Consider the following 55722-nt stretch of genomic DNA (forward strand, 5'->3'; position numbering starts at 1 on the left):
CGGCCTTCGCCGAGCTCGACCGCATCGTGCGCGACCTGCTCGACACCGTGATCTCCACGCGCTACTTCGCCATTGCGCTCACCGAGACGCGCAACGCCTTCTACCTGGGGCGCCTGGACTCCGGCAAGATCGACGAGAAGACCGTGTTCTACATGTCGGTCACCGCCAGCATGCCGGCCGCCGAGCTGGCCGAGGTGGTGCCGCAGCGCTTCAAGATCGGCGCGCCCGAAGACGTCGACAAGCTGGTGCTCTCGGCCATGCCGGGCGTGCGCATCGTCTACGCACCGCAGGTGCCGCCGGCCATTCCGATCCGCGCGGGCGCCTGCTACTTCTCCATCGACAGCAAGAGCCAGCTGTACGACCGCATGCTGCAGGCGCAGAGCGTCACCATCTACGCGCCGGCCGGCATCCCCGACATGCAACTCGAACTGATCGCCGTGACCGGCTGATCACCCGCCCGATCGTATGAACACCACCACCCTCAACAAGGCCCCTTCCCTGCTGGGCGCCGACGCGCCGCCGGCCTCGTTCACGCCGGCCGGCGTGGCGCCCGACGCCGACTCCAGCCTACTCGACCTGCTGTACGACGGCTTCGTGATGCTGTTCCTGCTGAAGAAGAAGCAGCAGCCGGCCACCACCGAGCAGTTCCTCACGGGCATCCGCAACTACCTGGGCGAGTTCGAGCGCAACGCGCGCAAGCTCGACGCCACGGCCGAGCAGATCCACGCGGCCAAGTACGCCTTCTGCGCCACGGTCGACGAGTTCGTGCTCTCGGCGCCCGAGTTCGCCATCCGCTCCGAATGGGAGCGCCGGCCGCTGCAGCTCACGCTGTTCGGCGACCAGCTGGCGGGCGAGAACTTCTTCAACATGCTCGAGGTCGAGCGGGCGCACGGCGCCGCGCGCATCCAGACGCTCGAGGTGTTCTACATGTGCCTGCTGCTGGGCTTCCAGGGCAAGTACGCCATCGACGGCACCGAGAAGCTGGCCTACCTCACGGCACGCGTGGGCGACGAGATCGCCAACGCGCGCGGCAAGCGCACGCCCTTCGCGCCGCACTGGCCGCTGCCCGACCTCATCTCGCACTCGCTCAAGCGCGAGGCGCCGCAGTGGGTGGTGGCCGCGCTGTTCGCGCTCATCGGGCTGCTGGGCTTCATCGGCCTGTCGGCGCACCTGGGCAGCACCACGCAGGGCGCGCTCGCGAGCTACCAGGACATCGTGAAGCTCGGCCCGCGCCAGGCCAACCTGACGATCTCGCTGCCATGACCACGGCCGCGACGAACCGCCTCGACCTCGCGGCCCTGCTGGCCCCGATCTCGGAGGCCAAGCCCTGCGGCGAGGACATGCTGTTCTCGCGCGAGTTCGACGCCATCCAGGAAGCGCGCAAGCACGACGACCCCTCGCTCGAACAGGGCGAATGGGTCATCGAGCTGAAAGAGGCCAACTGGCCCTTCGTGATTTCGGAGTGCGAGAAGCTGCTGCGCGCGTCCACCAAGGATCTGCGACTGGGCGTGTGGCTCACCGACGCGCTGGCCAGCCAGCGCGGTTTCGAGGGGCTGGCCGACGGCTACCGCCTGCTCAGCGGCCTGTGCCGCCAGTACTGGGACGAACTGCATCCGCAGCCCGAGGGCGGCGACATCGAGATGCGCATCGGCACCGTCACCTGGCTGATCTCGCGCTCGGTCGAGCTGCTGCAGCGCGCGCCCATCGTGAGCGACGGCCACACCGGCCACAGCGCGCTGGTCTGGGAAACCGCACTGGCGCTCGACCAGGCCATCCGCCGCACGCCGGCGCAGGCCGACGAGCTGCAGCGCAACAAGGTGACGCTCGAGCAGTTCGACCGCCTGCGCCGCGCCACGCCCGCGAAGTTCCTGCAGAAGACGCACCGCGACGTGCAGGCCTGCGAGCAGGCGCTGGCCGAGTTCGAGGCCGTGTTCGACGAACGCACCGCCTCCAACGGCCCGAGCTTTCGCGCCGCGAAGGACGCGGCCACGGCCATCCGCCAGGCCGTCGAGCGCTTCGCGCGCGAGGCCGGCGTGCCGATCGACAACGGCGCGGCGCCGCAAGCCACCGCCGCTGCACCGGCCGCCAGCGCACCGGCTGCCCCGACCCGCATCGAACCTGTCTTCGACGCCGCCATGCCCCATTCATCTCCCACGTATCACGCGGCGGTGCATGTGCCCGCCGCGCTGCCGCCCGGCATCCACAGCCGCGCGCAAGCCATCGCGCAGCTCAAGGAAGTGGCGGCCTATTTCGAGCAGACCGAGCCCTCGAGCCCGGCCGCCTACATGGCGAACAAGGCCGCGCGCTGGGCCGACATGCCGCTGCATGCCTGGCTGCGCAACGTGATCAAGAACGAGCAGGAGCTGGCCCAGCTGGTGGACCTGCTCGACCTGCCCAAGGGCGACGACGAGTCGCGCTGACTTTGCGCTGAAAGAAAAAGGCCCGCGTTGCGGGCCTTTTTCTTCAGCGTCCGACGCGGAACTCGATGCGCCGGTTGCGCGAACGCCCCTCGTCGGTCGCGTTGCTCGCCACCGGCTGGTCCGGGCCTACGCCCGAGGTCGTGAGCGTCATCGGATCGATGCCCTTGCCCACCAGGTAGCCCTTGACTGATTCGGCGCGCGACTGGCTCAGCGCCAGGTTCGACGTGCGGTTGCCGGCGTTGTCGGTGTGGCCCACCACCGCCACCGACTTGTTCGTGAGCTTCTGCAGGATGGGCGCCATCTCGTCGAGGATGGCGCGGCCCTTGCCCGTGAGCGTGGCGCTGCCCAGCTCGAACTCGATGGTGCGGTTGCCCAGCACCTGGTCGACCGCGATCTGCTCCGACACGGGCACGCGCAGGCTGTTCTTGATGGTGTAGGTCGGGTTGAGCGAGTTCGCCATGTCGCTCACGATCTTCTGGCGCAGCGCCTCGTTGCCGACCTCGCCGCTGAGCGCCATCTGCGTGCCCTCGATCTGGAGCTGGCCGCGGTGGATGTCCTTGAGCGAGGGCGTGATCAGCCTCTGCACGTTGGCGCTCCAGTTGGCCGGCATGCTGACGGTGTTCACCACCTCGATCTTGTCGATCACGCCGCTGGGGCCGTAGACGCGGCGCAGCGCCTCGATGACGGCGATGCGCGTGGCTTCGTCGGGCACCTGCCCGCCGGCCACGACCGGCTCGCCCTTGCCGACGGCCGCGGGCGTGGTCTCGACGCGGGCGGCCGTGGCGCCCGCCGCGGGTGATTGTTGGGGTTGCTGGGCCTGCACGGCCGGCACGAGCGCGAGCCCGCAGGCCATGGACAGCACGAGAACGCGCAAAGAACAATTCATGACCGTGTCATTCCCCGATGAAGACTTCGCGAAAGGCGGTGAGCACGATGTCCAGCGGCAGCTGCGGCTGGTCGAGGTAGCTCACCAGCTTGAACATCGCGTAGTTGCTGTGGATGGTGTCCTCGACCCACTCCGGGTTGTCGATGTCGATGTTGTGCTCGGTGTAGACCTGCGGATGCAGCACGCTCTGCAAGCTGCGCGGCGACAGGCCGTTGAAGCCGATCACCAGCCGCGAGCGGCCGTCGATCTCGGTGACCAGCAGCACCAGCTCGAAGTCGGCCTTGGCCAGGAACTGCGACACCATCTCGAGCCAGAACGTGGCGATCAGCGAGCGGTCGACCGGGTCGTGCGGCAGCGGCAGCGTGAGCCCCTTTTCCAGGTGCGACACCGCGCTGGCCATCACCGGCTGCAGCAGCAGGCCCAGCGCCAGGATGGCGCGGCGCAGCGACACCTTGTGGCCGTCGAAGTTGAGCATCTGCTCGATGCGCAGCAGGCTGGTGTCGCGCGTGAACGCCGCATAGGTGGCGCGCGAGGCCGACTTCTTGAAGCCGGTCTCGATGGCCGGGTCGATGGCCTCGAACTTCTTCAGCTCGTTGTCCAGGTCGGTGCCGGCCGCCAGCGACTGCACCTGCACCGCCATGCGGTCCCAGTAGGGGCCGATGAGCATCGGCGCGCCGCGCATGAAGTCGAGCGCCTCGTCCACGTCGACCGAGGTGGCCGCCAGGAACGGGTAGCGGCGCGACGACTCGTCGCGGCTGGGGCGCACGTGCCCCGCAATGGCCACGCGGCTGCGCGAGCCCAGGCACACGAAGTGCATCGGCGCGGCGTTGTCGTAGATCAGCTTCCAGCGCGGGTCTTCCGACAGCATCTCCATGGTCTGCGACAGCCAGTGGTCGAACACCTTGATGAGCTGCGGGTTGTACAGGCCCTTCACGAAGTCGCCGCGTCCGGGCAACTTGCCGAAGTAGCACAGCTGTTGTGGCGCGCTCATTTGCCTGCTCCCCCTGCCTGCACCGGCGCCTGGGCCGGTGCCTGAACCGCTGCGGGTGCTGCTGCGCGCGGCACGCCGATCTCCGCGACCGTCGACGGCAGCACCGTGCCGCGCAGGCCCTTGCCTTGCGGCGAATCGCCGCCCGAACCGGCCGACTGCGTGTTCTGGATCACGCGCAGCTTGACGGTCACGCTCGCGTTGTCGCGCGCCCAGGTGAGCTCGAAGCTGCCGTCGGGCAACTTGGTGCGCTGCGCCGTGCTGAGCAGGCGCTCCAGGCCGAAGTTGCCCGGCTCGTTGATCAGCTCGACCGTGCGCCCGTCGAAGGTGACGGCGGTGATCTTCGCGCCCGGCGTGCCCTGTGCGTTGGGCCAGACGAAGTTGGACCACTGCGGCGGCGTGTTGCGGTAGCGCAGCTGCTGGCCGTCGATCTCGACCATGTACTCCGTCAGGCCCGACACGGGCTGCGGCAGGATCTGGAACAGTGTCTGCGGCTGCGCGCTGCCAACCGCACCGGCCGCGGCACCGCCCGACAGCGGCGCCACCCACTGCGCGAAGCCGTTCACGAAATCGGGGCTCAGCGTGAGGCCCTGGTCGCCCCAGGCGCGCGGCGACAGCAGGTCGCCGCGGCGGATCACCAGCGAGCCCAGCGTGGTCGTCACGAACTTGCCGATGGCGCCTTCAGGCCCGAAGAACTGCGCGATTTCCGCCGGCGAGGCTTCGATCTTCGCGCTCGCCGAGAACGGGTACTTGGTGGCCAGCGACTGCTGGAAGGGCTGGTGCACCTGCGCGCTCCAGATCTTGTTGACCTCCACCGCCGTCGGCTGCACCGTCACCGCGTAGGCCTGCAGCAGCGGGCGCACCAGCAGCGGGCGCAACGCCTGGCGCTGCGCGGCGTCCATGCCGGTGAGCATCTGCTCGTCGACGTACTTGAGCGCGTCGGCCAGCTCGGAGCCGTTGCCCTCCAGCGTCTGCTGCATGAGCTGGCGCGCGCCCGGTCCGGGGTCGCCCTGGTTCTTGATCTGGTTGAAGCGACCGCGCAGCTTGGACAGCGTGCCCAGGTAGCCGCGCAGCAGCGAGGTGTTGTCGCGCTCGACCACCAGGCGCGCCACGCCCGCGAACTCGCGCCCGATCGGGCCCATCGGGATTTCCGTGGCGCCGCCGTTGAGATCGACGTTCACGTTCACGTTCACCTGCGACGGCGTGGCGCGGCTGAAGAGGCGCTTGAACCAGTTGAAGGCGCCGGTGCGCGCCTGCTGCAGGCCGGCGTTGACCAGCGAGGGGTTGTCCCACGAGGTCTGGTCGTACACGGTGTCGAAGACCTTGCGGATCGGCGAGTTCTGCGGATCGCCCAGCTGGTTCATCGCCACCACGGCCTGCTCGAAGCTGCCCATGTCCTTCACCGCGATGCCCTGCAGGAAGCGCTGCCACTCCTTGGCGTACTCCAGCTTGTACATGGTGGCCAGCGTCTTGCGGATCTGCTCCGGGCTGCCTTCGAGCGTCAGGTCGTCGTTGCCGGCGACGTTGAGCACCCAGTCCTTGCTCGAGGTTTCCTTGTTGGCGGCGTCGCGGATCGCGTCGTCCACGTACTGCTGCCAGGCCTCGCGCGTGAACGCGCCCGAGATCGCGACGCTGCCGGCAAGGGTGCCTTCGCTCTCGGCGCTGCTGGCCGTGGCCCCGAGGATGCGCGCCACGGTCATCGGCGCGAAGCGCGTGGAGGCGCGCGCCTTGATCTCGGCGTACACGCGTTCGCGCGCCGGCATGCCGCGCACCACGCGGCGCAGGTTGTCGCGCGTCTGCTCGACCAGCGCCAGGTTGGTGTCGGCCAGTGCGGGCCAGTTGTCGTCGCCCACGCGGCGCAGGTAGAAGGTGATCATGCGCTCGGCATCGCGGATGACCGCCGCGCGCGGCATGTCGCCGCGGTTGCTCTCGAGCCAGCCGCGCCAGAAGCGCGAGATCTGGTCGGTGAGGTGCGCCGTTTCCACCTGCCGCTTGTCGGACAGCATGAGGTAGGTCTTGAGCGCGTTGTAGGCGTCCTGCACATCGGCCGGCGAGGAGCCGGCATACAGGCCGCCGCCTTCCGGCGCTGCGGCAGGTGCCGTGGTGGTCGTGGCACCGGCGACCGGCAGCGGCGCGGGCGCGGCGCCACCCGTCAGCGCGGCCACGGCGTCGGCGCGCTTCAGGCGGTCGGGGTGCGCGTTGACCTCGCGCAGGAAGGCCTGCAGGTTGTCCGACACCGGCGCGAGCATGAGCTGCTTCACGCCGCCGTAGTACTCGGCCACGAGCTTGTCCTCGAGCTGGTTGCCCTGGTACAGGCCCAGCGACAGCGACAGCGGCCGGTCGTTGCGGAATTTCTCGAGCTGCTCGATGCGGTCCTGCAGGATGCCCAGCGCCTCGAAGCGCGTGCGCAGGCCGTTGTCGCTGGCCTGCAGCTTGACCACCTTGTCCAGGTCGGCCTGCACGTTCTCCACCAGCTGGCGGTTGCCGAGGTACGACCAGGTCCAGCCGCCGAGCAGCAGGCCCAGCACGGCGACGAAGGCGAAGAAGCTCACGTAGCGCACGCGCGCCTTCACGGGGCTGGAGAACTGCCGCACCGTCTTCTTGTCGGCAAAGATCACCTTGGAGAACAGGTCGCGCAGGAAGAACCCGTTCTGCGAATAGATTTCCTTCGCCTTGGTGGCCGCGTTGCTCAGCGTGAGCCCGAAGCGCTTGGCGATGCGCTCGGTCGACAGGCTGCGCATCGTGCCTTCCTGCAAGGCACTGGTGAAGTAGAAGCCGCGGAACACCGGCTTGTGCTGGAAGGGGTTGCTCTCGAACAGCGTGGCCAGGAAGGCGCGCAGCGCGGGCTTGATGGCCGCGAACTCGAGCGGAAAGATCAGCAGTTCGGGCGACGGGTCGCTGCTGCGGTGGTTCGCGAAGTGCGAAACGCTGATTTCCTTCAGGCCCATGTAGAGCTCGTCGAAGCGCTTGTCGAACAGCGCCACGGCGTCCTGCTTCTCGTCGCCGTCGTAGGGCAGCGAGGCGCCCCACACGCGATCGCGCTCCATCTTGTCGCTGTCGCCGAAAAATTCTGCAAAGCCGGTGATCAGGTCGGCCTTGGTGAACATCACGTACACCGGTGCGAACACCTCGAGCCGCTCGGTGAGTTCCTGCATGCGCTGGCGCAGGTTCTTGGCGAGCTGGATCGCGAAGTCGGGCCGGCTGCCGATCAGCTCGGGAATGCTGGCCGTGATGATGATGCCGTTGATGGGCGCCTTCGGCCGGTACTTCTTGAGCAGGTCGAGAAAGCCGAACCACTCCTTGCGGTCTTCCTGGTGAATCGAGTAACGCCCTGCCGTGTCGAGCACGATGCCTTCGGTGGTGAAGAACCAGTCGCAGTTGCGCGTGCCGCCGATGCCCTGGATCACTGCGTTGCCCTTGTCGGCGAACGGGAACTGCAGGCCCGAATTCAAAATGGCGCTGCTCTTTCCCGCCGCGGGGTTGCCGATGACCATGTACCAGGGAAGCTCGTACAGCGCCTCGCTGCCCGACATCTGCCCGATCTTCGAGGTCTTGATGGTCTTGACCGCCTCGACCATGCGCCCGCGCAGCTCGTCGATCTCGGCCTTGCGCTCGGGGTCGCTGTCGCGCACGGCCGCGTCGGCCTGGTCCTCGAGCATGTCGCCGAGCTTGCGGTTGGCCGCGCGCGTGCGCATGCGCCGCACGAACCACACCAGCAGCCACAACAGCAGCAGCACCACGAAGATGCCGACGGCCCAGATCGCGCCGACTTCGAGCGTCTGCGCCCCGAGCAGCAGGAACGCGCCGAGCGCGATGGCGCCGATCACCGACAAGGTGCGCGGATCGGCCAGGAAACTGAAGAATCGCCGCATAGAAGTTTCTGGAATCGGTCCTGTTTAAGTAGCGGGTGACGCGGGGCTCGCCGGGCCGGCCAACAAGGCCGTCCGGGCGAGCGCGTCCTGCACGGAAATGGCGAGCACGTGCCGTGCATCGCGCGCGGCCAGGTGGCACGCGAGCACGACGGCGCTCATGTCGGCCGCGGCCCCCAGGTGACCCAGGGTGGCGCAGACAGAGAGGTTGTTTTCGAAGGGCACGTGCGGCAGCCGCTCCTGCACGAGCTTGGCCACTTCGGTGACGCGGCTGGTGCGGTGGTCGGCGTCGCTCACGACCCAGTCGACCTGGGCGGTCTCGAGCGTCGAGGTGGCGAGCAGGTGCTGGGCGAAGCGATCGAGCAGGCTCGCATCGGGCGTGCGTGCGGTGTCGGCCGAAGCCTCGCGCTGGCCGCTTGCGCTGCGCGACAGCCGCACGGCCTCGGCCGGTGCCAGCAGCGCATCGCCGGCGCGCACGAGCAGCAGGCCCGCGGCGGCTTCACCGGGCACGCGGCCCTTGCGGCGCGTGGCGGTGTACAGCAGGCCGTCGGCCTCCCAGCGCGCGATGCTCGCTTCGGACACCGAGGAGTCGGCCGCCAGCGCGATCCACAGCGCGGGCCTTTGCTCGCGATGCAGCGACAGGCTGATGCGGTCGAGCAGCGCCATCGCGGACACGCCGTCTTCGCTCTTGAAGCAGTCGACGAGCCAGCGCTGCGACGCATCGCCCTCGCGCACGCGCTGCTGCACCCACTGTGTGGCGATCGCGCGTTCGCTCTCGCTCCATGCCCCCGGCAACAGCAGCGAGAGGTTCAGCTGCGGCGCCGCCGCCGGCCCCGGGATGACACCGCCACTGGACACGAAGCGCCCGGGCGCGCGCACCGCGAGCGCATCGCCCGCGTTGGCGATGGCTTCGGCCGCGGACGCCAGCAGCTCCTGCAGCACGTCGGACATCAGGTGAATGGCGCGCAGCCGGTCGTCGGGCAGCGCATCGACATCGACAGCTTCGCCAGCGGGTTGCAGGCTTTCGCGCAGGTGCTCGCGCAGCTCGTTCTCGTCGATGCCATCGACGCGTCCCGCGATGACGGGGAAGCCTTCGCCGTCACGCAGCTCCGGCACCAGCTCGGGCGCCTGCGCCTGACCGATCGCGGTGGCCACCGTATCGGCATCGCTGCCGCGCGGCGTGCGAAGGGCGAAGGCCAGCACGGCCATCTGCAGGCGCTCCTGCGAAGCCTCGGTTGCCGCGGCATTCGATGAGGCCGCGGCGCCCGCGGCCACTGTTGTCCCAGCTGCGGGCAGCGCAGCAGCGGGCGCGGCCGTGAAGATGCGGCGCAGCACCACATAGAAGAGCATCAACGCCAGCGGCAGCACGACAAGGTAGAGCACGATGTCGCTCGTGCTCGGCATGCGCGCCGTGTACTGCCAGTAGACGATCACGAGCACCCACACCGTGATGAACACGGCGCAGGCCAAAAGAACGGGCTTGATCAGTCGCGACAGCATCCGGAGTTTTCGAACGCCTGGGTCACGCGCGGACGATGGCAGCGGCCCACGCGGTCGCGTGACCGCATGCCATGCCTGCAGCCGAAGAAGGAGACACCGCCGTCATTCGGACGCGGAAGCGATCTGGCTCGACAACAGCCTGCAACCGCAGGCTGCGCGGTCGCCGTGGCGCGCCACGCGCCGGCCATCGATCGACACGCAGTCGCTGCCCGTCACGATGGGGTTGATGCCATGGCCGGGCCGTGGGCACGACACCATGTCGCCGATGCGCGCCACGCGCCGTTCATCGATGTGCGTGTTTTCGGATGCGGTGATCACGAAGCCACCGTGGTCGGTCTTGTCATGCAGAACGATCCACGGGCGGTCGTTGTCCGCCTCGGGTTGATCCTCACCCATTTGAACTCTCCCCCTTGATTGCCTCGTGGTGTGCCGGTGCGACAGATGTCGTCTCGGCATTCAGTTGCGTGACAATTTAAATCCCGGCTTGCGGTACTCCACGTGACCGTAATCCCTGAAGGACCATCGACCACCCCACACCAAGCCCACGGACTCGGCCGCTTCACCATAGAGGCGATAGCCTTCCATGGCCCATGGATCTTTTTCAGAGATCACCAGCTTGCCATTGCGATAGAACGCGTTGTCTGCCGCAAGTCCATACTGATGATAGCTTTGATTGGCCTTCGCCATGGTCACTGTATTGCCCAATGCAGCGAGTTTGGCTTGTCGTTCGGGGCTGCGATAACCCTCGAGCAATGCGAGGTCGTAGCCGTGCTTTTCTTTCATGATCTTGTAGACGAGCAGCAAACGATTACGAAAGTCCACATCGAGAACAGCCCAGTCCCGACTGCCTTCTTTCGTGAGCGGACGAATCTGCTCGACCTCTGCGGTGGCAAACACCTCGGGCGGCAACGGCTGCGGCGGCACCAGCTGCTCGCCCTTGAGCAAGGCCTCGATCTTCGGATCGCTTGTGGCGGCCCAGTCGTCGAAGAACAGAACCCGGCCACTTCCGAAAGTCACACTTAACAACACCGGCACGATAAGCAGACCCATGCCCGACAGCAGCAAGTAGCGATGTCTTACGGCAAAAGTACGCACTCCCGAGCCGCTGTCGCGCATCAACTGAAAACTTGCTTCGGACACAAAGCCGAGACGGCGTCCTATTCCAATAAAAAAGAATGCAATAGCAGTAGAAATGGAGACCGTCGCTCGCAACACACGGTCACGAAAAGAAGGGAACAAGAAGATGGCAAGTGCTGCCACCATCAAGGCAAAATAACAAAAGAGAGTGAAGAAGATCAACGGTGTTCGATGAGAGCCACTCAATTGTATGAGTCGCTTAAAAATTTGAACCCATCGCACGCAGCACCTTGTTGCATCCCAATTGCGATATCGCGTTGATCACGCCACATAAAGCCGAGGGGAGAAATCACATGCCCGCAGCCAGCCGGACCACCCATCCATGATGGGCGCGTCAGACGCCCACAAGGACCGACCGAGCCTGCTCGGTTCGAGCGCACCCACCGCAGCCACATCGACCGCCGCACCCGGAGGCGAATCCACGCGGGTGCTCGCACAGTTCGGTGGCCGCGAGAGCGGCGCGCGCTCCTTCTTCGCACGGCCCGGCGTGTGGGCTTCGCTCGCAGTGCTGCTCGGTGCGGCGGGTGCCACGACCTACCACCTGCAATCGAAGCGCGCGGATGCGGCAGCCACGACCGTGGCGGCAGCAACGCCTGCGCCGGTTGCAGCGCCTGTCGCCAAGGAACCACCGAAGCCCGAGATGCCCGTCGCCGCCGCGGCACCGGAGCCCACGCCCGCGCGCATCATCGAAGGCGACAGCACGCCGCCGCCGGGACCACAGCAACAGCAACAACAGGCCTCCACGCCGTTCGCCGCCATCGGTGCGCAGCCCATGGCCGTACCGCCGGCCGCGAAGCCTGCGCGCGTTGCGGCGGCCTCCCCCGCAAAGAAGGCAGGCGCCGACAGCAAGGCCAGCACCGTTGCTGCAAAGAAACCGGAGCGCATCGCGTCGGGCTCGAAGAAGCCCGTGCGCACGGCCGCGAACGGCAAGCCGGTCAAGACCGCCGCCAACACCAGCAAGGCAGCAAAGCCCGCCGCGCGCACCGACCTCGCGCAGACGGCGGCACGGCCGAAGGGGCCCGATCCCGACACCGACCTGCTGACCGCGCTGCTCAAGCGCAGCAAGACCTCCGACCCCGCACCGTCGGCGCAGGCCACTGCCGCAACGGCGGACTGCAAGCCGGGGGCACCTTGCAAACCTTGAGCATCCGAACCTGAGCGAATTCCCGATGCCTTCCGCTGACCGCAGCGCCCTGTGGGCCGAGCTGAGCCAGACGGCGCGGCTGTATCGCCTCGAAGCGCCGAGTGCTGCTTCATCTTCTTCGTCCGCCGCGCGCGAGAGCATCGATGCCTTGCGCGTGGAAGGCTGGGTGCAGCGCGAGGCGGTGTCGCAGCTGTTCGAGCTGCGCATCGTGTGCCTGAGCCTGCGTGCGGACCTGGCGCTGTCATCGCTGATCGACCAGCCGCTGACGCTGATCACCGTGCTGGCCGACGGTTCGCTCGCACGACGTACGGGCTTGATCCGCGCCGTCGAATCGCTGGGCGCCGACGGCGGCCTGGCCCGCTACCGCCTCACGCTCGTGCCCTGGCTCTGGCTGGCCACCCAGCAGGGGCGAAGCCAGGTCTTCCAGCAGCGCAGCGTCGCGGACATCATCGAACGCGTGCTCGCCCCGTACGCCGAAGCCGGCAGCTGGGCCTTCTCCTCCGAAGTGAACAGCTTCCTGGCCGACGCCCCCGTTCGCACCTACTGCACCCAGTACCGCGAGAGCGACTACGACTTCTTCTCACGCCTGCTGGCCGAAGAAGGCCTGGCCTGGCGCATCGAGGAAGACGCCCAGGCCCCGACCGGCCACAAGCTCGTCATCTTCTCGTCGAACGACGCCCAGCCCGCCGATGCAGGCTCGCCTGTTCGCTTTCACCGCAAGAGCTCCCAGGAATGCAGCGACGCCGTGCAGGCGCTGGTGCGCCGCATGCGCCAGTCGGTGGCCCAGGTGCACCTGAGCGCCTGGAACGTCGACGGCAAGCGCCAGCTCACAGGCAGCGCCCCGGCGCGCTTTCCCGTGGGTGGCAAGAACGCCCCACGCCTGGAGTACGACGACGTGCTGGGCGTGAACGACCGCAGCCGCGGCTGGGACACCAACCGCACCGTCGAGCGCTACGCCGCCTTGATGATGGAAGCGGCCGAATGCCGCGCCGACCTGATGCTGGGCCACAGCACCGTGCGCACCTTGCGCGCGGGCACCCGCATCGAGATCGATGACGCGCCTGCACTGGGTTTGCAGGCCAGGCCCGCACTGCTGCTGGACACCGTCGAGCATGTGGGCATCAACAACCTGCCCAAGGACACGGCCGCGTCGATTGCGGCGCAGCTGGGCGCGCTGACGGAGCACCTCGTGTTCGACCAGCCCTGCACCCCTGTGACGGCCGAGGCCGATGTGTTCGGACTGGTGTCTGCAGCCACCAGCGTAGGCAACAACGACAACACCATCTATCCGCAGCCCCAGAACCTCGCCACCGCGCAAGCCCAGGGCTACGCCAACAGCTTCTCGGGCGTGCACGCCCCGCGCCCCTGGCGCCCGGCCCTGGCCGCGGCCGATGGTGCCCGCCTGCACGCCAGGCCCACGGCCAGCGGCGTGCACAGCGCCATCGTGGTCGGGCCTTCGGGCGAGACCTCGCCCAATGGCGCCGACGAGCTGTACTGCAACGACCGCGGCGACGTGCGCGTGCGCTTCCACTGGCAGAACAACGCCAGCGACAACAGCAACGGTGACAACGCCCAGGACAACCGCAGCACCCGCTGGATCCGCGTGGCCCAGCGCCAGGCGGGCCCCGGCATGGGCTGGCAGTGGCTGCCGCGCATCGGGCAGGAAGTGCTGGTCAAGTTCGTCGACCTCGATGTGGACCAACCCGTCATCGTCGGTGCGCTGTACAACGGCCGCGGCGACGGCGGCATCGCCCCCACACCCGGCGGTGCATCGCGTACCGGTGAGAACAGCGAACAGGGCAGCAACGACAACAACGACGTCTTCGCCCAGGCGAGCAATGCCTCGCCCAGCGCCCAGGCCAACCTGGCTGCCGGCCATGCCCCGCCCTGGCACGGCGCCAGCGCCGACGACAAGGGCCACCGCAATGCCGCAGCCCTGAGCGGCTTCAAGACCAAGGAGTTCGGCGGCGAGGGCTTCAGCCAATTGGTGTTCGACGATTCGAACCAGCAGCTGCGCGTGCAGCTGCACGCCAGCACCGCCCACAGCCAGCTGAACCTGGGCCACCTCATCCACCAGGCCGACAACTTCCGCGGCAGCTTCCGAGGCCAGGGGCTGGAGCTGCGCACCGACGGCTACGCCGCCCTGCGCGGCGGCAAGGGCGTCTTGCTGAGCACCTACCACGGCGCAGGCGGCCAGAAGCTCGAGCCCGTGGGCGACTTCGCCGCCGGCATGGCGCTGCTCAAACAGGTGCAGCAGCTGGGCCAGGCCCTGAGCGATGCCGCCAGGACCCACGAGACCGTGCAGCTGGCCGGGCACATCGGGGCAGGCAAGGCCAACGAATCCCAATTGGACAAGGAGCGCTCGCCCTACGCCGCGATGGAGCGCACCGCCAGCGGCATGGTGACGGCCGATGCGCTCGACACTGCCTACGCAGATGCGGCAGACAAGGCCATCGCCACCGGCGAAGGCAAGGTGCCCCACACGAACGACGCCGTGATCGCACTGGCCGCACGCGGCGGCCTGGCGATGGTGGCGGGCCAGCAGCTGCAGGTCGTCAGCGGCGAGACCGCCACGCTGGCCAGCGGCGGCGACATCAACCTGGCGCTGGCCGACGTGCTGCGCGTGCACAGCGGCCAGGCCATCGGCGTGCTGGCCGGGGCGCAGAAGGCCGATGCAGACACGGGCCTGTCGGTCATCGCGGGCAACGACGATCTGGACTTCCAGGCGCAGCACGACGAACTGCGCGTGCAGGCCAAGGAGGCCCTGAAGATCGCCAGCACCGACCAGACGGTGGAGTTCGCGGCCAAGAAGAAGATCCGCATCGCGACGGCGCAAGGTGCGTCGATCACGCTGCAGGATGGGGACATCACCTTCGAGTGTCCGGGGAAGATCACTTATCACGCGGTGCAGCGGAAGTTGGCCGGGCCGACGAGCTCACCCTACGGCCTGCCGCTGTTCCCGCAGAGCATCTGCATCGAGTGCATGCTGAAGGCGGCACAAAGCGGAGCCCCCTTCTCCGCCTTGCAGTGAGAACGTTGCGTTGGAATTCGCGACCGATCCGATCGACCCCCTCCACCTTGCCCATGCCGTGCAAGCGATGGTCGACGCCCAACCGTCATCCGTCGGCCTCTGGTTGCTGGTCGATGCGGCCTTGCTCGACCCGGCGCGCCTCGCATCGGTGCTGTGCCGCAACGGGTGGTCGCACGTCAATGCGCTGGCCAACACACCGTTGGAGGCCTATGGCGCAAGGGGACCGCAGCTGCTGGAGCTGCCACTGGACGACGAGGTGCGCATCGAGGGCTTGCGGCGCCTCGCCACGATCGACCCGGCGGCGCCCGCATTCAGCTGGATCGCCTCCAGCCACGCCGCTGCGGATTTGCAGGCCTGCTTCGGCTACCTTGCGCAGGCGCGGCACGACGGCTTGAAGCTGCACTGCCGCATGGGCGATGTGCGCGTGCTTCCGACGCTGCTTGCCACGCTGGCCGAGCCACAGGCACGGCGCTTGGCACAAGCCATTGCGCAATGGCAGTGGTTCGATCGCAGCGGTGCCATGGTCGGCAACTGGCTTGCTGCTGATGGGAAGGACGGTGTGGCCGATGCCCGCGACCATCTCGAACTCGATGCATCGCAATTCGCGACGCTCCTGGATGCCTCGGAAGCCGACGGCATCTTTGCGCAGTTGCTCGAGACGGTGTCGCAGCTGGTCCCGCAGACCGGCCGGGCAGCGTTTCATCAGCGGCTCCAGCGCGCCCTCGCGGTTGCCACGCGTCTGCACGTGGCAGGCAACCCCGACCGGCTGCAGTTCGTGGTGCTCTCGCTGACCTGCGGCGATGACTTTTATCAGCATCCCGATCTGTCGGACACATGGAAGGCCGTCGCACAAGGCACCAGCCTGTCGGGCCTGATGAAGGGCTGGAGCGACGAACTGTGGAAGGCGTTGGAGGGCAAGGCTTCATGAAGCGCCTTGCTCTCCTGGTTCTTTGCGCGGTGGCGCTGGTGGCTTGCAGCAGCAAGAGGCCTGCGGCTGAAAGCTACAGCGCCAGTATCAGCCCGTACAACCATACGGCGGACCATATCGAGCCGTATGTCGACGGGATGTTTGGCGGCCATTCGAGCGCGTATGGCGGTGGCGGCAGCTTCGTGTGCTGCATCTCCTATCCCGCCGTATGGCGCCCTGGCTTGAGCGCCAAGGTGCGCTGGGCCACCTCCAGCGGCATTCCAGGCGATAGGCGCCCGGAAGCGTATGTCCAGCATTGGCACGAGAAGGTCGTGCCAATCGAGGAATACACCGTGCCGGGCGGCATGCTCAACATCCACTTTCTTCCCGAAGGCGAAGTTCGGTTGATCATTTCCAGCAAAGGGGCGGGTGCCAAGAACTACCCTGGCCCAGCCTATCCGGTGAAGCCGCCGGATTGGAAATGGTGAGCCCGAGGCGAACAAGAGATTCGACAAGAGTCCGGGAGGAACAACCTATGAACGTATGGAAAGGCCACACGCCATGAAACGCACCACAACCTTGACGCTTTGCGCACTGGCGCTCCTGACGCTGCCACTGGTGGCTTGCAGCAGCAAGAAGCCGGCGGCCGAAAGCTACAGCGCCAACATCAGCGCCTACAACCACACGCAGGACTACATCCACGAGTTCTATGTGGACGGGGCCGGCGGCGGCAACTCATACCCGTACGGCGGCGGCGGCAGCTTTGTGTGCTGCATCTCCTTTCCCGCCAAGTGGCGCGCCGGCCTCAATGCAACAGTGAAGTGGACGACCTCCAGCGGAATTCCGGGCGACAAACGACCGGATGCAATCAAGCCCCGGTGGCATGAAAAAGTCGTTCCCATCGAAAAATATGACGAGCCCGGTGGGCTCCTGAACGTGCATTTCCTGCCGAACAACGAGGTCCGGCTGATCATCTCCAACAAGAGGGCCGGTGCCAAGGACTATCCCGGTCCGGCCTCTCCCGTGAAGCCTGCGGACTGGAAATGGTGAGCCAAGACGAACCAGAGATGTCTTGAGAAATCCGGGAGCAACACATGGAAAAATTTGAAGAAGGCTGGTACGAAATCAGCTTCGACGCCAACACCCGTGAGAAGCGCTATCTCTACTTCAAGACCGCCAAGCTTTGCACGGCCGAGTGCATCGTCAAGGAAACGGGGCTGCAGATACTGGTGTGGTCGGACGACGCAGGCAGGGCCATCGAGTGTTTGCCCAGCTACAAGTGGACGGCCAATGCGCCCAAAGGCGACTGGTGGGACAACGACCCGGGTGGCAAGAACTACCAGCCCGCACTGCCTGGCGACCACTCGCGCGCCGACCGGACCCTGACCGCACGCGAACTGTGCCAACGCGCCGCTAGCGCCGACCCGAGCAAGGCCAATTCCCTGAGTTGCGCCAAAGAGATTCACGTGGGCCTGTTTTTTGACGGCACCAACAACAACCTGATTCGCGACTCACGCGACCAGAGTCACACGAATGTGGTCAGCCTCTTCAACGCGCACAAGGACGACGAGGTCGAGAATTTTCGCTTCTACATCCCTGGCGTCGGCACACATTTCCCCGAGATCGGAGAGATCAAGGAACTGGACAACGGCAAGCGCTTCGGCACCGGGGGTGAAGCGCGCATCCATTGGGCGTTGATACAGATCTACAACGCCCTGCACATGGCCTATCACGGTGTTCTGTTGATCCAGCCTGAAGAGGCGAAGACACTTTGTGTCGATGAGCTGAAGACTTGGTGGCGCCTGGGCGATGCCAAGATGATCAGCATCTTCGGGGGCATTCAAAAGCGCCTGCTGAAAGCCATCAAGGACCAACGGCCGCGGGTGACCAAGATGCATCTGTCGGTCTTCGGATTTTCGCGTGGTGCGGCCGAAGCGCGCGCCTTTTGCCAGTGGATCCAGCTGGTCGCCGAGAACATGACGATCGGCGAAGCAACACTGGAGCTTCATTTCCTGGGTATCTTCGACACCGTGGCGTCTGTCGGCCTGGCCGATTCGTCGCCCGTCGGCGAAGGCTTTCAGGACTGGGCCGACGGCACCATGGACATCCACGGCGTCAACCAGACCGTTCACTACGTGGCGGCACACGAAATACGTCAGTCGTTTCCGCTGTCTACGGCACGCATCAGAGCCACGAACTACCCGCCGAACACCAAGGAGTTCGTCTATCCGGGGGCTCACTCTGACCTGGGCGGAGGCTATCCGTCGAAGTCCCAAGGCAAGGGTGTCGAGGGGCGAACCGCATTGCTCTCGCAGATTCCCCTGATGGACATGTATTTCGAGGCACTGACTGCAGGCGTTCGCTTGCGCAGCAAGACTGAAATGCCCGGCCAGGTCAGTGGTGATTTCGAGGTCAACCCAGCACTCGACAAAGCCTTCAGCGATTACGCAGCCTGGACCGCGACAGAGGAAAAGCAGAACGTCGCCAATGGCGGCGAGCCCGTGCAGAACCGCATGCGCTATCACATGGAGTTGTATTGGCGCTGGCGTGCGTCCAAGAGCGACGAAGCCACCTTCAAGGCCATGGCGAGTTACGAAGCCTCCAACAAGCAGGACCGACAGGATCTCTGGGAGTCAGAACTCGACTGGCGTGAAGACGTCAAGGCCGCTCAGGCGGCCAACCAGCCCCGACGGGTGTTCGTTCCCAGAGCGGGCGTCTACGTTGACCAGCCGCCCCGCGCCAACGAGGTGGAAAAGCGCCTCCTGCGCGCCGTCGCTGCCGCCAAGGATGTTCCGCAAACCGCCAACGACTTCTTCGACAAGTATGTCCACGACTCGCACGGTGGGTTCTGGATGCTTGGCCCCATCACGAAGGAGAACCGCGAGGACTTCGTGGCCGCCATCAAGCAAAAGAAGGCCACGCACGATCGGTTGCTGAAGGCGGCAGACGAAGAGTCGCTGCCTTCCGCCGCGGCGAACCTGCGTAACTACGCCCGCGGTTATGAACTCAACAATTTCGAACGCCGCGTGATCGCACAGGATACAAAAGAGCCGGGAACACTGCCTCTGATGACGGATGCAGATGTCAAGGATCTGCAAGACAACGCAGGCTTTCTCGCGACAGCCGCATTGAAGATCCTGCGCACGGGCACCCGCCGCGAGCCGCGCGGCCACGGCCGCTACCGGCGCGTGTTCGACAAGAGCTGAAGAAGCCCGCAGCAGGTTCCGTCATCACCTCGCGAACCTGCAGCATCCAGCTGCCAGACCATCGCCGCCCGGTGACGCCAGCTCCAGATGAATCCGATCGCCCTCATCCTGATCCTCGGCACCCTGCCGTCGGTGGTCTGCACGCTCTTCCTGATCGGCCATCGCGCACGCCCCCATCCGTCTTGGGCTCCTCGCTTGAAGAAGGCCTGGCTGTTCGTGCTCGTTCTGGCTGGCACCGCGTTGCTCTACCTCGGTGCGCGCTACGTACTTGTCGACGCACGCGATGCAGGCGCGCGTCTCGAGACCTACATGGCCGCCCTGACGTTCGCACCCTGCATCGTTTCAGGACTCGTCGCCCTGTTCCTCAAGCCTTGACGGCCGCCCTCATTCACCCGATGCGCGCAATCGCCGTCCCAGCCGCCACATAGCCCCCCGCCGCCGCCGCGAACACGATGCGCCCCGCGCGGTGCGCCACGACCTGCATCTCCATCTTCATCGCCTCCATCACCGCGATCACCGCACCTTCGGCGACCTCGTCGCCATCCGCGACTTTCCAGCCTTGCAGCGTGCCCGACACCGGCGCAGCCACAGCAGCGGCATCGGCCGCTGGTGCGTTCGCAACGCCAGGCGCAGCAGCAGCGCCCGCACCACCCGCCGACGCCAACCCACGCAGCAACTCCGCCGGCAGCCCCAGCGACATGCGCCGCCCGTCGATCTCGATCGCCGTGCGGTGCAGCGACGCATCCGGCAGCGGATCGGGCCGCATGCCTGCCGCTTCGTCGTTCGCAAAGTCGGTTTCGATCCAGCGCGTGTGGACCTTGAAGGCATCTTCCGACACGAAGTCGGGGTGCGCCATCACCGCGCGATGGAACGGCAGCACGGTCGCCAGGCCTTCGATGCGGAACTCCTTGAGGGCACGGCGTGCGCGTGCGATGGCCTGGGCGCGCGTGGCGCCGGTGACGATGAGCTTGGCCATCAGCGAGTCGAAGGTGCCGGGCACCTGCGAGCCGGCGTCGACGCCGGTGTCGACGCGCACGCCCGGGCCCGAGGGGGCGTCGAACACGTGGACGGGACCGGGTGTCGGCAGGAAGCCGCGGCCCACGTCTTCGGCGTTGATGCGGAATTCGAAGGAGTGACCGCGCGGTGCGGGCGTCTCTTTGATTGACAGCGGCAGGCCTTCGGCGATGCGCAGCTGCTCGATGACGAGGTCGATGCCGGTGGTTTCCTCGGTCACGGGGTGCTCGACCTGCAGGCGCGTGTTGACCTCGAGGAAGGAGATGGCGCCGCTCGCGCTCAGCATGAACTCGACGGTGCCGGCGCCGGTGTAGCCGGCGGCCGCGCAAATGTCGCGCGCCGACTGGTGGATGCGCTCGCGCTGTGCGTCGCTCAGGAAGGGCGCGGGCGCTTCCTCCACCAGCTTCTGGTTGCGCCGCTGCAGCGAGCAGTCGCGCGTGCCGAGCACGACGACGTTGCCGTGCGTGTCGGCGAGCACCTGGGCCTCGACGTGGCGCGGGCGGTCGAGGAACTGCTCGACGTAGCACTCGCCGCGGCCGAAGGCGGTGATGGCTTCGCGCACGGCCGATTCGTAGAGGCCTTCGACTTCGTCGAGCCGCCACGCGACCTTGATGCCGCGCCCGCCGCCGCCGAAGGCCGCCTTGATGGCGATCGGCAGGCCGTGCTGTTCGGCAAAGGCGAGCACCTCGCCCGCGTTGCTGACCGGGTCGGCCGTGCCCGCGACGAGCGGTGCGCCGACCTTCAGGGCGAGCTTGCGGGCCTGCACCTTGTCGCCCAGCGTGGCGATGGCCGAAGGCGAGGGGCCGATCCACGTGAGGCCGGCGTCGATCACCGCCTGCGCGAAGGCTGCGCTCTCCGAAAGGAAGCCGTAGCCGGGGTGCACGGCGTCAGCGCCGCTGCGCTTGGCGATGGCCAGCAGCTTGGGAATGTTGAGGTAGGTGTCGGCCGGGCGGTGGCCGTCCAGGCCGTAGGCCTCGTCGGCGCGGCGCACGTGCAACGCATTGAGGTCGGGATCGGCGTAGACGGCGACCGACTGCACGCCGTGGTCGGCGCAGGCGCGCGCGATGCGCACGGCGATTTCGCCGCGGTTGGCGATCAGGACTTTTTTCATCGCGGGACTCTCGATCTCAAATCAAAGTTCGATGGCGCCGTGGCCGGCCATCGGTTGGAAGCGGACGCGGGCGTTCACGGGGATCTGCCCCGCACGGTCCAGGTGGTGGGTGGCGACCGACGCGATCACGGGGTAGCCGCCGGTGAGCGGGTGGTCGGCCAGGAACAGCACGGGCTGGCCGCTGGGCGGCACCTGGATCGAACCGCGCGCCGTGCCCTCGCTGGGCAACTCCGCGGTGTTCGCACGCACGAGCGGCTCTTCGCCGTTCAGGCGGATGCCGACGCGGTTCGATTGCGGCGTCACCACCCACGGCTGGCTGCACAGGCGCTCGACGGCGTCGGTGGTGAACCAGTCGGTGCGCGGGCCGAGCACGATGTCGAGAACGACCTCTTCCTGCACGGTGGGCAGGTCGATGGGCGGCACTTCGGTGGCGCCGACGACGGCGCCGATGGCAACGCTGCGCACTGGCAGCATGTCGCCCACGGCCACGGCGGGCGGGCCGATGCGGGCCAGCGTGTCGGTCGCGCAGCTGCCGAGCACGGGCGCCACGGCAAAGCCGCCGCGCACGGCCAGGTAGCTGCGGATGCCGGCGACGGGCTCGCCGATGGTGACGGTGTCGCCGTCGGCCAGCGCGACGGGCTGGTAGCGCGGCAACGGCCATTGCGCGCCGTCGGCACGGGTCAGCGTGAGCGGGCCGTCGGCGCCAGTGACAGCGATCACTGCGTTGCCGCGGCAGACGAACTGGAAGCCGCCGTAGGCGAGTTCGAGGCAGGCCACGTCCGACGCATTGCCGACCAATCGATTGGCCGCCTGCAGCGAGCGCTGGTCCATCGCACCGGAGGCGGACACGCCCTGCCGCGCCTGGCCATGGCGACCGCCGTCCTGCCACAGCGCTTGCAGGCCGGCGGTGCGGACCTCGAAGGCACTGCCGCCTTCAACGGTTGCAGGGGCGGGCGCCGCGACAGCTTGCGCGACCACCGGCAACGCCACCTTCAACGACGAGGCATCGACAAAGCGCACCGCATCGCCGGGCTGCAGCAGCGCCGGCGTTTCGCGCGACAGGTCCCACATGGGTGTGTCGGTCACGCCGATGATCTGCCAGCCGCCGGGGCTGGCCTGCGGGTACACGCCGCTGAAGCTGCCCGCGAGGCCGACCGCGCCGGCCGGGATGCGGGTGCGCGGCACCGCGCGACGCGGCACGTTCAGGCTCGGATGGCCGCCGCTCAGGTAGGCGAAGCCGGGCGCGAAGCCGGTGAAGGCGACGGTGTAGTCGCTGCCGGTGTGGCGGCGCACCAGCTCGTCGGGCGTGATGCCGAGCAGGCCGGCCACTTCGGCGATGTCTTCGCCGTCGTAGCGCACGGGAATCTCGATGCGCTTGTCGATGCGCGTCTCGCGGGCGTCGAGCGTTCGCTGGCGCACGGCGTGTGCCAGTGCGGCGGCCGACAGCACGGCGGGGCGGAAGGTGATGAGGATGGTGCGCGCGGCGGGCACCAGCTCGTCGATGCCGACAACAGGCTCGGCGCGCAGCGAAGCCAGCAGAGCGAGCGTCTGCGCCAGGTCGTCGAGCTCGACCAGCACGGCATTCAGGTTGACGCGAAGAAAGCGCATCGATGTCGTCATGCGGTGGTGGCCTCGGCAAAGGGGCGGATCGTCGCGCCGGCCTGCACGAGCCGTTCGCGCACGCGGCGCGCCATCTCGACCGCGCCGGGGCTGTCGCCGTGCACGCAGATCGAATCGGCGCGGATGCGCACCACGCTGCCGTCGATGGCGGTGACGGTGCCTTCGTTGGCCAGGCGCAGCATGCGCTCGGCCACGTCGTGGGCGTCGTGCAGCACGGCGCCGGGTTCGCGGCGCGACACCAGCGTGCCTTGCGGCGTGTAGGCGCGGTCGGCGAAGGCCTCGGCCACCACGCGCAGGCCCTGGGCTTCGGCCCAGCCCACGAGCGGCGAGCCGGCGAGCGCGACGAGCACGAGGCTGACGTCGATCTCGCGCAGGGCGGCGATCACGTCGCGCGCCTGGCGCTCGTCGTGCGCGATGGTGTTGTACAGCGCGCCGTGCGGCTTCACGTAGCGCACGGCGGTGCCGGCCGCAGCGGCCAGGCCCTTCAGGGCGCCGATCTGGTAGATCACGTCGGCGCGCAGGTCGGCGCTGTCCACGTCCATGTTGCGGCGGCCGAAGCCGACGAGGTCGCGGTAGGCCACGTGGGCGCCCACGGCCACGCCGCGTTCCTTCGCCTGGCGCAGCGTGCGCAGGATGCCCGCGGGGTCGCCGGCATGGAAGCCGCAGGCCACGTTGGCGCTGCTGACGATGTCGAGCATGGCGGCGTCGTCGCCCATGCGCCAGACGCCGAGGCTTTCGCCGAGGTCACTGTTCAAGTCGATGTTCATCGGGGATCTCCGGCGTGCACGGCACGCCTCAGGAATCAATGCAGCCGGCCGGCGGTTTCGCGCACGTCGTGGCGCACGGTGAGCGCGGTGCGGATCGCCACGCGGAAGGCCTCCACCTGCGCGTCCAGCGCCATGCTCGCCACGCCGGGCTTCGAGGCGGCCTGCTCGGGCAGGTAGGGCACGTGGACGAAGCCGCCGCGCGTGTGCGCCAGCGCCGGGCGCGTCGCGAGCCGGTGCATGAGCGCGTAGAAGATGTGGTTGCACACGAAGGTGCCGGCGCTGTTCGACACGGCCGCGGGCAGGCCCGCCGCGCGCATGTCGCGCACCATGGCCTTGATCGGCAGCGTCGAGAAGTAGGCCGCCGGGCCGTCCTTGACCACGGGCAGGTCGATGGGCTGCTGGCCGGCGTTGTCGGGAATGCGCGCGTCGTCGATGTTCAGCGCGGCGCGCTCCATCGAGATTTCGGTGCGCCCGCCCGCCGCGCCGATGCACAGCACCAGCTGCAGTGGCGGGCCGATCAATGCAGCGTCGAGCGTGTCGATGGCGCGGCCGAACACGCAGGGCAGCTGCACCGCCTGCACCACGGCGCCTTCGCAGGTCCAGCCGTCGAGCGCGCGGGCGATCTCCCACGCGGGGTTGACCGGGTCGTTCTCGAAGGGCTCGAAGCCCGCGAGCAGCACGCGGCGTGCCTTGGCATCGGTGGCGATCGTCATGCGCGGTGCCTCAGCGGAACATCAGGAAGTACAGCAGGAAGATGTTGACCACCAGCAGCGCGGCCGCGGTCGGTATCTGCACCTTGATCACCGCGTTCTTGTCGGGCAGCTCCAGCAGCGCCGCGGGCACGATGTTGAAGTTGGCCGCCATCGGCGTCATGAGCGTGCCGCAGTAGCCCGAGAACATGCCGATGGCCGCCATCACGGCCGGGTCGCCGTGGTACACGCCCACCAGCACCGGCACGCCGACGCCGCCCGTCATCACCGGGAAGGCCGCGAAGCCGTTGCCCATGATGATGGTGAACAGCGCCATGCCCAGCACGTACACCGCCACGGCGACGAAGCGGATGTCCATGTTGATGTAGCTGGTGGTGATGTGCGCCACCGCCTTGCCCACGCCGGCGTCGGAGAACACCAGGCCCAGCATGCCGAGCATCTGCGGCAGCACCACGGCCCAGCCGAGCGCGTCGGTCAGGCGGCGCGACTCGCGCATGCCCTGCACGGGCGTCTCGCGCGTCAGCCAGCAGGCCAGCGCCAGCGCCACCACGCAGCCGATGCCCAGGCTCACCAGCGTGGTGTTCTTGGGGTCGAGCAGCAGCGTGCCGCCGAGCTTGATGTGGCTCATGCCCACGGTGCCGATCACGGTGACCAGCGGAATCGCCAGTGCCGGAATGAACAGCTTGTTGCCCAGGCGCGTGGCGCTGGCCTGGTACTGCTCGGGCGTGGGTTCGCGGTGCTTGCCCGCGCCGACGCCGCGCAGCCCGGCAATGACGGCCATGCCGATCGCGCCGGCGCCCACGAGCGCGGGCGGCAGCTTGTCGCCGACCAGGAAGACCAGCGCATAGATGCCCCAGAAGAGCGCGCTGGTGTAGCGCTTGGGATGCTGGCGGTCGGCCAGCGTCATCACGGCCGTGACGGCGAGGATGAAGCCGACCAGGAGGTACAGGTGCTGGATCGAGAGAATCATGATGCTCAGCGTCCTTCCTTGGCGGGCACGGCGGTGGCGGGCACGTCGGCTTCTGCAGCGCCGCCCAGCTCACGGGCCAGCGCCTGGTCGAGCCGGCGCAGGCGCCAGGCGTGGATGATGAAAGCGGCAATGGCCGTCGGAATGCCCCACATCGCGATGTGCAGCGGCTCCACGTCGATGCCCGCTTCGTGCAGGAAGGTGGTCATGAGCACGATGGCGCCGAAGGCCACGAAGATGTCTTCGCCGAAGAACAGGCCCACGTTGTCGGTGGCCGCGGCATAGGCGCGCAGCTTGTGGCGGATGCGGTCGGGCAGCTTGCCGTAGCGCGTCTCGGTGGCGCCTTCGGCCATCGGCGCGAGCAGCGGACGCACCATCTGCGGATGGCCGCCCAGGCTGGTCAGGCCCATGGCCGCCGTGAGTTCACGCGCCGCGAGGTAGACGATCAGCAGGCGGCCGGCGGTGGCCGACTTGATGCGGCTGATCCAGTTCTGCGCGTGCTGGCGCAAGCCGTGGCGCTCCAGCAGGCCGATCACCGCCAGCGGCAGAAGAATGATCAGCGGCAGGTTGCGCGTCTTGATGAAGCCGGTGCCGATGGCCGTGAGGATCGCCATCGGGCCGAAGCCGGCGGCGAACGCCGTCACGATGGCCGTGACGATCACGACCAGCATCGGATTGAAGCGCAGGATGAACCCCGCAATGATCACGGCCACGCCGATCAGCGGCCACAGGGGGACTTCAGGTGTCATGGTTGGTCTTTCGTTGCAATGCAAAACACCGGCGCAGGGGCACCGGTGCGGTCGATTGATGCAAACCTCATGCCAATGAATGAGCAATTCATTTCTTATGAATCACTCATTTCAAACAAGTTGTTGAACAATTTCATGTAGTGTGCCCAACAACAGTGCCTGAATACCCCCATGAAAACCCTGAAACGGGCGCGTTTCGGTGCATCGGCGCGGCATGGCACGGGAGCCGTCTGTTACAACGCAGGCTCGCTGCGCCCCTCTCTTTTCCCCTCCGACCGACCGGCATGACCCGACTGGATTCCCCCACTTCCCCTGCCTCGCCGACCGCCGGCGCGCTCACGCTCAACGACCGCGTGGCCGAGCTGATCCGCCAGAAGATCGTGAAGGGCGAGTTCTCGCCGGGGCAGCGGCTGTCGGAGGCCGCGCTGGCCGACAGCCTGGAGATTTCGCGCAACACCCTGCGCGAGGTGTTCCGCACGCTGACCAAGGAAGGCCTGCTCAAGCACGCGCCCAACCGCGGCGTGTTCGTGGCGGTGCCGAGCATCGCGTCGATCATCGACATCTACCGCGTGCGCCGGCTCATCGAATGCCAGGCGCTGGCGCAGGCCTACCCGCGCCACCCCGCCAAGAAGCACATGCGCGAGGCGGTCGAGATGGCGCTGAAGTGCCGCGACGCCGGCGACTGGCTGGGCGTGGGCACGGCCAACATGGAGTTCCACAAGGGCATCGTCGAGCTGGCCGACAGCGAGCGGCTGAACGTGCTGTTCGCCCACATCCTGGTCGAGCTGCGGCTGGCCTTCGGCCTGCTGAAAGACCCGGAGTTCCTGCACGCGCCCTACGTGGACATGAACACAAAGCTCCTCGAGCTCATCGAGGCCGGCAAGTTCGCCGAGGGCTCGGCGGCGCTGAACGACTACCTCATCCACTCCGAGCGCATCGTGCTGGCTGTCTATGCGCGGCAGATGACGGACGTGGAATAGGCCGCCTCCGGGCTTCGCATCGGCGCACCTGCGCGGGCGAGGTGCTGAAATAATGACCACCCCGCCACCCCCACCGCCGGATGCGCCATGACCCTGTCCGCCTACCTGCTGTTCCTGCCCGCCTGCTTCGCCATCAACATGGCGTTCGGCCCCAACAACCTGCTGTCGGTCACCAACGGCGCCAAGCACGGCGTGTCGCCGGCGGTGATCGCGGCGAGCGGCCGGCTCGTGGCCTTCGCGGTCATGATCGCCATCGCGGGCCTGGGCATGGGCGCGGTGCTGGTGGCGTCGGAGCTGGCCTTCGATGTCATCAAGTACATCGGCGCCGCGTACCTCGTGTGGATCGGCGTCCGGCTGCTGCGCGCGCCGGCACCGACCGCGCAAGTGCAGGCGCACGAGGCCGCACCGCCGTCGATGCGCGCGCTGGTGCGCCAGGAGTTCACGGTGGCGGCCGGCAACCCGAAGGCGATCCTGGTGTTCGAGCTGGTCGCGATCGCGCTGTATGCGCTGCTCGGTGCGCGCATGCGCCGCCTGGCCAATGGCAGCCGCGCGATGCGCTGGTTCAACCGCGTGAGCGGCAGCATGATGGTCGGCTTCGGGCTGGTCCTCGCGTTCACGCGCCGGCCTGCTTGAGTGGTCGGCCGCGCGGCGGTCAGCACTCGACGATGTTCACGGCGAGGCCGCCGCGCGAGGTTTCCTTGTACTTGGTCTTCATGTCCGCGCCGGTCTGCATCATGGTCTGGATGACCTTGTCCAGCGACACGAAGTGCGAGCCGTCGCCGCGCAGGGCCATGCGCGCCGCGTTGATGGCCTTCACCGCGCCCATCGCGTTGCGCTCGATGCACGGGATCTGAACCAGCCCGCTGACCGGGTCGCAGGTCATGCCCAGGTTGTGTTCCATGCCGATCTCGGCGGCGTTCTCGACCTGGCCCGGCGTGCCACCCATCACCGCGGCGAGCGCGCCCGCCGCCATCGAGCAGGCGACACCGACCTCGCCCTGGCAACCGACCTCGGCGCCCGAGAGCGAGCCGTTCTTCTTGTAGAGGATGCCGATGGCGGCGGCGGTGAGCAAAAACTCGACCACCGCCTCGTCGCCCGCGCCGGGAAAGAAGCGCTGGTGGTAATGCAGCACCGCCGGGATCACGCCCGCCGCGCCGTTGGTGGGCGCGGTGACCACGCGCCCGCCGGCCGCGTTCTCTTCGTTGACGGCCATGGCGTACAGGTTGACCCAGTCCATCGCCGCGAGCGGGTCGAGCGCGGCCTGCGCGGTGCCGCTGCCCTGCAGCTGCCCGAACAGGTCGGCCGCTCGCCGCCGCACCTGCATGCGCCCGGGCAAGGTGCCGGTGCTCGCGCAGCCGCGCCGCACGGCGCCGGCCATCGCGTCCCACACCTGCAGCAATTCCGATCGCACCTCGGCCTGTGGCCGCCACTGCGTTTCGTTGGCCATCATCAGCGCGGCGACCGACAGGCCCTGCGCGCGGCATTGCGCCAGCAGCTCCGCGCCGGTGTCGAAGGCAAAGGGCAGCGCGGCCGGAGCCGGGCGCTGCACGCCGGCTTCGTTGCGCACGCCCTCGCCCTGTGCATCGACGACGAAGCCGCCGCCGACCGAGAAGTAGTCCGCCTCAGCCAAGGTCTGGCCCTGCGCGTCGAGCGCGATGAAGCGCAGGCCGTTCGGGTGCCGGGGCAGGCTCTTGCGCAGGAAGAGCAGGTGCTCTTTCTCGTCGAACGCCACGGCGTGCGTGCCGAGCAGGTGCAGCCGCCGCTCGCGCCGGATGGCCGCGATGGCGGGCTCGATGGTGTCGGGGTCGATCCGGTCCGGCCGGTGGCCTGCGAGCCCGAGCAGCACGGCGCGGTCGGTGCCGTGGCCGCGCCCGGTGGCGCTCAGCGAGCCATACAGCTGCGTCACCAGCGCGGCCACCTGCGGCAGCAGGCCCCGCGATTGCAGCAGGCAGGCGAACTGCCGCGCCGCGATCATCGGCCCGACCGTGTGCGAGCTCGAGGGGCCGATGCCGATCTTGAACAGATCGAAGGCGCTGACCGGCGTCGAAGGCGCCTTCGCCGTGCTCGTCACCGCGCCTTCACCGCCAGGTTCCACAGCGCCACGAGCTGCTCGTACTCCGCCGAGGCCGCTTCCTGGTCGAGCGGGAAGACCTTGATGGCGCTCAGGTCGGGCAGCGAGGTGAGCTTGGACACCGCGATGTCGCTGCGCACCGGACGGCGGAAGTTCTTCACCAGCAGCTCCTGCTGCGTCTCCTTGCTCAGCAGGCCGTTGTAGAGCGCGACGGCGGCGTCCATGTTCTTCGCGCCCTTCACGATGAACATGCCTTCGGGCGCCAGGTAGCTGCCCTCGGTGGGATAGACCAGCTTGATCTCCTTCTGGCCGCCCGCCACGTACTCCTGCGCCGCGTACTCGATGGTCAGGCCCACCGGGTACTCGCCGGCGGCCACGCCCTTGTAGGTGCTGCCCGACGAGGCGGTGACGACCGCGTTGGCCGCCAGCTTGCCCAGGCCGTCGCGGCCGAACTGCTTGAGCAGGCCATACACCAGCATGTAGGCCGTGGCGCTCTTGCTCGGGTCGGTGATGGCGAACTTGCCCTTCCACTCGGGGCGCATCAGGTCCGACCAGGTCTTGGGCGCGGGCATGCCCTTGAGCTGGCGCTCGTTGACCATCATCACCATGACGTGCACGTTGGTGCCGACCCACAGGTCGTTCGGGCCGCGGAAGGCCGCGGGCACGGCCGCGAGGTCGGGCGACTTGTAGGGCGCCATCTGGTCCTTGTAGGCGCCCAGCGTGCCGAAGCCGCCGCTCCACAGCACGTCGCCGCGCGGGTTCTTCGCCTCGGCCTGGATGCGCTTCATCAGCGTGCCGGTGCCGCCCGTGACCTGCTGCACCGTGAGCCCGGGCGTCTTCTTCTTGACCACGGCCAGCGCGGTCTCGACGGTTTCGGTGTTGTTGGACGAATAGAGCACCACCGTCTGCGCACCCGCCACACCCGCCGTGAGGGCCAGGGTCGCGAACGCGCATTTCGCCAGGGACTTGAAGGACATGAAAACCTCGCAGGTTGAAGTGAATGGGTGGGTCATTTGCTGGAGAAGAGGTTGATGCGGAACACCTTGATCGCCACCACGATGGGCAGCAGGATCACGCTGACCAGCGCCGCGCCGTAGGCCGAGGCCAGGCCCAGGCGGCCGCCGTCGACCTGGCGGAAGATGGCGATGGGCATGGTCTCCAGGCCGCCCGTGTAGACCACGATGGAGGCCGAAAGCTCCGAGATCGTGGTCACCCACATCAGGATGGCGGCCGAGATGATCGAGGCCTTCATGGCCGGCAGCAGCACCTTGAAGAAGGTCTTCAGCGGCGACACGCCCAGGCTGATCGAGGCCTCCTCGATGGAGTCCGAGATGTTGAACAGCGTCGACGACGCATTGCGCACCGCGAAGGGCAGGCGGCGCACCGTGTAGCACAGCACCATGATCCCCGAGGTGCCCGCCAGCACCAGCCAGCCGGTGTTGAAGGTCTGCACCAGCGCAATGCCCAGCACCGTGCCCGAGATGGTCAGCGGCAGCACCACGATGTAGTCCAGCAGCTGCGTGAAGGGGTTGCGCTTCTTGATCGTCAGGTAGCTCACGAGCACCGCGAAGGCCACGCCCACCACCGTCGCCATCGAGGCGAACTTCAGCGAGTTGATGATCGGCTCGGGCGCACCGCGCAGCGCGCGTTCCAGGCTGGACAGCGACCACTGGCCCCAGCGCATCACGGGCCCGCTGGTCTCGGTGAACGCACCCACGAAGACGATGAGCAGCGGCAGCATCGACAGCACGATGATCACGCCCACGCTGAGCGTGTAGAACACCGCCGCGCCCGAGCGCACGCGCACCACGGCGGGCGCGCGGCCCTGCGTCATCGTGTAGATCTTGCGTTCGACCACGCGCTTCTGGAAGAACAGCACGATGGCCACGATGCCGATGGACACCACCGACATCGCGCTTTGCAGCGTGGGGCTGCCGCCCATCTCGCCGACGAAGGCGTTGTACGTCATGACCGACAGCAGCGGCACGCTGCTGCCCAGCACCACCGACAGCGCGAAGTTGCCCACCACCAGCGTGAACACCACCAGCGCATTGACCAGCACCGCCGGCAGGATCACCGGCACCAGCACGCGCAGCTTGGTCACCAGCGGCGAGGTGCCCAGGCTCAGGCCGGCCTCTTCGAGCTGGCCGTCGAAGCCGCGCAGCGCGGCCAGCACGCCCAGGTAGATGTAGGTGTAGTAGACCAAGGTCATGGAGAACACCATGCCGGTCCAGCCGTAGAAGGTCGGCAGCGTGATGCCCGCGCCCGCGAGCAGGTTGGTCACCAGCCCGTTGTTGCCCAGCAGCAGCAGCCACGACTGGCCGACGATGATCTCGGGGATCACGATGGTCATGATCGGCAGCACCGCCACCAGGTTCTTCAGCGGGAAGTCGTAGCGCGCCACCATGTAGGCGAAGGGCACGCCCACGGCCACGGTGCAGGCCGTGACCGACACGCCGAGCACCAGCGTGTTGCGGAACGCAAGCAGGTATTCGCTGTCCTGCAGCAAGGTGATGAAGCCGGACAGCGAGAACACGCCCGACTCGTCGCGCACGCTGTTCACGAACAGCGTGCCCAGCGGGTAGAACACGAAGAACAGCAGCAGCACGAGGCTGAGCAGGGTCAGGAAACCCCAGGGCCACCAGTTGATTTTCATGGCGTGCGTGTCCGTTCAGGCGGCGACGACGCGGCTGTCGGCCGGCACCAGCACCTGCACCGCATCGCCGGCCTGGAAGTCGGCCACCATGTTGCCGGCGTGCAGCTCGACGCGGATCTCCGACTGGTCGTGCAGCCGGATGCGGTAGGCGGTCTTGAAGCCCAGGTACTGGCGGCGCAGCACCTCGCCCGCGATGGCGTTGGGCACGTGGGGCGCGGGCGCCATCAGCGACAGCGCCTCGGGGCGCGCGATGAGGATGCCCTGCGCGCCCAGCGCGGCGCCGCCCTGCTTACCGTCGAGCTGCTGGCCGCACAGCTGGTAGCGCACGTGCGACGCGGCCCCGCCGGCGGACTCGGCCGGCACCGGGATCACGTTGGCCGAGCCGATGAAGTCCGCCACGTAGGCGTTCACCGGCGTGCCGTACAGCTCCTCGGGCGTGCCCAGCTGCGCGATGCTGCCGCGGTCCATGATGGCGATGCGGTCGGACATGGCCAGCGCCTCTTCCTGGTCGTGCGTGACGAACACGGTGGTGATGCCGGCTTCGCGCACGAGGTCCAGGATCACGTCGCGCATCTGCAGGCGCATCTTGGCGTCGAGGTTGGACAGCGGCTCGTCCATCAGCAGCACGCGCGGGCGGATCACCAGCGCACGCGCCAGCGCCACGCGCTGGCGCTGGCCGCCGCTCATCTGCGCCGGGTAGCGGTCGGCCAGTGCCAGCAGGCTCACCTTGTCCAGCGCCTCGTTGACGCGCCGGGCGATCTCGGCCTTGGGCACCTTGCGCGCGCGCAGGCCGTAGGCCACGTTGTCGAAGGCCGTCTTGTCGGGGAACAGCGCGTAGTCCTGGAACACCATGCCGATGTCGCGGTGGTGGGTGGACACGCGCGTCACGTCGTCCTTGTCGAAAAGAATGCGTCCGCCGTCGGGCTCGTTGAAGCCCGCGATGCAGCGCAGCAGGGTCGTCTTGCCGCAGCCGCTGGGGCCCAGCAGGGTGTAGAAGGCGCCATCGGGCACATGCAGCGACAGGTTCTGCAGCACCGTCTGGTTGGCGAACTGCTTCACGACGTTGTCGATGGTGATGGAAGCCATGTCTCTTGTTCAGGGTGGAAGGAAGCGCGATGCTAGGTGCGCCCCCTGCGTGCCACCAGCCGTATTTTTTAAGGCGGCCGGTTAGTTTTTCTGCAGGCTTCCCGGTCTACGATGCGCGCCGGCCTCCGACCCCGGGCGGCACGCAACCGAACACGAAAAGAACATGAGGAAGACAAGCCCGCTCGCCAAGGTACGCATGTGGTGACCCGACGCCTCCCCCCTTTGAAGGCGCTGCGCGCCTTCGAAGCGGCGGCGCGCCATGCCAACTTCACCGCGGCCGCCGACGAACTCAGCATCACGCACAGCGCCGTCAGCCAGCAGATCCGCCTGCTGGAGGACTACCTGGGCCAGCCGCTGTTCGCGCGCGAGGCCCGCGGCGCGACGCTGCTGCCGCATGCGCGCGACTACTTCGCCGAGGTGCAGGCCAGCCTGGACCGCATCGCCAGCGCCACGGCCGCGCTGAAGTCGCCCCACCAGCGCGCCAGCCTGCGCGTGTGCACCACGCCCTCGCTGGCGATGAAGTGGCTCATTCCGCGGCTGGCCGGCTTCCAGGCCCTGGCGCCGCAGACCGACGTGCAGCTGTCGACCCTGGGCCGGCAGTTCTTCGACCAGGCCGAGGCCGGCAGCGACGTGCTGATCCGCCGCATTCCCATGCAGCGCCCCGACCACACCTGCGTGCGCTGCCTGGACGACCACCTCGTGGCCGTGGCGTCGCCGCGCTTCATCGAGCGGCACCGCATCGCCAGCATGGCCGACTGCCTGGGCCACCCGCTGCTGCAGGCCGCCGGCGAAGTGGAGAACTGGCCGCGCTGGTTCGAGCTGGCCGGCGTGCGCGTGCCGCCCCAGCTGCCGGGCCCCGTGTTCGACCACCAGTTCCTGTGCATGCAGGCCGCCATGAACGACCTGGGGCTCGCGCTGGCGCCCTGGTGCCTGCTCGAGGAAGACATCCGCGCCGACCGGCTGCGCCTGGTGTTTCCCGAACCGCGCCTGCCCGCCTCGGGCGTCTACGCGCTGTACCGCACCGAAGGGCCGGTGGCCGCGCTGGCACGGCAGTTTGTCGACTGGCTCGGCACGCAGCACTGGAACGCCGCACACCCCACGCCATGAACCAGACCTCTTCTTCCCCCACCCTGCGGTTGTCGGACTTCAAGCTGATCGCCTTCGACATGGACTCGACGCTGATCGACATCGAGACCGTCGACGAGATCGCCGACATCGCGGGCTGCGGCCCCGAGGTCGCTGCCATCACCGAGGCCACGATGCGCGGCGAGATCACCGACTACAAGGACAGCCTGCGCCGGCGCGTGGCCCTGCTGCGCGGCGTGCCGCTGTCGGCGCTGCAGGCCGTGTACGACCAGCGCCTGCACCTGAACCCCGGCGCCGAGACGCTGATCGCCGCGTGCAAGCAGGCCGGCCTGCGCGTCGTGCTGCTGAGCGGCGGCTTCACCTTCTTCACCGACCGCCTGCGCGAGCGGCTGCAGCTGGACGACACGCGCTCCAACGTGCTGGAGATCGAAGACGGCCGGCTCACCGGGCGCATGCTGCCCCAGCCCTGGGGCGACATCTGCGACGGCGAGGCCAAGAAGGACAAGCTGCTCGAGTGCTGCCGCGCGATGGGCATATCGCCGGCCCGGGCCATCGCCGTGGGCGACGGCGCGAACGACCTGCCGATGATGCGCGTGGCCGGGCTGTCGGTGGCCTACCACGCCAAGCCCCTGGTGCGCGAGGCCGCCATGCTGGCGATCGACGAAGGCGGGCTCGACCGGCTGCTGGGTTTTCTCAAGCCTTGAGGTACTCGGCCTTCGTGCCGAGCCAGCGGTCGATGTGGCGCTGCGCCAGCTCGGGGTGCTTCTGCAGCATCACCGGCGCGAGCTCGCGCGCCCAATCGAGCAGCAGCGTGTCGGTCGCGAGGTCGGCAAAGCGCAGCAGCGGCGCGCCCGACTGACGCGCGCCCAAAAATTCGCCGGGCCCGCGGATCTCGAGGTCGCGCCGCGCGATCTCGAAACCGTCGCCGGTTTCCGCCATGGCCTTGAGCCGCGCGCGTGCCGCCTCGCCCACGCGACCGCTGTCGCCCGGCGCATAGAGCAGCACGCAGGCCGAGGCCGCCGCGCCGCGCCCCACACGCCCGCGCAGCTGGTGCAGCTGCGAGAGGCCGAAGCGCTCGGCATGCTCGATCACCATCAGCGAGGCGTTGGGCACGTCCACGCCCACTTCGATCACCGTGGTGCTCACCAGCACCTGGATCTCGTTGGCGGTGAAGGCGGCCATCACCGCCTGCTTCTCGGCCGTGGGCATGCGCGAATGCAGCAGGCCGACCTGGATGTGTTCGCCCAGCGTGCCCGCGAGTTCGTCGCGCGTCTCGGTGGCGTTGCGCAGGTCGACCGCCTCGCTCTCCTCGATCAGCGGGCAGACCCAGTAGACCTGCCGGCCTTGTGAAATCTGCGCCTGGATGCGGTCGATGACCTCGTCGCGCCGGTGGTCGGCCACCAGCTTGGTGACGATGGGCGTGCGGCCGGGCGGCAGCTCGTCGAGCGTGGAGACGTCGAGGTCGGCGTAGTAGCTCATCGCGAGCGTGCGGGGAATCGGCGTGGCGCTCATCATCAGCAGATGCGGTTCGAGGTCGCCGCCGGCCTTGCCGCGCAAGGCAAGACGCTGCGCGACGCCGAAGCGATGTTGCTCGTCGATGATGGCCAGCGCCAGGCTCTTGAAGCGCACCTTCTCCGAGATGACCGCATGCGTGCCGATGACCAACGCGGCCTCGCCGCTCTCGACGGCGGCCGACATCTCGTCGCGTTCCTTCTTCTTCTGGCTGCCCGTGAGCCAGGCCACGCGCAGGCCGCGCTCGGCCAGCAGCGGATCGAGCCAGCCGACCAGCTTGCCGAAGTGCTGGGCCGCGAGGATTTCGGTCGGCGCCATCAGCGCGCACTGGAAGCCCGCGTCGATGCAGCGCGCCGCGGCCAGCGCCGCGACCACGGTCTTGCCCGAGCCCACGTCGCCCTGCAGCAGGCGGTGCATCGGGATCTGGCGGTGCAGGTCGGCCGTGATCTCCTCGCCCACGCGCTGCTGCGCGCCGGTGAGGCCGAAGGGCAGCACGGCGAGCAACTGCGCATGCAGCGAACTCGCCGCCGCGTCGGTGGACGCAGGCAGCACCGGCGCACGCTGCGCCGCGCGCTCCAGCCGCGCCTGCAGCTGCGAGAGCTGCTGCGCCAGCAGCTCCTCGGCCTTGATGCGCTGCCACGCCGGGTGGCTGTGGTCTTCGAGCGCGGCGATCGACACATCGGGCGTCGGGTAGTGCAGGAAGCTCAGCGCGCTGCGCAGGTCCCACGCGCCGCGCAGGCCGATCTGCACCGGAATCGTCTCGTCGAGCAGCGCGCGCGCCAGGCCCGAGCGCACCTCGCGCCGCAGCACCGGCTGCGCGAGCCCGGCCACGGTCGAGTACACGGGCGTGAGCGCATTGGGCAGCGCCGTGCCGGCCGCCTTGACGGTCGGGTGCATGATCTGCCGCCCCACGAAACCGCCGCGCATCTCGCCGCGCACGCGCACCTTGGCGCCCACCGCCAACTGCTTTTGCTGCGAGGGATAGAAGTTGAAGAAGCGCAGCTGGCACGTGTCGCTGCCGTCGTCGATGGTGGCGATGAGCTGGCGGCGCGGGCGGTACACCACCTCGCACTCGGTGACCACGCCCTCGACCTGCGCCATGTCGCCGTCGCGCGTGTCAGCCAGGCGCACGATGCGCGTCTCGTCCTCGTAGCGCATCGGCAGGTAGAGCGCGAAGTCGATGTCGCGCACGAGGCCGAGCTTGCGCAGCGCGCGCTGCACGAGGCTCAGGCCGGTGCCGGGCGGCGACGCCGGCGCGGCAGGGGGAGTCGGTTCTTTCTTGGCGGGCACGGACAAGGCTTCTAGCGTGGACGGCAAAGGTCCGTCAAGGCGCTGCGGGCATCGGGAAACATGAACTGGAAGCCGCTGCGCAGCAGCTGCGCCGGCACCACGCGCTGGCCTTCGAGCAACAGATCGGCCTGCTCGCCGAGCAGCAGCTTCACGGGCGCGGCGGGCGTGGGCATCCAGCAGGGGCGGTGCAACACGCCGGCGGCGACGCGGGTGAAGGCCTCCTGGCTGACTGCACCCGGCGCGGCGACGTTGAAGGCCTGCGCGGTGGCCGGGCCGGTGGCAGGCTCGGTCACGGTCCACACATGCGCGATGGCGCGGATGAGGTCATGCACATGCACCCACGACAGCCACTGCTGCCCGCTGCCCAGACGACCGCCCATGCCCAGCTGCACCGGCATCAGCAGCTGCGGCAGCGAGCCCTGGTGGCCCAGCACGAAGCCGAAGCGCAGGCAGGCCACGCGAACGCCGTGCGCCACGGCCGCGTGCGCGGCCTGCTCCCAGCGCTGGCACAGCGTCGACATGAAGATGTCCTGCGGCGGCGCGTCTTCGGCGAGCTCGGTGGCGTCGCCCTGCGGCTGCACGCCGTAGTAGCCGATGGCCGAGCCCGAGAGCAGCAGCCACGGCTTGCGCGGGCGCATGGCGATCCAGGCGACGAGCTGCTGCGTCAGGCCTTCGCGGCTTTGCAGCAGCTGCCGCTGGCGCCGCGCGCTCCAGCGCTGTCCGAGGATGCGCGCGCCTGCGAGGTTGACGACCACGTCGATGGCGTCCGCGGCGGGAATCTGGTCGAGCGACTGCACACAGCGCACCGCGCCACCGAAGCCCCAGGCGGCGGCGCGCGCGTCGCGCGTCCACACCGTCACCGCATGGCCGTCGGCCAGCAGGTGGCGCACGAGGATCTGGCCGATGAAGCCGGTGCCACCCGTCACCAGCACCTGCTGCGGCTTCGTGCCGAAGCGCACCGGGGCCTCGATGGCGCGCACCTGCGCCTGCTTCTGCTGCTTGAACAAGGCGCGCGCCGCGAAACCGTCGCGCAGCCCCGAGATACCGACGCCCACGCCGCACAACGCCAGGAAGGCGCTGAGCCAGCCGTGTGGCTGCCACACCATCGCCGTCGGTTGCGCTGCCCAGCCGACCGCGCTCATCGCCAGCAGCGCGATGAACGCGCCGGCGTTGATGGCCAGCACCGTGTGCGTCACACGCTCGGTGGGCGGCAGCAGGCGGCTGCCGTCTTCGACCACGAAGTCCCACAGCGTGAGCACGATCTCGACGCCGAACACCGCGAGCAGCACCCACGCCCAGGCGCCGTGCCAGGCCCACGCCGACAGGCCGAGGAACAGCGCGCAATAAATCGACGAGCGCGTGGCATGGATCGCCAGCTCGCGCCCCGCCGTGCCGCGGCGCGGCAGCGCCTCGGTGCCTTCGTGGTGGTAGAGCGTGTCGAAGGCGCCCAGCGCGCCTTGCGCCGCCATGAGCTGCAGGGCCAGCAGGTGCGTGTCGATCATGCGGACACCGCCTGCGGCTCCGGCACTTCCTCGAACACGCCGACCTGCGTGAAGGTGGTGCCCATGAGGCAGTGACGGATCTCGATACGGATGTTGAAACGCTCGGGCGTCTCGTTGTGGTGCCAGAGAAAAGTCTTGCCCGGCGTGAACAGGCCCGGCAGCGGAATGCGCCAACCGAACACCTCCCAGAAATAGCCGTCGCTCTGGAAATGCAGGCTGCCGTTGGGCTCCACGCTCAGCACCAGCTTCATGCCCAGCCCCATGCCGACGTACTCCAGCACCTCGCCGCGCTCGCTCTCGCGCATGAAGCTGGTGAACTGGATGGGCTTGCGGTCGTGCAGGCGGTAGATGCGCTGCTTGTAGATGGCCGGGTCCTCGGGCCGGGCGTAGACCTGGATCTCGACCGGGAAGTGGCTGTCGCTGTAGGGGATCAGCGCGCCCTGGATCATCGGCTGCGTGAGGTGCCCCAGCAGCTTGCCGAAGCGCGAGCAGCGCAGCTCGCTGAGCGCGCCCAGGTAGTGCAGCGCCTTGCCCGGGAGGGGGTTCTTGTCGAAGCGCCGGCGGATGTCGGGGTGCAGCCCCATCCAGGCGCCGCCCAGGATCTTCTTGAAGAGCTCGCCTTCGGAAGGAGGGGCGGGGGACGGCGTGACACGCGCGACGGAAGAATCGACCATGCGTCGATTCTGCCTCGGCAACCCCGAGCCAACCCCAGGTGACGCCCGTGATTCCGGGCCATGGGACAATCGCCGCTCTCCGCCTTTTTCTCTTTCCCATGCCTCCTTGGCACGGGCCCGTCCGGCCCTCAAGCACCATGCGCGCCTTCACGCTTTCCGATTTCGATTTCCATCTGCCGCCCGAGCTGGTGGCACAACACCCGGCCACCGAACGCACTGCCTCCCGTCTGCTCGATGGCACAGGCCCCGCCCCGGCCGACCGCATCTTCAAGGAACTGCCCTCGCTGCTGCGCGCGGGCGACCTGCTGGTCTTCAACGACACACGCGTGGTCAAGGCGCGCCTGTTCGGCGAGAAGCCGACCGGCGGGAAGCTCGAGCTGCTGGTCGAGCGCGTGCTGCAGGGCCACGAGGTGGTCGCGCACATGAAGGTCAGCAAGAAGCCGCCCGTGGGCACCACGCTCGAGATGGTGGGCGGCTTTCGCGCCACGCTGCTGGGCCGCTGGCCCGAGGAAGACGGCGCGCTGTTCCGCTTCGGCTTCGAGAGCGACGCGGGCGAAGACCCGTACGCGCTGATGCAGCGCTGCGGCCATGTGCCGCTGCCGCCCTACATCACGCACACCGATTCGGCCGACGACGAGAGCCGCTACCAGACCGTGTTCGCGCGCGTGCCCGGCGCCGTGGCCGCGCCCACGGCCGCATTGCATTTCGACGAAGGCCTGCTGGCCGAACTCGAAGCGCGCGGCGTGCAGCGCGCCAACGTCACGCTGCACGTGGGCGCCGGCACCTTCCAGCCGGTGAAGACCGAGAACATCGCCGAACACACGATGCACGCCGAGCGCTACGAAGTGCCCGAGGCCACGCAGCGCGCCATTGCCGAATGCAAGGCCCGCGGCGGGCGCGTGGTCGCCGTGGGCACGACCACGGTGCGCACGCTCGAGTCGTGGGCAAAAAGCGGCGAGGCCACGGGCGACACGCGCATCTTCATCACGCCGGGCTTCGCCTTCGAACACGTCGACGTGCTGGTGACCAACTTCCATCTGCCCAAGAGCACGCTGATGATGCTGGTCTCGGCCTTCGCGGGCTACGAGCGCGTGATGGCGCTGTATGCCCACGCCATCGCCAACGGCTACCGCTTCTTCAGCTACGGCGACGCCATGCTGCTCGCACGCACCCAGGACTGAACGACATCATGCTGACCTTCGAACTCCTCAAGACCGACCCCGACAGCCACGCGCGCCGCGCCACGCTCACGCTCAACCACGGCAAGGTCCAGACGCCGATCTTCATGCCCGTGGGCACCTACGGCACCGTCAAGGGCGTGATGCCGCGCAGCCTCGAAGAGATGGGCGCGCAGATCATCCTGGGCAACACCTTCCACCTGTGGATGCGCCCGGGCCTGGACGTGATGGCGAGCTTCGGCGGGCTGCACCAGTTCGAGAAATGGGACAAGCCCATCCTCACCGACTCGGGCGGCTTCCAGGTGTGGTCGCTGGGCGCGATGCGCAAGATCAGCGAAGAGGGCGTGAAGTTCGCGTCGCCCGTCAACGGCGACAAGCTGTTCCTCACGCCCGAGGTCTCGATGCAGATCCAGACCATCCTGAACAGCGACATCGTGATGCAGTTCGACGAGTGCACGCCCTACGACACCAAAGGGCACATCACGACCGAGGCCGAGGCGCGCGTCTCGATGGAGCTGAGCCTGCGCTGGGCCAAGCGCTGCCAGGCGGAGTTCACGCGCCTTTCGAACCCGAACGCGCTGTTCGGCATCGTGCAGGGCGGCATGTTCGAGAACCTGCGCGAAGAGTCGCTGGCGGCGCTGGTCGACATGGACTTCCCCGGCTACGCCATCGGCGGCGTGAGCGTGGGCGAGCCCAAGGAAGAGATGCTGCACATCATGGGCCACACGCCGCACCGGCTGCCCGCGAACAAGCCGCGCTACCTGATGGGCGTGGGCACGCCCGAGGACCTGGTGCAGGGCGTGGCCGACGGCGTGGACATGTTCGACTGCGTGATGCCCACGCGCAATGCGCGCAACGGCACGATGTTCACGCGCTTCGGCGACCTGAAGATGCGCAACGCGCGCCACAAGAATGACCCGCAGCCGGTCGACCCCAGCTGCACCTGCCACGCCTGCGCGGGCACCTCGGGCGTGAGCTGGAACGACGGCGGGCGCGAGGGCTTCAGCCGCGCTTACCTGCACCACCTGGACCGCTGCGGCGAAATGCTCGGGCCGATGCTGTGCACGATCCACAACCTGCACTACTACCTGAACCTGATGACGGAGATCCGCGCGGCGCTCGACGCGGGCACCTTCACGGCGTTCCGCGCGCAGTTCAAGGCCGATCGCGCACGCGGCGTCTAGGGCTTCGCGGCGCCCGGCGGCTGGATGGCCAGCGGCGTCGCGTAGGGTTCGATGCGCAGCAGCTCGTTCCTGAAGACCACGACCTGCCTGAGCGGCGCCTGCACCAGCGCCCCGCTGGCGTCCTTTTGCGAGGCGTACTGCCAGAGCGTGAGCTGACCCTTCTCGGTCAGCATGGCGGCCAGCCGCTGCACGGGCGGCGCCGCGCTGGCGCCCAATTGGGCCGCCTCGATGCCCACCACGATGTCGTCGCGCGGCGAGATCACCTTGAAGAGCAGCGCGGGCGCCGGTGCCTGCGCCTGCGCGCGGACGTGCCGCGCCGCGAAGGCGGCCGGAAGAAGCGCGAGGCAGAGGACCAAGCGGCGGTTGAAGGAGCTCATGGGCCGAAGCGTATGCCTGCCACGGCGCCCTGCCCACAGGCCGGAAGCCATACGCCGGGTGGAGGCCCGGCCGGCAGCAGGGACGCCGTCATCCGGTACGCTTGCCCTGTCTTCACTGCGGTTGTCCTCACCCTCATGACCAACGCCTCCCCACCCACGGCCTATACCGCCCGCTACCCCTCGCTGGCCGGCCGCACCGTGTTCATCTCGGGCGGCGCCAGCGGCATCGGCGAATCGCTGGTGCGTGCCTTTCATGCCCAGGGCGCGAAGGTCGGCTTCTGCGACCTCGACACGGCCGCCGGCGATGCGCTCGCCGCGCAGCTGCAGGGCGCGCACCCCGCGCTGTTCGTGCCCTGCGACGTGACCGACACGGCCGCCCTCGCCGCCGCCATCGACGCGGTGCGCCAACGCTTCGGGCCGGTGTCGGTGCTGCTGAACAACGCCGCCAACGACCGGCGCCACGAGATGGCCGACGTGACCAGCGACGACTTCGACCGCCTCGTGGCCGTCAACCTCAAGCACCAGTTCTTTGCCGCGCAGGCCGTGGCCGACGACATGCGCGCGCTGGGTGGCGGCTCGATCGTCAACTTCGGCTCGATCAGCTGGCTCATGAAGGGCCGCGGCTACCCGGTCTACCAGGCCTGCAAGGCGGGCGTGATCGGCCTCACGCGCTCGCTGGCGCGCGACCTGGGCAAGCAGAACATCCGGGTCAACACGATCATGCCGGGCTGGGTGATGACCGAGCGGCAGATCAAGCTATGGGTGAAGCCCGAGTCGGGCGCGGAGATCGATGCGGCGCAATGCCTGCCGGGGCGTGTGATGGCGGAAGACATCGCCGCGATGGCGCTGTTCCTCGCGGCCGACGATTCGCGCATGTGCACCGCGCAGGACTACGTGGTGGACGCCGGCTGGACCTGAAGCGCATCAACCGTCGCCCCAAAGAAAAAGCCCGGCATGCCGGGCTTTTTGCTGCGTGGGTGGCGGGACGATCAGTCGCGCAGTTCGGCCGGCAGCGTGCCGCCATTGGCGGCGATGCGGCTCATCACCTGCTTGTGCAGGCCGATGTTCCATTCGGCCGAACCCGGTTCGCCGTTGCTGTAGAGGATTTCGCTGGCCAATTCCTTGCGCGCGGCAAGGCTGCTGTCCAAGCCCAGCAACTTGAGCAGGTCGACGATCGAGGTGCGCCAGTTCAGGCCGGCGGCACCGGGCATGGCGTCCAGGACGGCGGGCACGTCGCCCAGCGGGATCGCGGGCGGCGGTGCGGCAACGGCCGGCGCGCCGGGTGCAGCCGCCGGCGGTGCGGCGACGACTTCAGCGGCGTTGGCCGACGGGAAAATCTTGGAAAAAATCTTGCCGAAAATGCTCATGGGTGTGCTCCGTCAATGTGAATGGGAAAACCCGCGGCACGGCGTTGCGTGACGCAGCCCGGGGTTGTAGCACGACCGTGCGGCGCTTTCGCTACGCGGCCGGCTGAACCGGTGCGCCCGGCGTGACCGATTGCGCAGTGCCGGTCACAGGTGTATGTGCAGCGGCCGAGGTTCCGCAGGCATGGCAGAACTTGGAGAACGCGCTCTTGCGCGTGCTGCAGTGGCCGCAGTGGTCGAACAGGCCGATGCCGCAGTGCGGGCAGAAGTCGATCTCGTTGTTCTTCAGGTCGACCGGCCGCTCGCAGCCGGGACACACGCTCTTGGCCAGCCGGGCCAGCGCGACGTCGTAGCTCAGCTCTTCGCGGCGCACCTGGTCGGGCTGCTGCTCGGCGAGCTTCTGGCGCGCCAGGTAGCGGTTGAGCGCCACGATGGCATAGCGCCCCACCAGCACCGTGAGCACGATGCCCACCACGTAGCGCACGTAGCCGCCGTAGCTCGGCAGGTAGGGCACCAGCTCGACGAAGAAGGCGAACAGCGCAAAGAAGATGAAGCCCCACACGAACGGCCAGTAGGTGCTCTTGCGCTTCTTCACGAACAGCCAGCCGGCCACCAGCAGCAGCGGCAGGGTCAGCGCGAGCCGGTAGCCGAACACGCGCAGTTCGATGCGGCGGTACTCGGCGTCCAGGCGCTGCTGCGCGTCGTGCTCCAGCACGCCCAATGCCGCGCGCGCGCGCTGCTCGGCCTGGCGCGCGTCGAGCGCGATCTGGCGCTGCGCGTCGGCCTTGCGCTGCGCCGCGTCTTCCTTCTGCTTGAAGGCGTCGAGCGCCTTGGTGCGCGCGATGAGCTCGGTGTCCTGGTCGGGCTGCGCGGTGGCGCGGCGCGTGGCGATCCAGTTCCCGAAGGTCTCGCGCGCGTTGGCGCTGGCCTGCTGCGCCGTGTTGAGCTGCAACTGCGCCTGGTCGAGGTCGCGCGCGGCCTGCAGCTCGGCGGCCTCCGAGGCCTTGATGGTGGCGCGCAGCGGCTCGGCCGCGGGCTTGTCGATGAAGTCGTCGAGCACGCGCACGCGCTCGACCTGCGGCAGGTCGCCCACGATCGTGCTGCCCAGCCCGATCAGGAAGCTCGCGAACACGAACGCCACCAGCCAGAGGCCGCGACGGAACCACTTCTCGGACAGGCGCAGGGATTTGCTCATGGTCGTTCCTTCTTTCTTTTCTTCGTTTCGCTCAGAGCTTGAGTGTGACTGGCGCCGCGCCCAGGCCCGCGCGCGGCAGCCAAGTGAACACCGAGTCGACGGTCACGGTCTCGATGCGGTCCGAGAACCGCTTCTCGTTCGGATGATCGTCGAACGCGATGTTGGCCGAGCCCACGCGCCCGCCCAGGCGGGTCAGCGGGCCGAGGTTCAGCGTGGTGGGCTCGTAGCCCTTGAACTGCAGCCAGGCCTGCGCCTGCGCGCGGGTGCCGATGGTGGCGGGCTCCATCGCCGCGGCCAACGTTTCGAGCGCCCACTGGTTCGACTGCTGGTACTTCTGGCCCCAGGCGTAGCTCACGATGCTGTAGGGCGCCACGTTCAGGCGCACGAGGCGCGCATCGGGCTCGCGCACCGCGGCCAGCAGCTGCGCCTGCACCGCAGGCGTGGGCACGGACCACGCGGCCTCGTAGCGCCACAGGTCGTCGAGGAAAAACTCGCCCAGCCCCTGCCGGTAGACCGCGGCCACCGCCGTGCCGCAGTGGTTGAGCTTGTGCACCACGCGCCACGGGCCCTCGTCGGTCTTGTAGGCGATGCCCAGGTGCGAATAGCGCAGGCCGTACTTGCTCAGGTCCTGCCCGGCGCGCGCCAGGATGACCACGCGCGCACCGCTCGCATCGAGCTGCTGCGAGGTGCGCTCGGCCAGCTGCATGCCCTTGACGATCAGCGCCGGCGTCGGCCTGACCTGTTCGCACGAGCGGCCGGCGTTCGCCTGCAAGGGCAGCACCGCTGCGACGGCGAACGCCAGCAGCAGCGCGGGGCGCAGGGCGGGTTTCACGACAGTCTTTCGTTGTGGAGCAGTGCGCGGCCGACCGCGTTGGGCACGAAGGCCAGCACCTCGCCCGCGGCCGAGAGCACGACACCGGTGCCGATCACGCTCACGACCACGGCCGTGCCGGCGGCCGCCGACACGCCACGGGTGGCGCGCCCCATCACCTTGACGCTGGCGCGGGCGCCGTCCGAGGCGCGTTCGAGCAGGTAGACGGCGCCGTCGACCGAGGCCTCGACCGCGATCACGGTGAGCACCGAGCCGCCCACCGACAGCGCCGCGGGCACGGCGACCACCGCAGTGGCCGATGCACCGACGACCGACGCAGCACCGACCACCGAGGCCACGGGCAGCAGCGACAGCGCGGCCGAGGCCTCGCTCTGGGCCCGTGCGGGCAGCGGCGTCGCGACACCCGCGAACGCGGCGCAGGCGGCAAAGGCCAGGGCGGCCATCGAGCGCGCCAGGGCGGTCCTGCGCGAAGCCGGCAGGCCGCGCTGGGTGATCGAAACGGTGGAGGATGAGAGGGGTTGCATGAAGGCCTCGCGGCGCAGTGAAGGTGAGCGAATGATGGTTCGCCTTCACGCCGCGGGACTCGAATACTTCAACCAGTTGCGATCCTGGCGTCCCGCAGTATCCCGAAGAGATACTTTGGGGCGCACGCCTCAGGAGGCCAGCAGGCCGGCCACGCGCTGGCGCAGCGTCTCGGGCTGCACTTCCTGCGGCGCCACGGGGTGGCCGACGCGCAGGCCCACGCGACTGAAGAAGCCGCGACGGAAAGGCTTGGCCATGGCGACCTGCTGGCCGCCGCGCAGCTCGATGCGGCTGAAGTACGAGCCCCAGAGGTTGGTCAGCGCCATCGGGACCACGGGCGGTTCGATGCCTTCGGCGCGCGCGCCCTCAAGGATCTTCATCACGCCGCCCTTGAAGGGCTGCAGCTCGCCATCGCGCGTGATCGCGCCTTCGGGGAAGATGCCCAGCAGGTCGCCCTCGCGCAGCACGCCGATGGCCTTGGCAAAGGCCGCCTCGTACGCGGCCGGGTCTTCCTTCTGCGGTGCGATCGGAATGGCCTTGGCCAGCTTGAACAGCCAGCCGAGCACCGGCACCTTGAAGATGCGGTGGTCCATGATGAAGCGGATCGGGCGCGGGCTCGCGGCCATCAGCAGCACCGCGTCGATGAAGCTCACGTGGTTGCACACCAGCACGGCGGCGCCCTCGGTGGGAATGTGCTGGTCGTCCTTGATGTCGAAGCGGTACACGAAGCGCGACAGCACCCAGGCCACGAAGCGCAGCAGGTACTCGGGCACCAGCATGAAGATGTAGAACGCCACCACCGCATTGGCGATGCCGGTGAACAAAAAGATCTGCGGAATGGTGAAGCCCGCGCCCAGCAGCGCGCCCGCCAGCACCGAGCTGCCGATCATGAAGAGCGCGTTGAGGATGTTGTTCGCCGCGATGATCCGTGCGCGGTGCGTGGGCTGGCTGCGCAGCTGGATCAGGGCGTACATCGGCACGCTGTACAGGCCCGCGAAGAGCGACAGCAGCCCCAGGTCGGCCATCACGCGCCAGTGCGCCGGCTGCTGCATGAAGGCGCCCAGGCCCATGCCCGTCACCGGGGGCAGCGCGCGCGAGGCAAAGTACAGGTCGATGGCGAACACGCTCATGCCGATGGCGCCCAGCGGCACCAAGCCGATTTCCACCTGACGACGACTCAGCGTCTCGCACAGCAGCGAGCCCACGCCGATGCCCACCGAGAACACCACCAAGAGCAGCGACGCCACCTGCTCGTCGCCGTGCAGCACTTCCTTGGCGAAGCTGGGGAACTGGCTCAGGAACACCGCGCCGAAGAACCACATCCACGAGATGCCCAGCAGCGAGCGGAACACCACGATGTTCTCGCGCGCCAGCATCAGGTTGCGCCAGGTTTCGCTGAAGGGGTTCCAGTTGATGACCAGGCTGGGATCGGTGGCCGGCGCGGGCGGAATGGCCTGCGCCACGCCGCGCCCCACCAGCGCCAGCAGCAGGCAGGCCACGGCCACCGTGGTGTGGCCGATCTGCGGCATCGCCACCAGCAGCCCGCCCGCCACCTGGCCCAGCAGGATGGCGACGAAGGTGCCCATCTCGACCATGCCGTTGCCGCCCGTGAGCTCGCGCGAGTCGAGCACCTGCGGCAGGTAGGCGAACTTGACCGGCCCGAACAGTGTGGAGTGCAGCCCCATAAGGAACACGCAGCCCAGCAGCACCACCGCGTCGGCGCGCACGAAACCCCAGGCGGCGATCACCATGATCGCGATCTCGAGGTTCTTGACGAAGCGGATCATCTTCGTCTTGTCGAACTTGTCGGTCAGCTGCCCGGCCGTGGCCGAGAACAGCAGGAAAGGCAGGATGAACAGCGCACCGATCACCAGGCCCGCCAAGGCCGGCGGCATCCAGCTCAGTTGCAGCTGGTAGGTCACCATGACGGTGAAGGCGAACTTGAAGAGGTTGTCGTTCGCGGCCCCCGCGAACTGGGTCCAGAAGAAGGGCGCGAAGCGCCGCTGGCCGAGCAGGGCGAACTGGTTCGCGTGGGCGTTGGGCTCATGCACCACGGGCGCAGTCGCGGCGGCGGCGGGGGTTGTCATGCGATGCAATCTCCTCTTTGTCTTCTACCGCTGCGCCACCGGCGTTCCGGTGGTCAGGCCGCGTCACACCGCAATCGCGGCAGGGTCGGGATTGTGCCGCAGCAGGGTGGCGCGCCAGCCCTTTTCGAGGCGGTACAGCGCCATCAGCACAGGCAGGCCGGCCAGCGACGCCACCAGGTGCTTGAGCGTGTGGCCCGACACGAGGTGGCCGGTGGCTTCGTAGATGGCGTGGTCGCCCAGTTCGAAGGCCTTGGCCACCACATAGAACGCGATCACCCAGCCCAGCTTGAGCCCGACGGCGCCGCGCATCGGCGTGGCCAGCGCCAGCGTGAGCACCACCGCCATGCCGCCGAACTGCACCAGCGCCCAGGGCAGCACATTGCCGGTTTCCTGGCAGACCTCGGCCGCCAGCAGGCCGGCCGTGAGCACGAACCAGGCGGCCGGCCAGCCAGCGCGCTGGCTGACGCGTTCGCAGACGGCGATGCCGATCAGGCCCGCGAAAGCCACGGCCATGCCGGCGCGGTCGGCGGCCAGGCGGGGCGCGTCGGGCATCAGGTGATAGAAGGCCGAGCCCGCGGCGGTGGCGATCAGGCCGGCGAAGAACAGCCAGGCGCAGTCCAGCGTGTTGTCCGGCGGGTCGTTGGCGGGCGGCGCCAGCGGGAACCCGGCCAGCGCCTCCTGGTGCGAGCGGTCGATGCGGTTGAGCCGGTACAGCCCCAGGCAGCCGATGGCCAGGAACGGCAGGTTGCTCAGCACGTCCATCGCGTTGGGCAGGTGAAACAGCGGCCGGTTGTCGGCGAACACGGAGGCGATCGCCACGTCGGCGGCCGGCAGCGCCGGGCCGAAGAAGGCGACGAGCAGGAGCAGCGCGAAGGTGAACAACAGTCCGCGTTCGCGGCGTGTCAGGGTGGGCAGAAGCATGGCGTTCCTCGGTGGGGTGGTGGCTGGCGGGTGGAATCTAGTTGCCAGCCCTCCCCCAGGCATCGAGAATCGATACGAGGCACTATTTCACTCCCTTCGGTATCCTTTTCCTATACCTTCAACCCGTACCCTCCCTTCATGAGCACCACCGTCGACCTGGTCCAGGCCCTCAAGAACGAACTCAAAAGCGCCCGCATGACGTATGCCGACCTGGCCCGGTCGCTGGACATGGCGGAGTCCAGCGTCAAGCGCATGCTGGCCAAGAGCGACATGCCGCTGTCGCGCGTGGACGCGATCTGCCGCGCCCTGAAGATCGATTTCGCCGAGCTGGCGCGGCGCGTGGCCGACGCCCAGCCGCTGCTGAAGGAACTGACCCACGAGCAGGAAAAGGCTGTGGTCAAGGACAAGAAGCTGCTGCTGGTGGCGATCAGCGTGCTGAGCCAGTGGACGCTGGAGCAGATCGTGGCGTCGTACCGGATCACCGAGGCCGAGTGCATCGGCTGCCTGGCGCAGCTGGACCGCATCGGCATCATCGAGCTGCGCCCGCTCAACCGGTACCGCCTGAAGCTCGCGAAGACCTTCCGCTGGCGCCCGCACGGCCCGGTGATGGAGTTCTTCCGCGAGAACGTGGTGCTCGACTACTACAAAGGCGGCTTCGACGGCCCGGCCGAAGGCCTGCTGCTGGTGCACGGCTCGATCAGCCGGTCGCTCGCGCCCGCCTTCATGGAGCGGCTGCAGCGCGTGGCGCAAGACTTTGCGCAGCAGCACCAGACCGACCAGAAGCTGTCGGCCAAGGACCGCGAGGGCTACACCCTGCTGCTGGGCATGCGCAACTGGGAGTTCGAGCTCTTCACCCGCCTGCGGCGGAACTGAAAGCCCGTCAGGGCTTGGCTGCTTCCAATGCGTCGCGCGTGGTGCGCGCCGCGTTCTTCGCCGCATCGGCGAAGTCTTCGCCCGACGAGGCGTAGATGATCGCCCGCGACGAGTTCACGATGATCGGCGCGTCGGCGCGCCAGCCGGCGCGCACGGTGGCGACCGCGTCGCCGCCCTGGGCACCGACGCCCGGGATCAGGAGCGGCACCGTCGGCGCGAGTTCGCGCACGCGCTCGATCTCGGCCGGGTAGGTCGCGCCCACCACGAGGCCGAGCTGGCCGTTGAGGTTCCACGGGCCCTGCGCCAGGCGGGCGACGTGCTCGTACAGGAAGGGCTGGCCCTCGACGCTGGCCAGGCGCTGGCCCTGCAGGTCGGAACCGCCGGGGTTGCTGGTGCGGCACAGCAGAAAGGCGCCCTTGCCTTCGTACTGGAGATACGGCGCGACCGAGTCGAAGCCCATGAAGGGCGACAGGGTCACGGCGTCGGCGCCGTAGCGCTCGAAGGCTTCGAGCGCGTACTGCTCGGCGGTGGAGCCGATGTCGCCGCGCTTGGCGTCCAGGATGGTGGGCACGTGAGGCGCGTTGCGGCGCATGTGCTCCATCAGGCGTTCGAGCTGGTCTTCGGCGCGGTGGGCCGCGAAGTAGGCGATCTGGGGCTTGAAGGCGATGACCAGGTCGGCCGTCGCGTCGACGATGCGCGCGCAGAAGTCATAGATGCGGCTGGCGTCGCCCTTGTACGCCCCCGGGAATTTGGCTGGCTCCGGGTCGAGGCCCACGCAGAGCAACGAACCGTTGGTTTGCTGTGCAGCGGCCAGCTTGTCGAGGAAAGTCATGGGGCCCGATTTTACGGACCCCGCCCGCCGGCCTCAGGCCGAAGGGGTGGCCTGCTCCGCCGCCAGGCACAGGTCGGCCCAGGCGCGGGCCTTGTCGGCCGGGTTGCGCAGCAGGTAGGCGGGGTGGTACGTGGCCACCACCGGCACGCCGTTGGCCGACGCCAGCGGCACGGCACGCCCGCGCAGCTTGCCCAGCGGATCGCGGCTTTGCATCAGGCTCTGCGCGGCCAGCGGGCCCATCGCCAGCACGATGCTGGGCGCCAGCGCCGCCGCGTGGGCGTCGAAGGCGGCATCGATCGGCTGCGGGCTGCCGGGCTGGCCGGCGGCCACGCCGCGGTGCGTGCGCATCAGGTGCACGGGTGTGCGGCCGTCGTGCAGCTTCAGCGCACGCAGCATGTTGTCGAGCAGGCGGCCGGCGTCGCCCGCGAAGGGCTCGCCGTGGCGGCCGTCGGCCTCGGGCGGCATGTCGGCCACGACCAGCCAGCCGCCCTGCACCGGCGCCGCGGCGTCGGCCTTGTCGGCGTACAGGCGGCAGGGTGCTTCGACCAGCACGGCGGCGCCTTGCGCGACGGGCGGCGCTGCGACGGGACGCGGCGCCGGAGCGGCCACGGGGCGGGCGACGGGCGCCGGGCGTGGCGGAGGCGGTGCGTCGTAGGCCTGGTCGCGATCGTCGAGCTCCAGCGGCGGGCCTTCGGGCATGTCGGGCATGCCCGAATCAGCGGCCACGGGGGCCTCTGGCTCGGCTTCGACTTCGATCTCGGGTTCCGGCGGCACGGGCCACCAGACCTTCACGCCCATCTCGTCGAGCATGGCGCGCTGGCGCGCGTCCAGGCGCAGGGTGTGGACCGCGGTGTCCGTCATCGCAAAGCTCCCCAGGCGGAGCCTGTTTCGTTGAGGCGCATGCTCATGACGACCGCGTCTTCACGCTTGCCGTCGAACGCCGGGTAGTAGCCCTTGCGCACGCCGACGCTGCGAAAGCCTTGCCGCAGGTAGATGTCGAGCGCGCGCCGGTTGCTTTCGCGCACCTCGAGCCACAGCCACAGCGCGCCCTCGCCGCGCGACCAGCCGGCCAGCGCCTCGAGCATGAGCGGCGCCCAGCCCTGGCGCTGGAAGGCCGGCGCCACGGTGATGTTGAGCAGGTGCACCTCGTCCACGCCCTTCATGGCGACGAAGTAGCCGATCAGCGTTTCGCCCAGGCTCGTGCACGGCGACTCGACACCCGGCGCCACGCCGGGCGCCAGCAGGCACTGGCAGTGGTAGCCCACGGCCATCGAATCGGTGAAGTTGGCGCGCGTCCAGGGGTGCGTGTAGGCCGTCTGCTCGACCGCGCACACGGCATCGATCCGCTCGACGGTGAGCGGTTCAAGACGGGCTTCGACGGACTGGAGGACAGCGCTCATGCGGGGTTCGGCGGAACGGCGGCCGCCGCCTTGATGGCGGCGCGTTCCTCGGTGGTTTGCGCCACTTTATCGCGAACATAGAGCGGCCAGGCCTGCGCGGCGGGCACGGTGCGGCCGGCCGCGAGCAGCGCGGGCGCCAGCCGCAGCATGGCGGCGGCCGTGGGCAGCACTTCGTGGCGGGCCGTGGCGCCCGCCAGGCGCGGGCCGTAGGCGGTGAAGGCGTTGCCGGCGAGCGCCCAGCCGGCCGGCACCTCGAGCGCCTCGGGGGCGAGCAGCAGCGGCTCGGGATCGCCGCCGAACGGGCCGGCGGAGGCGAAGTCGTAGTGCGCGGCGTAGAGCTGGTCCATGCGCGCGTCGAGCACGGCCACCACGCGCTGCGCGCCGAAGGCATGGCGCGCCTCGTCGGCCACGGCCAGCAAGGTGTCGACCGGCAGCAGCGGCACCTTGGCGCCGAAGGCCAGGCCCTGTGCCACCGAGCAGGCGGTGCGCAGGCCGGTGAAGGAGCCCGGGCCGCGCCCGAAGACGATGGCGTCGAGTTCGGCCAGCGCGAGCCCCGCGTCGGCGAGCAACTCGCGAATCAATGGCAGCAGCGTGCTCGACGCCTGCGCGCCGCCCACGCCGCTGTGCGCCAGCACGCGGTCGCCGTGGCGCACCGCGACCGACAGGTGCTCGGTGCTCGTGTCGAAGGCCAGGAGCTTGTCAGACATTCGGACGCCCCATTCCCGCCGGGCACGGCGTCGGGCAGACCGGCGCCGGCGCGGCGCGCACGGCCGCTGCCTTGCGCACGCCGAACAGGATGCCGGCCGTCACCAGCGCAAGGCCTGCGACCAGGCTCCAGTGCATCGGTTCGCCCAGCCAGAGCACCGCGCCGAAGGCCGACAGGCCCGGCACCAGCGCCGTGATCATGGTGGTGCGCACGGGGCCGAAGTGCTGGATCATCTTGGTGAAGGTGATGCCGGAGATCACCACCGAGCCGACGCCCTGGAAGGCCATCTGGAATGCGACCTCGCCCCACGGCGCGCTGCCGATGTGGCTCACGACCGCGCCCGAGGCCACCAGCAAGGTGTAGACCGGCACATAGGTCATCAAGGCGAACACGGTGATGGCGATGGTCGCGCGCACGGCGTCCAGGCCGTGGCGGCGCGCCACCACGCTGTAGCAGGCCCAGCAGAAGGCGGCGCCCATGAACATCAGGTCGCCCTTCCAGACCTCGCCGCCCTCGAAGGCGTGCAGCAGGCTGCGCCCGCCGACCACGAGGTCGCCCGCGACGATCATCGCCAGCCCGATGGCGCGCGTGGGCGTGATGCGGTCGCGCAGCACCAGCGCGGCCAGCAGCGTGGTCCACAGCGGCAGGCTGCCGGGCATCAGCACGGCCGCATGGCCGGCCGGCGCGAAGAAGAAGCCGCTGTAGGCGATGAGCGCGTAGGCCACGCCGCCGAAGATGCCGGCGGTGGCGGTCACGCGCAGCGACAGCGGCGACAGGCCGAAGAACGACGACACCGCGCCGCGGTGCTTCGTCGCCAGCCATGCGCCCCAAGGCACCAGCACCAGGCTGGCGCCGCAGACGCGCGCAAAGGCCAGGTCGAAGGGCGTGAGCGAGCGCGCGGCCGAGGCGCGCGCGATGAGGATGAAGGCGGTCCAGACCACGACGGTGACCACGGCCGCGCCGATGCCGAGCATGCGGGGAGACAGGAGGGGCGGGGAGGTCTGCGGGGGCGCGGCGGGCATCCCGCCATTATCGAGGGCAGGCCCTGGCCGCGCAGGGGCGGGGCGAATCAGCCGGCCTCGTCGGCGCGCAGGATCGCCAGCCCCGCCGCGCGCAGCGGCGCCAGCGCCTGCTCGGGCGCCTGCGGCGCCACCAGCAGCTGCGTCGCGCCCGCCAGCGGACTGACCACCCAGGCCGATGCGGCCCCGAGCTTTTCGGACGAAGCCAGCACGACGGTCTCGGCCGCCGCGGCCATCAGCGCGCGCTTGATCTCGGCCTCTTCCGCATCGCCCGTGGTCAGGCCCGCCTCGGCGTGCACGCCGGTGGCGCCCATGAAGTAGGTGTCGGCATGGATGCGCGAAATGGCCGCCATGGCCGCCGCGCCGACCGCCACCATCGAATGCCGGAAGAGGCGCCCGCCGATCAGCACCACCTCGATGCCGGCGTGCGCCGCCAGCTCGACCGCCACCGACGGGCTGTGCGTGACCACCGTGGCCTGCAGCGCGAGCGGCAGGTGGCGCGCCAGCTGCACGGCCGTGGTGCCGCCGTCGATGAACACCACCTGCCCCGGCTTCACGAGGCGCGCGGCGGCGCGGCCGATGGCCACTTTTTCGTCGGGCGCGAGCTGCTGGCGACCGCTGAAGTCGGCCTCGGCCGCGGCGACCGGCAGCGCGCCGCCGTGCACGCGCTGCAGCAGCCCTTCGGCCGCGAGCTCGCGCAGGTCGCGGCGGATGGTGTCTTCGGACAGGGCCAGTTCCTCGCTGAGCGCCTTGGCGACGACCTGGCCGTCGCGCCGCAGGACCGAGAGGATGTGTTGCTTGCGCGGTCTGGTGAGCATGGGCCGATGGTAACGTGCTTGCACGTTATTGCACGAATCTTCTTGATATTGCACGAACTCGGTTCTATGCTCGCCGCCATGACCATTCACGACCGCGTCCGGGTGCACGAAGTCACCCTCCTGTCCGACAACTGGTACACGCTGCGCACCACCGCCTTCGACTGGCGGCGCAACGACGGCGAGTGGCAGCGCATGCACCGCGAGACCTACGACCGAGGCAACGGCGCCACGCTGCTGCCTTACCACCTGGGCCAGCGCACGGTGCTGCTCACGCGGCAGTTCCGCTACCCGGCTTTCGTCAACGGCCACGACGACCTGCTGATCGAGGCGGCCGCGGGCCTGCTGGACAACGCCGCGCCCGAGGAACGCATCCGCGCCGAGGTGGAAGAAGAACTGGGCTACCGGCTCGGCACCGTGCAGAAGGTGTTCGAGAGCTTCATGAGCCCGGGCTCGGTGACCGAGAAGCTGCACTTCTTCGTCGCGCCCTACGAGGCCTCGATGCGCGTCGGCGCGGGCGGCGGGCTGGCGGAAGAGGGCGAGGACATCGAGGTGCTCGAGCTGGGCATCGACGAAGCGCTGGCCATGGTGGCCGACGGCCGCATCGCCGACGCCAAGACGATCATGCTGCTGTACCACGCGAAGCTGCACGTTTTCGCGCCGGGATAATCCGCGGATGCCTCTTGCCTTCCGCCCTGCGCCCCTCGCACTGACCCTCGCCCTGCTGGCCCCGGCCGGCGCCTTCGCCCAGCAAACCCTCCCGCCTCAAGTCGATGCCGCCCTCGCGCGCGCCAAGGTGTCGCGCGAGGCCGTGACGCTGCTCGTGGCCGATGCCGACGCGGGCCGCGCGCCGCGCCTGGCCTGGCGCTCGCAGGTGCCGGTGAACCCGGCCTCGATCATGAAGCTGGTGACCACCTACGCGGCGCTCGACCTGCTCGGCCCGGCCTACAGCTGGAACACGCCGGTCTACGTCGAGGGCACGGTGGCCAACGGGGTGCTCAACGGCAACCTCTACATCAAGGGCCAGGGCGATCCCAAGCTGGTGCTGGAGCGCGTGTGGCTGCTGCTGCGCCACGTGCAGAGCCTGGGCATCACCACTGTGAGCGGCGACATCGTGATCGACCGCAGCGCCTTCGAGACCACGGTCGAGAACGACCCGGCCGCCTTCGACGGCGAGCCGCTGCGCCCCTACAACGCCTCGCCCGATGCGCTGCTGGTGAACTTCAAGTCGGTCAACATGACCTTCGCGCCCGACCGCGCCGGCCAGTTCGCGCGCGTGAGCTACGAGCCTCCCCTGGCCAGCGTGGCGATGCCGCCCACGGTGCCGCTGGCGCCCGGCGAATGCGGCGACTGGCGCGGCGCGCTCAAGCCCGACTTCAGCGACGTGAACCGCATCCGCTTCAACGGCGGCTTTCCCACCGGCTGCGGCGAGAAGAGCTGGGCCGTGGCCTACGCCGATCCGCGCACCTACAGCCTGCGCGCCATCGGCGGCATGTGGGCCGAAATGGGCGGGCGCGTGGGCGGCCAGATGCGC

The 55722-nt window shown here is 68.7% G+C and carries 52 protein-coding genes (2 of these 52 only partly in view); 20 read left to right on the forward strand and 32 right to left on the reverse strand.

Annotated elements, in window-relative coordinates:
* The 3 genes in view from tssK to tssA are tightly spaced (at most 16 nt apart) and all read left to right on the forward strand, a layout consistent with a single transcriptional unit that may run on beyond the window.
* A protein-coding gene (gene tssK, locus ACAM42_RS32325) for a type VI secretion system baseplate subunit TssK (RefSeq protein WP_062481129.1) crosses the window boundary here: on the forward strand, positions 1–449 show its 3' portion. Its footprint begins 898 nt before the window's first position; only the last 449 of its 1347 coding nucleotides appear in the window; its start codon lies off the left edge, out of view; its stop codon occupies positions 447–449.
* 16 nt (positions 450–465) lie between these two features.
* The gene (gene icmH, locus ACAM42_RS32330) at positions 466–1263 is read left to right on the forward strand and encodes a type IVB secretion system protein IcmH/DotU (RefSeq protein ID WP_062481127.1); all 798 of its coding nucleotides are present in this window, start codon (positions 466–468) and stop codon (positions 1261–1263) included.
* Positions 1260–2420 carry a type VI secretion system protein TssA gene (tssA, locus tag ACAM42_RS32335; RefSeq protein ID WP_369630577.1) on the forward strand — a complete coding sequence of 387 codons (1161 nt, stop codon included), beginning with the start codon at positions 1260–1262 and terminating at the stop codon, positions 2418–2420. The genes icmH and tssA overlap by 4 nt, the downstream gene beginning before the upstream one ends.
* 43 nt (positions 2421–2463) lie before the next feature.
* Here tssA and ACAM42_RS32340 read toward each other — a convergent pair whose 3' ends face one another.
* The 6 genes from ACAM42_RS32340 to ACAM42_RS32365 all read right to left on the reverse strand — a co-directional run bounded on the left by ACAM42_RS32340 (position 2464) and on the right by ACAM42_RS32365 (position 10926).
* Positions 2464–3306 carry an OmpA family protein gene (locus tag ACAM42_RS32340; RefSeq protein WP_369630578.1) on the reverse strand — a complete coding sequence of 281 codons (843 nt, stop codon included), beginning with the start codon at positions 3304–3306 and terminating at the stop codon, positions 2464–2466.
* A gap of 7 nt (positions 3307–3313) precedes the next feature.
* Complete coding sequence (tagF, locus tag ACAM42_RS32345) at positions 3314–4297, reverse strand: type VI secretion system-associated protein TagF (RefSeq protein ID WP_369630579.1); 984 nt, start codon at positions 4295–4297, stop codon at positions 3314–3316.
* Positions 4294–8166: a type VI secretion system membrane subunit TssM gene (gene tssM, locus ACAM42_RS32350; protein WP_369630580.1), complete on the reverse strand. Its 3873-nt coding sequence runs from the start codon at positions 8164–8166 to the stop codon at positions 4294–4296. Before tssM ends, tagF begins: the two co-directional genes overlap by 4 nt.
* A gap of 24 nt (positions 8167–8190) precedes the next feature.
* Entirely contained in the window at positions 8191–9663 is a 1473-nt protein-coding gene (locus ACAM42_RS32355; RefSeq protein ID WP_369630581.1) for a hypothetical protein, read from the reverse strand.
* Between the two features lie 102 nt (positions 9664–9765).
* Positions 9766–10059, reverse strand: a complete 294-nt coding sequence (locus tag ACAM42_RS32360; RefSeq protein ID WP_062481115.1) for a PAAR domain-containing protein — start codon at positions 10057–10059, stop codon at positions 9766–9768.
* Between the two features lie 60 nt (positions 10060–10119).
* On the reverse strand, positions 10120–10926 hold the full coding sequence (locus tag ACAM42_RS32365; RefSeq protein WP_062481134.1) for a M15 family metallopeptidase: 807 nt from the start codon (positions 10924–10926) through the stop codon (positions 10120–10122).
* Positions 10927–11122: 196 nt separating this feature from the next.
* Here ACAM42_RS32365 and ACAM42_RS32370 point away from each other — a divergent pair, with 196 nt between their 5' ends.
* From ACAM42_RS32370 to ACAM42_RS32400, 7 genes are all read left to right on the forward strand, one after another.
* On the forward strand, positions 11123–11944 hold the full coding sequence (locus ACAM42_RS32370) for a hypothetical protein (RefSeq protein ID WP_369630582.1): 822 nt from the start codon (positions 11123–11125) through the stop codon (positions 11942–11944).
* A gap of 25 nt (positions 11945–11969) precedes the next feature.
* Entirely contained in the window at positions 11970–14975 is a 3006-nt protein-coding gene (locus ACAM42_RS32375; RefSeq protein WP_369630583.1) for a type VI secretion system Vgr family protein, read from the forward strand.
* A gap of 10 nt (positions 14976–14985) precedes the next feature.
* Positions 14986–15903 (forward strand): DUF4123 domain-containing protein, encoded by a 918-nt coding sequence (locus ACAM42_RS32380; RefSeq protein ID WP_369630584.1) that lies wholly within the window; start codon positions 14986–14988, stop codon positions 15901–15903.
* Positions 15900–16370: a DUF3304 domain-containing protein gene (locus ACAM42_RS32385; RefSeq protein WP_369630585.1), complete on the forward strand. Its 471-nt coding sequence runs from the start codon at positions 15900–15902 to the stop codon at positions 16368–16370. The genes ACAM42_RS32380 and ACAM42_RS32385 overlap by 4 nt, the downstream gene beginning before the upstream one ends.
* A 73-nt stretch (positions 16371–16443) precedes the next feature.
* Positions 16444–16932, forward strand: a complete 489-nt coding sequence (locus ACAM42_RS32390; protein ID WP_369630586.1) for a DUF3304 domain-containing protein — start codon at positions 16444–16446, stop codon at positions 16930–16932.
* 44 nt (positions 16933–16976) lie between these two features.
* The gene (locus ACAM42_RS32395; RefSeq protein ID WP_369630587.1) at positions 16977–19088 is read left to right on the forward strand and encodes a DUF2235 domain-containing protein; all 2112 of its coding nucleotides are present in this window, start codon (positions 16977–16979) and stop codon (positions 19086–19088) included.
* An 87-nt stretch (positions 19089–19175) separates the two neighbouring features.
* Entirely contained in the window at positions 19176–19463 is a 288-nt protein-coding gene (locus ACAM42_RS32400; RefSeq protein ID WP_369630588.1) for a hypothetical protein, read from the forward strand.
* Between the two features lie 13 nt (positions 19464–19476).
* Here the strand turns inward: ACAM42_RS32400 and ACAM42_RS32405 are convergent, their stop codons facing one another.
* The 6 genes from ACAM42_RS32405 to ACAM42_RS32430 are packed head-to-tail and all read right to left on the reverse strand — an operon-like array spanning position 19477 to position 26026.
* Complete coding sequence (locus tag ACAM42_RS32405) at positions 19477–21213, reverse strand: biotin carboxylase N-terminal domain-containing protein (RefSeq protein WP_369630589.1); 1737 nt, start codon at positions 21211–21213, stop codon at positions 19477–19479.
* 21 nt (positions 21214–21234) lie between these two features.
* Positions 21235–22821, reverse strand: coding sequence for a 5-oxoprolinase/urea amidolyase family protein (locus tag ACAM42_RS32410; protein WP_369632828.1), 1587 nt, complete (start codon positions 22819–22821; stop codon positions 21235–21237).
* Between the two features lie 8 nt (positions 22822–22829).
* Positions 22830–23600, reverse strand: coding sequence for a LamB/YcsF family protein (locus ACAM42_RS32415; protein WP_369630590.1), 771 nt, complete (start codon positions 23598–23600; stop codon positions 22830–22832).
* A gap of 35 nt (positions 23601–23635) precedes the next feature.
* Positions 23636–24313, reverse strand: a complete 678-nt coding sequence (gene pcp / locus ACAM42_RS32420) for a pyroglutamyl-peptidase I (RefSeq protein WP_369630591.1) — start codon at positions 24311–24313, stop codon at positions 23636–23638.
* Positions 24314–24323: 10 nt separating this feature from the next.
* Positions 24324–25280 (reverse strand): DUF979 domain-containing protein, encoded by a 957-nt coding sequence (locus tag ACAM42_RS32425; protein WP_062477418.1) that lies wholly within the window; start codon positions 25278–25280, stop codon positions 24324–24326.
* A 5-nt stretch (positions 25281–25285) separates the two neighbouring features.
* The gene (locus ACAM42_RS32430; RefSeq protein ID WP_062477421.1) at positions 25286–26026 is read right to left on the reverse strand and encodes a DUF969 domain-containing protein; all 741 of its coding nucleotides are present in this window, start codon (positions 26024–26026) and stop codon (positions 25286–25288) included.
* Positions 26027–26310: 284 nt separating this feature from the next.
* Between ACAM42_RS32430 and ACAM42_RS32435 the strand changes: the two genes are divergently transcribed.
* Together ACAM42_RS32435 and ACAM42_RS32440 are read left to right on the forward strand one after the other, a co-directional pair.
* Positions 26311–27006: a GntR family transcriptional regulator gene (locus ACAM42_RS32435; protein WP_369630592.1), complete on the forward strand. Its 696-nt coding sequence runs from the start codon at positions 26311–26313 to the stop codon at positions 27004–27006.
* An 87-nt stretch (positions 27007–27093) separates the two neighbouring features.
* Positions 27094–27639: a LysE family translocator gene (locus tag ACAM42_RS32440; RefSeq protein ID WP_369630593.1), complete on the forward strand. Its 546-nt coding sequence runs from the start codon at positions 27094–27096 to the stop codon at positions 27637–27639.
* A gap of 19 nt (positions 27640–27658) precedes the next feature.
* Here the strand turns inward: ACAM42_RS32440 and ACAM42_RS32445 are convergent, their stop codons facing one another.
* Genes ACAM42_RS32445 through ACAM42_RS32460 form a run of 4 tightly spaced genes read right to left on the reverse strand, consistent with a single transcriptional unit; the run spans position 27659 to position 32819 of the window.
* Positions 27659–29077, reverse strand: a complete 1419-nt coding sequence (locus ACAM42_RS32445) for an L-serine ammonia-lyase (protein ID WP_369630594.1) — start codon at positions 29075–29077, stop codon at positions 27659–27661.
* Positions 29074–30054, reverse strand: coding sequence for an ABC transporter substrate-binding protein (locus ACAM42_RS32450; RefSeq protein WP_095950356.1), 981 nt, complete (start codon positions 30052–30054; stop codon positions 29074–29076). Before ACAM42_RS32450 ends, ACAM42_RS32445 begins: the two co-directional genes overlap by 4 nt.
* A 32-nt stretch (positions 30055–30086) precedes the next feature.
* Positions 30087–31733 (reverse strand): ABC transporter permease, encoded by a 1647-nt coding sequence (locus ACAM42_RS32455; RefSeq protein WP_369630595.1) that lies wholly within the window; start codon positions 31731–31733, stop codon positions 30087–30089.
* A gap of 15 nt (positions 31734–31748) precedes the next feature.
* Positions 31749–32819 carry an ABC transporter ATP-binding protein gene (locus tag ACAM42_RS32460; protein ID WP_062477439.1) on the reverse strand — a complete coding sequence of 357 codons (1071 nt, stop codon included), beginning with the start codon at positions 32817–32819 and terminating at the stop codon, positions 31749–31751.
* Positions 32820–33017: 198 nt separating this feature from the next.
* Between ACAM42_RS32460 and ACAM42_RS32465 the strand changes: the two genes are divergently transcribed.
* Both ACAM42_RS32465 and serB read left to right on the forward strand, forming a co-directional pair.
* On the forward strand, positions 33018–33926 hold the full coding sequence (locus tag ACAM42_RS32465; RefSeq protein WP_369630596.1) for a LysR substrate-binding domain-containing protein: 909 nt from the start codon (positions 33018–33020) through the stop codon (positions 33924–33926).
* A complete protein-coding gene (gene serB, locus ACAM42_RS32470) occupies positions 33923–34609 on the forward strand; it encodes a phosphoserine phosphatase SerB (protein ID WP_369630597.1) in 687 nt (228 codons plus the stop codon). The genes ACAM42_RS32465 and serB overlap by 4 nt, the downstream gene beginning before the upstream one ends.
* On the opposite strand, the gene recG is transcribed toward serB, so the two are convergent.
* Genes recG through ACAM42_RS32485 form a run of 3 tightly spaced genes read right to left on the reverse strand, consistent with a single transcriptional unit; the run spans position 34599 to position 38883 of the window.
* On the reverse strand, positions 34599–36707 hold the full coding sequence (gene recG / locus ACAM42_RS32475; protein WP_369630598.1) for an ATP-dependent DNA helicase RecG: 2109 nt from the start codon (positions 36705–36707) through the stop codon (positions 34599–34601). The genes serB and recG overlap by 11 nt on opposite strands.
* 11 nt (positions 36708–36718) lie before the next feature.
* The gene (locus ACAM42_RS32480; RefSeq protein WP_369630599.1) at positions 36719–38209 is read right to left on the reverse strand and encodes a TIGR01777 family oxidoreductase; all 1491 of its coding nucleotides are present in this window, start codon (positions 38207–38209) and stop codon (positions 36719–36721) included.
* Positions 38206–38883 (reverse strand): DUF4166 domain-containing protein, encoded by a 678-nt coding sequence (locus ACAM42_RS32485; protein ID WP_369630600.1) that lies wholly within the window; start codon positions 38881–38883, stop codon positions 38206–38208. The genes ACAM42_RS32480 and ACAM42_RS32485 overlap by 4 nt, the downstream gene beginning before the upstream one ends.
* A 137-nt stretch (positions 38884–39020) precedes the next feature.
* Between ACAM42_RS32485 and queA the strand changes: the two genes are divergently transcribed.
* Together queA and tgt are read left to right on the forward strand one after the other, a co-directional pair.
* The gene (gene queA / locus ACAM42_RS32490) at positions 39021–40064 is read left to right on the forward strand and encodes a tRNA preQ1(34) S-adenosylmethionine ribosyltransferase-isomerase QueA (protein ID WP_307637658.1); all 1044 of its coding nucleotides are present in this window, start codon (positions 39021–39023) and stop codon (positions 40062–40064) included.
* Between the two features lie 8 nt (positions 40065–40072).
* On the forward strand, positions 40073–41245 hold the full coding sequence (tgt, locus tag ACAM42_RS32495; RefSeq protein ID WP_369630601.1) for a tRNA guanosine(34) transglycosylase Tgt: 1173 nt from the start codon (positions 40073–40075) through the stop codon (positions 41243–41245).
* Here the strand turns inward: tgt and ACAM42_RS32500 are convergent.
* The gene (locus tag ACAM42_RS32500) at positions 41242–41622 is read right to left on the reverse strand and encodes a hypothetical protein (protein ID WP_369630602.1); all 381 of its coding nucleotides are present in this window, start codon (positions 41620–41622) and stop codon (positions 41242–41244) included. The genes tgt and ACAM42_RS32500 overlap by 4 nt on opposite strands.
* Positions 41623–41757: 135 nt before the next feature.
* Between ACAM42_RS32500 and ACAM42_RS32505 the strand changes: the two genes are divergently transcribed.
* On the forward strand, positions 41758–42540 hold the full coding sequence (locus tag ACAM42_RS32505) for an SDR family NAD(P)-dependent oxidoreductase (protein ID WP_369630603.1): 783 nt from the start codon (positions 41758–41760) through the stop codon (positions 42538–42540).
* Between the two features lie 71 nt (positions 42541–42611).
* Here the strand turns inward: ACAM42_RS32505 and ACAM42_RS32510 are convergent, their stop codons facing one another.
* The 6 genes from ACAM42_RS32510 to ACAM42_RS32535 all read right to left on the reverse strand — a co-directional run bounded on the left by ACAM42_RS32510 (position 42612) and on the right by ACAM42_RS32535 (position 48543).
* Positions 42612–42989 (reverse strand): DUF3597 domain-containing protein, encoded by a 378-nt coding sequence (locus ACAM42_RS32510; RefSeq protein ID WP_070063202.1) that lies wholly within the window; start codon positions 42987–42989, stop codon positions 42612–42614.
* Positions 42990–43080: 91 nt separating this feature from the next.
* The gene (locus ACAM42_RS32515) at positions 43081–44181 is read right to left on the reverse strand and encodes a serine endopeptidase (protein ID WP_369630604.1); all 1101 of its coding nucleotides are present in this window, start codon (positions 44179–44181) and stop codon (positions 43081–43083) included.
* 31 nt (positions 44182–44212) lie between these two features.
* Positions 44213–45013 carry a DUF2145 domain-containing protein gene (locus tag ACAM42_RS32520; protein WP_369630605.1) on the reverse strand — a complete coding sequence of 267 codons (801 nt, stop codon included), beginning with the start codon at positions 45011–45013 and terminating at the stop codon, positions 44213–44215.
* Positions 45010–45456: a hypothetical protein gene (locus ACAM42_RS32525; RefSeq protein ID WP_369632829.1), complete on the reverse strand. Its 447-nt coding sequence runs from the start codon at positions 45454–45456 to the stop codon at positions 45010–45012. Before ACAM42_RS32525 ends, ACAM42_RS32520 begins: the two co-directional genes overlap by 4 nt.
* Positions 45457–45666: 210 nt before the next feature.
* The gene (locus ACAM42_RS32530) at positions 45667–47622 is read right to left on the reverse strand and encodes an MFS transporter (RefSeq protein ID WP_369630606.1); all 1956 of its coding nucleotides are present in this window, start codon (positions 47620–47622) and stop codon (positions 45667–45669) included.
* A 63-nt stretch (positions 47623–47685) separates the two neighbouring features.
* Positions 47686–48543, reverse strand: coding sequence for a hypothetical protein (locus tag ACAM42_RS32535; protein ID WP_369630607.1), 858 nt, complete (start codon positions 48541–48543; stop codon positions 47686–47688).
* Positions 48544–48681: 138 nt separating this feature from the next.
* On the opposite strand from ACAM42_RS32535, the gene ACAM42_RS32540 reads away from it, so the two are divergent.
* Positions 48682–49416, forward strand: coding sequence for a helix-turn-helix transcriptional regulator (locus ACAM42_RS32540; RefSeq protein WP_070063207.1), 735 nt, complete (start codon positions 48682–48684; stop codon positions 49414–49416).
* Between the two features lie 7 nt (positions 49417–49423).
* Here the strand turns inward: ACAM42_RS32540 and pyrF are convergent, their stop codons facing one another.
* From pyrF to ACAM42_RS32570, 6 genes are all read right to left on the reverse strand, one after another.
* Entirely contained in the window at positions 49424–50248 is an 825-nt protein-coding gene (pyrF, locus tag ACAM42_RS32545) for an orotidine-5'-phosphate decarboxylase (protein WP_062477481.1), read from the reverse strand.
* A 33-nt stretch (positions 50249–50281) separates the two neighbouring features.
* On the reverse strand, positions 50282–51109 hold the full coding sequence (locus tag ACAM42_RS32550; RefSeq protein WP_369630608.1) for a uracil-DNA glycosylase family protein: 828 nt from the start codon (positions 51107–51109) through the stop codon (positions 50282–50284).
* The gene (gene rimI, locus ACAM42_RS32555) at positions 51106–51648 is read right to left on the reverse strand and encodes a ribosomal protein S18-alanine N-acetyltransferase (RefSeq protein ID WP_062483095.1); all 543 of its coding nucleotides are present in this window, start codon (positions 51646–51648) and stop codon (positions 51106–51108) included. The genes ACAM42_RS32550 and rimI overlap by 4 nt, the downstream gene beginning before the upstream one ends.
* A complete protein-coding gene (gene tsaB / locus ACAM42_RS32560) occupies positions 51645–52355 on the reverse strand; it encodes a tRNA (adenosine(37)-N6)-threonylcarbamoyltransferase complex dimerization subunit type 1 TsaB (RefSeq protein WP_369630609.1) in 711 nt (236 codons plus the stop codon). The genes rimI and tsaB overlap by 4 nt, the downstream gene beginning before the upstream one ends.
* On the reverse strand, positions 52348–53328 hold the full coding sequence (locus ACAM42_RS32565; RefSeq protein WP_369630610.1) for a DMT family transporter: 981 nt from the start codon (positions 53326–53328) through the stop codon (positions 52348–52350). Before ACAM42_RS32565 ends, tsaB begins: the two co-directional genes overlap by 8 nt.
* Positions 53329–53423: 95 nt before the next feature.
* A complete protein-coding gene (locus tag ACAM42_RS32570) occupies positions 53424–54191 on the reverse strand; it encodes a DeoR/GlpR family DNA-binding transcription regulator (RefSeq protein ID WP_369630611.1) in 768 nt (255 codons plus the stop codon).
* A gap of 78 nt (positions 54192–54269) precedes the next feature.
* On the opposite strand from ACAM42_RS32570, the gene ACAM42_RS32575 reads away from it, so the two are divergent.
* Both ACAM42_RS32575 and dacB read left to right on the forward strand, forming a co-directional pair.
* On the forward strand, positions 54270–54857 hold the full coding sequence (locus ACAM42_RS32575) for a GDP-mannose pyrophosphatase (protein ID WP_139700716.1): 588 nt from the start codon (positions 54270–54272) through the stop codon (positions 54855–54857).
* 7 nt (positions 54858–54864) lie between these two features.
* A protein-coding gene (gene dacB, locus ACAM42_RS32580; protein WP_369630612.1) for a D-alanyl-D-alanine carboxypeptidase/D-alanyl-D-alanine-endopeptidase crosses the window boundary here: on the forward strand, positions 54865–55722 show its 5' portion. 564 nt of this gene lie beyond the right edge of the window; only the first 858 of its 1422 coding nucleotides appear in the window; its start codon is at positions 54865–54867; its stop codon lies off the right edge, out of view.

It is taken from the genome of Variovorax sp. V35 (assembly GCF_041154465.1).
GTDB classification, from domain to species: Bacteria; Pseudomonadota; Gammaproteobacteria; order Burkholderiales; family Burkholderiaceae_C; genus Variovorax; species Variovorax boronicumulans.

What these genes read in the sequence shown, in the direction of transcription:
- ACAM42_RS32430 (WP_062477421.1), bottom strand. Translation starts at nt 26,026, where the DNA reads ATGACACCTGAAGTCCCCCTGTGGCCGCTGATCGGCGTGGCCGTGATC.
- ACAM42_RS32540 (WP_070063207.1), top strand. Translation starts at nt 48,682, where the DNA reads ATGAGCACCACCGTCGACCTGGTCCAGGCCCTCAAGAACGAACTCAAA.
- ACAM42_RS32375 (WP_369630583.1), top strand. Translation starts at nt 11,970, where the DNA reads ATGCCTTCCGCTGACCGCAGCGCCCTGTGGGCCGAGCTGAGCCAGACG.
- ACAM42_RS32370 (WP_369630582.1), top strand. Translation starts at nt 11,123, where the DNA reads ATGATGGGCGCGTCAGACGCCCACAAGGACCGACCGAGCCTGCTCGGT.
- ACAM42_RS32415 (WP_369630590.1), bottom strand. Translation starts at nt 23,600, where the DNA reads ATGAACATCGACTTGAACAGTGACCTCGGCGAAAGCCTCGGCGTCTGG.
- queA (WP_307637658.1), top strand. Translation starts at nt 39,021, where the DNA reads ATGCGCGCCTTCACGCTTTCCGATTTCGATTTCCATCTGCCGCCCGAG.
- tssM (WP_369630580.1), bottom strand. Translation starts at nt 8,166, where the DNA reads ATGCGGCGATTCTTCAGTTTCCTGGCCGATCCGCGCACCTTGTCGGTG.
- ACAM42_RS32410 (WP_369632828.1), bottom strand. Translation starts at nt 22,821, where the DNA reads ATGCGCTTTCTTCGCGTCAACCTGAATGCCGTGCTGGTCGAGCTCGAC.
- icmH (WP_062481127.1), top strand. Translation starts at nt 466, where the DNA reads ATGAACACCACCACCCTCAACAAGGCCCCTTCCCTGCTGGGCGCCGAC.
- ACAM42_RS32500 (WP_369630602.1), bottom strand. Translation starts at nt 41,622, where the DNA reads ATGAGCTCCTTCAACCGCCGCTTGGTCCTCTGCCTCGCGCTTCTTCCG.
- ACAM42_RS32535 (WP_369630607.1), bottom strand. Translation starts at nt 48,543, where the DNA reads ATGCTTCTGCCCACCCTGACACGCCGCGAACGCGGACTGTTGTTCACC.
- ACAM42_RS32355 (WP_369630581.1), bottom strand. Translation starts at nt 9,663, where the DNA reads ATGCTGTCGCGACTGATCAAGCCCGTTCTTTTGGCCTGCGCCGTGTTC.
- ACAM42_RS32570 (WP_369630611.1), bottom strand. Translation starts at nt 54,191, where the DNA reads ATGCTCACCAGACCGCGCAAGCAACACATCCTCTCGGTCCTGCGGCGC.
- rimI (WP_062483095.1), bottom strand. Translation starts at nt 51,648, where the DNA reads ATGAGCGCTGTCCTCCAGTCCGTCGAAGCCCGTCTTGAACCGCTCACC.
- tssA (WP_369630577.1), top strand. Translation starts at nt 1,260, where the DNA reads ATGACCACGGCCGCGACGAACCGCCTCGACCTCGCGGCCCTGCTGGCC.
- ACAM42_RS32550 (WP_369630608.1), bottom strand. Translation starts at nt 51,109, where the DNA reads ATGACGGACACCGCGGTCCACACCCTGCGCCTGGACGCGCGCCAGCGC.
- ACAM42_RS32425 (WP_062477418.1), bottom strand. Translation starts at nt 25,280, where the DNA reads ATGATTCTCTCGATCCAGCACCTGTACCTCCTGGTCGGCTTCATCCTC.
- ACAM42_RS32360 (WP_062481115.1), bottom strand. Translation starts at nt 10,059, where the DNA reads ATGGGTGAGGATCAACCCGAGGCGGACAACGACCGCCCGTGGATCGTT.
- ACAM42_RS32395 (WP_369630587.1), top strand. Translation starts at nt 16,977, where the DNA reads ATGGAAAAATTTGAAGAAGGCTGGTACGAAATCAGCTTCGACGCCAAC.
- ACAM42_RS32460 (WP_062477439.1), bottom strand. Translation starts at nt 32,819, where the DNA reads ATGGCTTCCATCACCATCGACAACGTCGTGAAGCAGTTCGCCAACCAG.
- ACAM42_RS32515 (WP_369630604.1), bottom strand. Translation starts at nt 44,181, where the DNA reads ATGAGCAAATCCCTGCGCCTGTCCGAGAAGTGGTTCCGTCGCGGCCTC.
- ACAM42_RS32505 (WP_369630603.1), top strand. Translation starts at nt 41,758, where the DNA reads ATGACCAACGCCTCCCCACCCACGGCCTATACCGCCCGCTACCCCTCG.
- ACAM42_RS32480 (WP_369630599.1), bottom strand. Translation starts at nt 38,209, where the DNA reads ATGATCGACACGCACCTGCTGGCCCTGCAGCTCATGGCGGCGCAAGGC.
- ACAM42_RS32450 (WP_095950356.1), bottom strand. Translation starts at nt 30,054, where the DNA reads ATGTCCTTCAAGTCCCTGGCGAAATGCGCGTTCGCGACCCTGGCCCTC.
- ACAM42_RS32340 (WP_369630578.1), bottom strand. Translation starts at nt 3,306, where the DNA reads ATGAATTGTTCTTTGCGCGTTCTCGTGCTGTCCATGGCCTGCGGGCTC.
- ACAM42_RS32435 (WP_369630592.1), top strand. Translation starts at nt 26,311, where the DNA reads ATGACCCGACTGGATTCCCCCACTTCCCCTGCCTCGCCGACCGCCGGC.
- ACAM42_RS32565 (WP_369630610.1), bottom strand. Translation starts at nt 53,328, where the DNA reads ATGCTCGGCATCGGCGCGGCCGTGGTCACCGTCGTGGTCTGGACCGCC.
- serB (WP_369630597.1), top strand. Translation starts at nt 33,923, where the DNA reads ATGAACCAGACCTCTTCTTCCCCCACCCTGCGGTTGTCGGACTTCAAG.
- ACAM42_RS32575 (WP_139700716.1), top strand. Translation starts at nt 54,270, where the DNA reads ATGACCATTCACGACCGCGTCCGGGTGCACGAAGTCACCCTCCTGTCC.
- ACAM42_RS32455 (WP_369630595.1), bottom strand. Translation starts at nt 31,733, where the DNA reads ATGAAAATCAACTGGTGGCCCTGGGGTTTCCTGACCCTGCTCAGCCTC.
- ACAM42_RS32385 (WP_369630585.1), top strand. Translation starts at nt 15,900, where the DNA reads ATGAAGCGCCTTGCTCTCCTGGTTCTTTGCGCGGTGGCGCTGGTGGCT.
- ACAM42_RS32485 (WP_369630600.1), bottom strand. Translation starts at nt 38,883, where the DNA reads ATGGTCGATTCTTCCGTCGCGCGTGTCACGCCGTCCCCCGCCCCTCCT.
- pcp (WP_369630591.1), bottom strand. Translation starts at nt 24,313, where the DNA reads ATGACGATCGCCACCGATGCCAAGGCACGCCGCGTGCTGCTCGCGGGC.
- ACAM42_RS32390 (WP_369630586.1), top strand. Translation starts at nt 16,444, where the DNA reads ATGAAACGCACCACAACCTTGACGCTTTGCGCACTGGCGCTCCTGACG.
- ACAM42_RS32530 (WP_369630606.1), bottom strand. Translation starts at nt 47,622, where the DNA reads ATGACAACCCCCGCCGCCGCCGCGACTGCGCCCGTGGTGCATGAGCCC.
- ACAM42_RS32400 (WP_369630588.1), top strand. Translation starts at nt 19,176, where the DNA reads ATGAATCCGATCGCCCTCATCCTGATCCTCGGCACCCTGCCGTCGGTG.
- tgt (WP_369630601.1), top strand. Translation starts at nt 40,073, where the DNA reads ATGCTGACCTTCGAACTCCTCAAGACCGACCCCGACAGCCACGCGCGC.
- ACAM42_RS32440 (WP_369630593.1), top strand. Translation starts at nt 27,094, where the DNA reads ATGACCCTGTCCGCCTACCTGCTGTTCCTGCCCGCCTGCTTCGCCATC.
- ACAM42_RS32365 (WP_062481134.1), bottom strand. Translation starts at nt 10,926, where the DNA reads ATGGTGGCAGCACTTGCCATCTTCTTGTTCCCTTCTTTTCGTGACCGT.
- pyrF (WP_062477481.1), bottom strand. Translation starts at nt 50,248, where the DNA reads ATGACTTTCCTCGACAAGCTGGCCGCTGCACAGCAAACCAACGGTTCG.
- ACAM42_RS32510 (WP_070063202.1), bottom strand. Translation starts at nt 42,989, where the DNA reads ATGAGCATTTTCGGCAAGATTTTTTCCAAGATTTTCCCGTCGGCCAAC.
- ACAM42_RS32405 (WP_369630589.1), bottom strand. Translation starts at nt 21,213, where the DNA reads ATGAAAAAAGTCCTGATCGCCAACCGCGGCGAAATCGCCGTGCGCATC.
- tagF (WP_369630579.1), bottom strand. Translation starts at nt 4,297, where the DNA reads ATGAGCGCGCCACAACAGCTGTGCTACTTCGGCAAGTTGCCCGGACGC.
- ACAM42_RS32525 (WP_369632829.1), bottom strand. Translation starts at nt 45,456, where the DNA reads ATGGCCGCCCTGGCCTTTGCCGCCTGCGCCGCGTTCGCGGGTGTCGCG.
- tsaB (WP_369630609.1), bottom strand. Translation starts at nt 52,355, where the DNA reads ATGTCTGACAAGCTCCTGGCCTTCGACACGAGCACCGAGCACCTGTCG.